58 protein-coding genes, 2 tRNA genes and 1 pseudogene (2 of these 61 running past the window's edge) are annotated in these 55,700 nt (G+C 62.5%); 39 read left to right on the top strand and 22 right to left on the bottom strand.

What is annotated here, in order from left to right:
* On the bottom strand, positions 1 to 902 hold the 5' portion of the coding sequence (locus AC1DX6_RS05675) for an NAD(P)H-dependent oxidoreductase (RefSeq protein WP_477311729.1). The gene continues 415 nt to the left of window position 1, outside the view; only the first 902 of its 1,317 coding nucleotides appear in the window; its start codon is at positions 900 to 902; its stop codon lies off the left edge, out of view.
* 357 nt (positions 903 to 1,259) lie between these two features.
* Between AC1DX6_RS05675 and AC1DX6_RS05670 the strand changes: the two genes are divergently transcribed.
* Positions 1,260 to 2,033, top strand: a complete 774-nt coding sequence (locus AC1DX6_RS05670; protein ID WP_477311728.1) for an SDR family NAD(P)-dependent oxidoreductase — start codon at positions 1,260 to 1,262, stop codon at positions 2,031 to 2,033.
* Positions 2,034 to 2,065: 32 nt separating this feature from the next.
* Here the strand turns inward: AC1DX6_RS05670 and AC1DX6_RS05665 are convergent, their stop codons facing one another.
* Entirely contained in the window at positions 2,066 to 2,587 is a 522-nt protein-coding gene (locus AC1DX6_RS05665; protein WP_477311727.1) for a hypothetical protein, read from the bottom strand.
* A 252-nt stretch (positions 2,588 to 2,839) separates the two neighbouring features.
* Between AC1DX6_RS05665 and AC1DX6_RS05660 the strand changes: the two genes are divergently transcribed.
* Positions 2,840 to 3,427, top strand: coding sequence for an HD domain-containing protein (locus AC1DX6_RS05660; protein WP_477311726.1), 588 nt, complete (start codon positions 2,840 to 2,842; stop codon positions 3,425 to 3,427).
* A 197-nt stretch (positions 3,428 to 3,624) separates the two neighbouring features.
* On the opposite strand, the gene AC1DX6_RS05655 is transcribed toward AC1DX6_RS05660, so the two are convergent.
* Together AC1DX6_RS05655 and AC1DX6_RS05650 are read right to left on the bottom strand one after the other, a co-directional pair.
* A complete protein-coding gene (locus tag AC1DX6_RS05655; RefSeq protein WP_477311725.1) occupies positions 3,625 to 4,809 on the bottom strand; it encodes an MFS transporter in 1,185 nt (394 codons plus the stop codon).
* A 67-nt stretch (positions 4,810 to 4,876) separates the two neighbouring features.
* Entirely contained in the window at positions 4,877 to 5,539 is a 663-nt protein-coding gene (locus AC1DX6_RS05650; protein ID WP_477311724.1) for a peroxiredoxin-like family protein, read from the bottom strand.
* A gap of 106 nt (positions 5,540 to 5,645) precedes the next feature.
* Between AC1DX6_RS05650 and AC1DX6_RS05645 the strand changes: the two genes are divergently transcribed.
* Positions 5,646 to 6,536 carry a LysR family transcriptional regulator gene (locus tag AC1DX6_RS05645; protein ID WP_477311723.1) on the top strand — a complete coding sequence of 297 codons (891 nt, stop codon included), beginning with the start codon at positions 5,646 to 5,648 and terminating at the stop codon, positions 6,534 to 6,536.
* A gap of 135 nt (positions 6,537 to 6,671) precedes the next feature.
* Positions 6,672 to 7,577, top strand: coding sequence for a LysR family transcriptional regulator (locus AC1DX6_RS05640; protein ID WP_477311722.1), 906 nt, complete (start codon positions 6,672 to 6,674; stop codon positions 7,575 to 7,577).
* Here the strand turns inward: AC1DX6_RS05640 and AC1DX6_RS05635 are convergent.
* From AC1DX6_RS05635 to AC1DX6_RS05610, 6 genes and pseudogenes are all read right to left on the bottom strand, one after another.
* Complete coding sequence (locus AC1DX6_RS05635) at positions 7,561 to 8,265, bottom strand: peroxiredoxin-like family protein (RefSeq protein WP_477311721.1); 705 nt, start codon at positions 8,263 to 8,265, stop codon at positions 7,561 to 7,563. The two genes, AC1DX6_RS05640 and AC1DX6_RS05635, sit on opposite strands and share 17 nt — an antisense overlap.
* A 140-nt stretch (positions 8,266 to 8,405) precedes the next feature.
* Positions 8,406 to 8,840 carry a hypothetical protein gene (locus AC1DX6_RS05630; protein ID WP_477311911.1) on the bottom strand — a complete coding sequence of 145 codons (435 nt, stop codon included), beginning with the start codon at positions 8,838 to 8,840 and terminating at the stop codon, positions 8,406 to 8,408.
* 15 nt (positions 8,841 to 8,855) lie between these two features.
* A pseudogene (locus tag AC1DX6_RS05625) lies at positions 8,856 to 9,661 on the bottom strand (FAD-dependent oxidoreductase); the annotation flags it as partial.
* 64 nt (positions 9,662 to 9,725) lie between these two features.
* Entirely contained in the window at positions 9,726 to 11,120 is a 1,395-nt protein-coding gene (locus AC1DX6_RS05620; RefSeq protein ID WP_477311720.1) for an NAD(P)/FAD-dependent oxidoreductase, read from the bottom strand.
* A gap of 45 nt (positions 11,121 to 11,165) precedes the next feature.
* A complete protein-coding gene (locus AC1DX6_RS05615) occupies positions 11,166 to 12,323 on the bottom strand; it encodes a patatin-like phospholipase family protein (protein WP_477311719.1) in 1,158 nt (385 codons plus the stop codon).
* 24 nt (positions 12,324 to 12,347) lie between these two features.
* Entirely contained in the window at positions 12,348 to 13,130 is a 783-nt protein-coding gene (locus tag AC1DX6_RS05610; protein WP_477311718.1) for a 3-hydroxybutyrate dehydrogenase, read from the bottom strand.
* Positions 13,131 to 13,387: 257 nt separating this feature from the next.
* Between AC1DX6_RS05610 and AC1DX6_RS05605 the strand changes: the two genes are divergently transcribed.
* Entirely contained in the window at positions 13,388 to 14,323 is a 936-nt protein-coding gene (locus AC1DX6_RS05605) for a LysR family transcriptional regulator (RefSeq protein WP_477311717.1), read from the top strand.
* A 64-nt stretch (positions 14,324 to 14,387) separates the two neighbouring features.
* Here the strand turns inward: AC1DX6_RS05605 and AC1DX6_RS05600 are convergent, their stop codons facing one another.
* The 5 genes from AC1DX6_RS05600 to AC1DX6_RS05580 form a co-directional block, all read right to left on the bottom strand.
* The gene (locus AC1DX6_RS05600; RefSeq protein ID WP_477311716.1) at positions 14,388 to 14,852 is read right to left on the bottom strand and encodes a DUF302 domain-containing protein; all 465 of its coding nucleotides are present in this window, start codon (positions 14,850 to 14,852) and stop codon (positions 14,388 to 14,390) included.
* 45 nt (positions 14,853 to 14,897) lie between these two features.
* Complete coding sequence (locus AC1DX6_RS05595) at positions 14,898 to 16,100, bottom strand: MFS transporter (protein WP_477311715.1); 1,203 nt, start codon at positions 16,098 to 16,100, stop codon at positions 14,898 to 14,900.
* A 91-nt stretch (positions 16,101 to 16,191) separates the two neighbouring features.
* Positions 16,192 to 16,674: a cupin domain-containing protein gene (locus AC1DX6_RS05590; protein WP_477311714.1), complete on the bottom strand. Its 483-nt coding sequence runs from the start codon at positions 16,672 to 16,674 to the stop codon at positions 16,192 to 16,194.
* Between the two features lie 195 nt (positions 16,675 to 16,869).
* A complete protein-coding gene (locus AC1DX6_RS05585; protein WP_477311713.1) occupies positions 16,870 to 17,784 on the bottom strand; it encodes a LysR family transcriptional regulator in 915 nt (304 codons plus the stop codon).
* Between the two features lie 228 nt (positions 17,785 to 18,012).
* On the bottom strand, positions 18,013 to 18,288 hold the full coding sequence (locus tag AC1DX6_RS05580; RefSeq protein ID WP_477311712.1) for a hypothetical protein: 276 nt from the start codon (positions 18,286 to 18,288) through the stop codon (positions 18,013 to 18,015).
* A gap of 20 nt (positions 18,289 to 18,308) precedes the next feature.
* Between AC1DX6_RS05580 and AC1DX6_RS05575 the strand changes: the two genes are divergently transcribed.
* From AC1DX6_RS05575 to AC1DX6_RS05530, 10 genes are all read left to right on the top strand, one after another.
* Complete coding sequence (locus tag AC1DX6_RS05575; RefSeq protein WP_477311711.1) at positions 18,309 to 19,844, top strand: patatin-like phospholipase family protein; 1,536 nt, start codon at positions 18,309 to 18,311, stop codon at positions 19,842 to 19,844.
* Between the two features lie 230 nt (positions 19,845 to 20,074).
* A complete protein-coding gene (locus AC1DX6_RS05570; protein WP_477311910.1) occupies positions 20,075 to 20,344 on the top strand; it encodes a BufA1 family periplasmic bufferin-type metallophore in 270 nt (89 codons plus the stop codon).
* Between the two features lie 40 nt (positions 20,345 to 20,384).
* A complete protein-coding gene (gene bufB, locus AC1DX6_RS05565) occupies positions 20,385 to 21,410 on the top strand; it encodes an MNIO family bufferin maturase (protein ID WP_477311710.1) in 1,026 nt (341 codons plus the stop codon).
* Positions 21,397 to 22,182 (top strand): HvfC/BufC family peptide modification chaperone, encoded by a 786-nt coding sequence (locus AC1DX6_RS05560; RefSeq protein WP_477311709.1) that lies wholly within the window; start codon positions 21,397 to 21,399, stop codon positions 22,180 to 22,182. Before bufB ends, AC1DX6_RS05560 begins: the two co-directional genes overlap by 14 nt.
* A gap of 11 nt (positions 22,183 to 22,193) precedes the next feature.
* Positions 22,194 to 22,670, top strand: a complete 477-nt coding sequence (locus AC1DX6_RS05555; protein ID WP_477311708.1) for a DoxX family protein — start codon at positions 22,194 to 22,196, stop codon at positions 22,668 to 22,670.
* 26 nt (positions 22,671 to 22,696) lie between these two features.
* Positions 22,697 to 23,404 (top strand): NAD(P)H-dependent oxidoreductase, encoded by a 708-nt coding sequence (locus tag AC1DX6_RS05550; RefSeq protein WP_477311707.1) that lies wholly within the window; start codon positions 22,697 to 22,699, stop codon positions 23,402 to 23,404.
* A 292-nt stretch (positions 23,405 to 23,696) separates the two neighbouring features.
* The gene (locus tag AC1DX6_RS05545; RefSeq protein WP_477311706.1) at positions 23,697 to 24,239 is read left to right on the top strand and encodes a carboxymuconolactone decarboxylase family protein; all 543 of its coding nucleotides are present in this window, start codon (positions 23,697 to 23,699) and stop codon (positions 24,237 to 24,239) included.
* A 221-nt stretch (positions 24,240 to 24,460) separates the two neighbouring features.
* Positions 24,461 to 24,970 (top strand): DoxX family protein, encoded by a 510-nt coding sequence (locus AC1DX6_RS05540; RefSeq protein WP_477311705.1) that lies wholly within the window; start codon positions 24,461 to 24,463, stop codon positions 24,968 to 24,970.
* Positions 24,967 to 25,407 (top strand): GNAT family N-acetyltransferase, encoded by a 441-nt coding sequence (locus tag AC1DX6_RS05535; protein ID WP_477311704.1) that lies wholly within the window; start codon positions 24,967 to 24,969, stop codon positions 25,405 to 25,407. The genes AC1DX6_RS05540 and AC1DX6_RS05535 overlap by 4 nt, the downstream gene beginning before the upstream one ends.
* Positions 25,404 to 25,919, top strand: a complete 516-nt coding sequence (locus AC1DX6_RS05530) for a GNAT family N-acetyltransferase (protein WP_477311703.1) — start codon at positions 25,404 to 25,406, stop codon at positions 25,917 to 25,919. Before AC1DX6_RS05535 ends, AC1DX6_RS05530 begins: the two co-directional genes overlap by 4 nt.
* A gap of 194 nt (positions 25,920 to 26,113) precedes the next feature.
* Here the strand turns inward: AC1DX6_RS05530 and AC1DX6_RS05525 are convergent.
* Positions 26,114 to 26,188 (bottom strand) — tRNA-Thr (locus tag AC1DX6_RS05525).
* A gap of 153 nt (positions 26,189 to 26,341) precedes the next feature.
* On the opposite strand from AC1DX6_RS05525, the gene AC1DX6_RS05520 reads away from it, so the two are divergent.
* The 14 genes from AC1DX6_RS05520 to AC1DX6_RS05455 all read left to right on the top strand — a co-directional run bounded on the left by AC1DX6_RS05520 (position 26,342) and on the right by AC1DX6_RS05455 (position 35,714).
* On the top strand, positions 26,342 to 26,518 hold the full coding sequence (locus tag AC1DX6_RS05520) for a hypothetical protein (protein WP_477311702.1): 177 nt from the start codon (positions 26,342 to 26,344) through the stop codon (positions 26,516 to 26,518).
* Between the two features lie 140 nt (positions 26,519 to 26,658).
* Positions 26,659 to 27,951 carry a UDP-N-acetylglucosamine 1-carboxyvinyltransferase gene (gene murA / locus AC1DX6_RS05515; protein WP_477311701.1) on the top strand — a complete coding sequence of 431 codons (1,293 nt, stop codon included), beginning with the start codon at positions 26,659 to 26,661 and terminating at the stop codon, positions 27,949 to 27,951.
* Positions 27,952 to 28,246: 295 nt separating this feature from the next.
* On the top strand, positions 28,247 to 28,681 hold the full coding sequence (locus AC1DX6_RS05510; protein WP_477311700.1) for a DUF2948 family protein: 435 nt from the start codon (positions 28,247 to 28,249) through the stop codon (positions 28,679 to 28,681).
* A gap of 10 nt (positions 28,682 to 28,691) precedes the next feature.
* On the top strand, positions 28,692 to 29,984 hold the full coding sequence (gene hisD, locus AC1DX6_RS05505; RefSeq protein WP_477311699.1) for a histidinol dehydrogenase: 1,293 nt from the start codon (positions 28,692 to 28,694) through the stop codon (positions 29,982 to 29,984).
* Positions 29,985 to 29,990: 6 nt separating this feature from the next.
* Entirely contained in the window at positions 29,991 to 30,476 is a 486-nt protein-coding gene (locus tag AC1DX6_RS05500; protein WP_477248909.1) for a UPF0262 family protein, read from the top strand.
* Between the two features lie 124 nt (positions 30,477 to 30,600).
* Positions 30,601 to 31,053 carry an arsenate-mycothiol transferase ArsC gene (locus tag AC1DX6_RS05495; protein ID WP_477311698.1) on the top strand — a complete coding sequence of 151 codons (453 nt, stop codon included), beginning with the start codon at positions 30,601 to 30,603 and terminating at the stop codon, positions 31,051 to 31,053.
* Positions 31,054 to 31,253: 200 nt separating this feature from the next.
* Positions 31,254 to 31,472, top strand: coding sequence for a translation initiation factor IF-1 (gene infA, locus AC1DX6_RS05490; protein WP_006200926.1), 219 nt, complete (start codon positions 31,254 to 31,256; stop codon positions 31,470 to 31,472).
* Positions 31,473 to 31,497: 25 nt separating this feature from the next.
* Entirely contained in the window at positions 31,498 to 32,124 is a 627-nt protein-coding gene (locus AC1DX6_RS05485) for a Maf-like protein (protein ID WP_477311697.1), read from the top strand.
* Positions 32,121 to 32,312: a DNA gyrase inhibitor YacG gene (yacG, locus tag AC1DX6_RS05480; protein ID WP_477311696.1), complete on the top strand. Its 192-nt coding sequence runs from the start codon at positions 32,121 to 32,123 to the stop codon at positions 32,310 to 32,312. Before AC1DX6_RS05485 ends, yacG begins: the two co-directional genes overlap by 4 nt.
* A gap of 195 nt (positions 32,313 to 32,507) precedes the next feature.
* A tRNA-Phe gene (locus AC1DX6_RS05475) sits at positions 32,508 to 32,583 on the top strand.
* A gap of 153 nt (positions 32,584 to 32,736) precedes the next feature.
* Positions 32,737 to 33,174 (top strand): hypothetical protein, encoded by a 438-nt coding sequence (locus AC1DX6_RS05470; protein ID WP_477311695.1) that lies wholly within the window; start codon positions 32,737 to 32,739, stop codon positions 33,172 to 33,174.
* Between the two features lie 232 nt (positions 33,175 to 33,406).
* Entirely contained in the window at positions 33,407 to 33,685 is a 279-nt protein-coding gene (locus tag AC1DX6_RS05465) for a PilZ domain-containing protein (protein ID WP_477311694.1), read from the top strand.
* Positions 33,686 to 33,787: 102 nt separating this feature from the next.
* Positions 33,788 to 34,888: a DUF4432 family protein gene (locus AC1DX6_RS05460; protein WP_477311693.1), complete on the top strand. Its 1,101-nt coding sequence runs from the start codon at positions 33,788 to 33,790 to the stop codon at positions 34,886 to 34,888.
* A 73-nt stretch (positions 34,889 to 34,961) separates the two neighbouring features.
* A complete protein-coding gene (locus AC1DX6_RS05455) occupies positions 34,962 to 35,714 on the top strand; it encodes a pseudouridine synthase (protein WP_477311692.1) in 753 nt (250 codons plus the stop codon).
* Positions 35,715 to 35,721: 7 nt separating this feature from the next.
* On the opposite strand, the gene AC1DX6_RS05450 is transcribed toward AC1DX6_RS05455, so the two are convergent.
* On the bottom strand, positions 35,722 to 36,297 hold the full coding sequence (locus AC1DX6_RS05450; protein ID WP_477311691.1) for a histidine phosphatase family protein: 576 nt from the start codon (positions 36,295 to 36,297) through the stop codon (positions 35,722 to 35,724).
* Positions 36,298 to 36,461: 164 nt separating this feature from the next.
* Positions 36,462 to 37,796 carry a dicarboxylate/amino acid:cation symporter gene (locus AC1DX6_RS05445; protein WP_477311690.1) on the bottom strand — a complete coding sequence of 445 codons (1,335 nt, stop codon included), beginning with the start codon at positions 37,794 to 37,796 and terminating at the stop codon, positions 36,462 to 36,464.
* Between the two features lie 223 nt (positions 37,797 to 38,019).
* Here AC1DX6_RS05445 and AC1DX6_RS05440 point away from each other — a divergent pair, with 223 nt between their 5' ends.
* From AC1DX6_RS05440 to AC1DX6_RS05430, 3 genes are all read left to right on the top strand, one after another.
* Positions 38,020 to 39,894 (top strand): sensor histidine kinase, encoded by a 1,875-nt coding sequence (locus AC1DX6_RS05440; protein WP_477311689.1) that lies wholly within the window; start codon positions 38,020 to 38,022, stop codon positions 39,892 to 39,894.
* A 13-nt stretch (positions 39,895 to 39,907) separates the two neighbouring features.
* Entirely contained in the window at positions 39,908 to 41,263 is a 1,356-nt protein-coding gene (locus tag AC1DX6_RS05435; protein WP_477311688.1) for a sigma-54-dependent transcriptional regulator, read from the top strand.
* Positions 41,264 to 41,435: 172 nt separating this feature from the next.
* Positions 41,436 to 41,780: a hypothetical protein gene (locus AC1DX6_RS05430; protein WP_477311687.1), complete on the top strand. Its 345-nt coding sequence runs from the start codon at positions 41,436 to 41,438 to the stop codon at positions 41,778 to 41,780.
* Between the two features lie 10 nt (positions 41,781 to 41,790).
* Here AC1DX6_RS05430 and ggt read toward each other — a convergent pair whose 3' ends face one another.
* The 3 genes from ggt to AC1DX6_RS05415 all read right to left on the bottom strand — a co-directional run bounded on the left by ggt (position 41,791) and on the right by AC1DX6_RS05415 (position 47,290).
* Positions 41,791 to 43,530, bottom strand: coding sequence for a gamma-glutamyltransferase (gene ggt, locus AC1DX6_RS05425; protein WP_477311686.1), 1,740 nt, complete (start codon positions 43,528 to 43,530; stop codon positions 41,791 to 41,793).
* A 270-nt stretch (positions 43,531 to 43,800) separates the two neighbouring features.
* The gene (gene rhaI, locus AC1DX6_RS05420) at positions 43,801 to 45,093 is read right to left on the bottom strand and encodes an L-rhamnose catabolism isomerase (protein WP_477311685.1); all 1,293 of its coding nucleotides are present in this window, start codon (positions 45,091 to 45,093) and stop codon (positions 43,801 to 43,803) included.
* Positions 45,094 to 45,187: 94 nt separating this feature from the next.
* Complete coding sequence (locus tag AC1DX6_RS05415; RefSeq protein WP_477311909.1) at positions 45,188 to 47,290, bottom strand: bifunctional rhamnulose-1-phosphate aldolase/short-chain dehydrogenase; 2,103 nt, start codon at positions 47,288 to 47,290, stop codon at positions 45,188 to 45,190.
* Positions 47,291 to 47,500: 210 nt separating this feature from the next.
* Between AC1DX6_RS05415 and AC1DX6_RS05410 the strand changes: the two genes are divergently transcribed.
* From AC1DX6_RS05410 to AC1DX6_RS05380, 7 genes are all read left to right on the top strand, one after another.
* Positions 47,501 to 48,304: a DeoR/GlpR family DNA-binding transcription regulator gene (locus tag AC1DX6_RS05410; protein ID WP_477311684.1), complete on the top strand. Its 804-nt coding sequence runs from the start codon at positions 47,501 to 47,503 to the stop codon at positions 48,302 to 48,304.
* Positions 48,305 to 48,359: 55 nt separating this feature from the next.
* The gene (rhaS, locus tag AC1DX6_RS05405; protein WP_477311683.1) at positions 48,360 to 49,355 is read left to right on the top strand and encodes a rhamnose ABC transporter substrate-binding protein; all 996 of its coding nucleotides are present in this window, start codon (positions 48,360 to 48,362) and stop codon (positions 49,353 to 49,355) included.
* A gap of 84 nt (positions 49,356 to 49,439) precedes the next feature.
* Positions 49,440 to 50,981, top strand: a complete 1,542-nt coding sequence (locus AC1DX6_RS05400) for a sugar ABC transporter ATP-binding protein (RefSeq protein ID WP_477311682.1) — start codon at positions 49,440 to 49,442, stop codon at positions 50,979 to 50,981.
* On the top strand, positions 50,978 to 51,955 hold the full coding sequence (locus AC1DX6_RS05395) for an ABC transporter permease (RefSeq protein WP_477311681.1): 978 nt from the start codon (positions 50,978 to 50,980) through the stop codon (positions 51,953 to 51,955). Before AC1DX6_RS05400 ends, AC1DX6_RS05395 begins: the two co-directional genes overlap by 4 nt.
* Entirely contained in the window at positions 51,952 to 52,953 is a 1,002-nt protein-coding gene (locus tag AC1DX6_RS05390; RefSeq protein ID WP_477311680.1) for an ABC transporter permease, read from the top strand. The genes AC1DX6_RS05395 and AC1DX6_RS05390 overlap by 4 nt, the downstream gene beginning before the upstream one ends.
* Positions 52,953 to 53,270 carry an L-rhamnose mutarotase gene (gene rhaM, locus AC1DX6_RS05385; protein WP_477311679.1) on the top strand — a complete coding sequence of 106 codons (318 nt, stop codon included), beginning with the start codon at positions 52,953 to 52,955 and terminating at the stop codon, positions 53,268 to 53,270. The genes AC1DX6_RS05390 and rhaM overlap by 1 nt, the downstream gene beginning before the upstream one ends.
* Positions 53,267 to 54,643, top strand: coding sequence for an FGGY-family carbohydrate kinase (locus tag AC1DX6_RS05380; RefSeq protein ID WP_477311678.1), 1,377 nt, complete (start codon positions 53,267 to 53,269; stop codon positions 54,641 to 54,643). Before rhaM ends, AC1DX6_RS05380 begins: the two co-directional genes overlap by 4 nt.
* A gap of 1 nt (position 54,644) precedes the next feature.
* Here AC1DX6_RS05380 and AC1DX6_RS05375 read toward each other — a convergent pair whose 3' ends face one another.
* Positions 54,645 to 55,700, bottom strand: the 3' portion of a protein-coding gene (locus AC1DX6_RS05375; RefSeq protein ID WP_477311677.1) for an alanine racemase. The gene runs 771 nt beyond the window's last position; 1,056 of the gene's 1,827 nt are visible here — the last part of the coding sequence; the start codon falls outside the window, past its right edge; the stop codon is at positions 54,645 to 54,647.

Below are 55,700 nucleotides of genomic sequence, written 5' to 3'. Positions count from 1 at the left end.
TCGATGATGCGCGGATGCGTCGCCTCGACGATGACGAAGACGCCGGGCGCCACGCCCTTGCCGATCGTGTAGTCGACGACGCCCTTCTTCGACAGAATGCCGCCATCGGCGCGCGGAATAAGCACCTTGGCCAGGTCATCGCGGTCGGCCTTGGGGCCGTGCATGCCGGGAACATCGGGCACCAGCCCGGTGGCGTTGGCGATGGCGCACATCTCGACCATGGTCTTGGAGCCGTCGACGAATTCGACCAGCATGCGCGGGTTCATGTTGCGGCGGAGCGCTTCCTCGCGATAGTCGTCGGGAACGGCATCATGGTTGAGCGGGTTGTTCTTGCCCTTGCCGGCCGAGACGATGGTGTAGCCGAGCGCCGAGGCGAACTCGATCAGCTCCATGCAGCTCGACGGTTCGTCGCCGGCGCCGACCGAATAGACGACGCCAAGCCGGTCGGCCTGCTGCTTCAGATAGCAGCCTATGGTGACGTCGGCCTCGACATTCATCATCACCAGATGCTTGCCGTGCTCCATCGCCTTCAAGTCGAAATCGGCGGCGACGCCCGGCTTGCCGGTGGCGTCGATGACGACGTCGATCAGAGGGTTGGTGACCAGCATCTCGTTCGACGTGATGGCGATCTTGCCGCTCTCGATCGCGCCGGTGACTTTTGCGGCGCTGTCGGCCTCCACCGCCATCGCCTCGTCGCCATAGGCGATGCGGATGGCGTCACGTGCGGTGTGCGGACGCCGTGTCGAGACGGCGCACACCGCAATGCCCGGCATCAGCATACCTTGCGTCACCAAATCGGTGCCCATTTCGCCCGAGCCGATAACGCCGATGCGCACCGGGCGGCCCTCGCTGGCGCGCTTGGCGAGATCGCGGGCAAGCCCGGTCAGGGCGACATTGGTCATGCAGAAACGTCCACTGCTTTTTGGTTTGAAGCGGGAATAGCAGGGAACCGCCCCCGTTTGCCAACGAAACCGGCCGACGGCGGCAATTTCTCGCGGCTTACTGCAACTTGGCCAGCAAAGCCTGCGCCTCGGCAAGGTTCTTTTCCGAGCCGGCGGTGAGGTCGCCCATCTTGCGATCCCGGAAGATGACGAGCGCGTCCTGGCATCATGATGGCCGGCGCGTGGCAAGTCTTCGCACAAGCGGTGTTCCTATCAGGGAGCCGGCACGCGGCTGGCTTTCACACCGGGACCGGTTAGTGTTCGGCTCGACCTTGTCGAGCCCGTTGCGGCCCGGCGAGGGCTTTGAGGGAGGTTTCAATGACAACGGACTTCACGCCGAAATTCGATCTGGCCGGCAAGGTGGTGCTGGTCACCGGCGCCACGCGCGGCATCGGCCGCGCCTGCGCACTCGCCTGCGCCGGCTCCGGCGCCGACATGATCGTCGGCGTGCGCAGCAAGGCAGACGGGGTTGAACTGACCGCCGAGATCGAACGCATCGGCCGGCGGGCGCTGGCCGTGCAGATGGACCTCACCGATCTGGCGACGGTGCGAAAAGCCGTCGCCGAGGCGCACGCTGCCTTCGGCCGCATCGACGTTCTGGTCAACAATGTCGGGCTCGGGCCGGAAAACCTGGCGGAAAACGTCACCGAGGCGGATTTCGACCTCACCGTCAACGTCAACCTCAAGGGCACGTTCTTCACCACCCAGGCGGTGGCAAAACTGATGATCGCGCAGAAATCCGGGCGCATCATCAACATCAGTTCGCAGGCCGGCACGGTGACGCTGAAGGGCGAAGCGATCTACTGCATGTCCAAGGCGGCGATCAACCATTTGACGCGCTGCCTGGCGGCCGAATGGGCGCAGCACAACATCACCGTCAACAGCGTGGCGCCGACCTTCATCTGGACCGACGGCACCCGGCCCTCGCTCGCCGATCCAGACTTTCACGCGCATGTGCTGGGCCACATTCCGCTTGGCCGCATCGGCGACCCGATCGATGTCGCGGGAACCGTAGTGTTCCTGGCCTCGCCGGCGGCGTCGATGATTACGGGCGCGAATATACTGGTCGATGGCGGGTGGTCGGTGGCGTAGGCCACCGACTTCGGTCACGATTCGGGCGTGGCTTACTGGATCACGATGGTCGCGTTCGGAATCTTGACGCCGTTGGTCCCCGGAAAGGACGCGCCGAGGAAGGCCTTCATGTCATCGATGATGGCAATGACGCGGGTGCGGCTATCGACGAAATTTATGTCATCAGTGGCCGTTGCAAGCTTCGTCGCCGGGTTGATGCAGCCGATCGAAGACAGGAAGCCGCGGCCCGGATGCATCAGTATTCCAACCCGTGCGCCGGTCGGCAGCAACAGCAGGCCGGGGCGCTTGAGCGCGGCCGGATTCACATTCGATGTATAGCCGATGGTTACGTATTTGGCGCCCGCCTGGGTGAACAGATTATAGGTACCGGCCTCGACGCAACGATTGTTGCCGGCAGTCCTGTTGTCACCAGGTCCCTTCGTCTCCGCAGTTGCCCCGGAAAGAGCGGCCACTTTGACGCCATCGTGAAAGACTTCGTATTTGCCAACTGTTCTGCGTTTCGCGCCGCTTGTCTGCTCTCCAGAACGCGTAATTCTCAATTCCCACTTGGCCATTTCACCCTCCCTGCCCTGTCGAGATCGCGGCATCAACAATTGCGAGCGCATCGGCAGTGATTTGTTGCCGATCTCGACCACTAGACAGAAATCTTGCTTTCAGACTGTGATTTTCTTCACTCTGGAATCAAGAACGATGGAGCCTCACAGTCGCAACGCCTCGAGGTCGCGCGTCGCCCCTCTGCCAGGGCAACGCCAAGGGAAGTAATCCCGTTTTTTCCATCAGGACTGTTCGTGGTAGCGTGACGCGGATTGCTGCCGGGCCTGATTGCGCTTGAACAGGTTGTGTTCCGAGGGGAAGAGACATTGCCGGGTAATATGGAGGACCTCGCGCTCGCGTTCGCCAGACGGGCGCACGAGTCGATCGATCAGCGGCGAAAATACACCAACGAGCCCTACATCGTGCATCCCGTTGCCGTCGCCGAAATCGTGCGCAGCGTGCCGCATACGGTCGAAATGATTGCGGCCGCCTATCTGCACGATGTGGTGGAAGACACCCCGGTCACGATTGGTCAGATTGAAGAGGAGTTCGGCCGCACGGTCGCCGACCTCGTCGGATGGCTGACCGATGTGTCCGTGCCTTCCGACGGCAACCGCGCGGCCCGCAAGGCGATAGACCTGGCGCATACGGCGGCCGCGCCGGCGCAAGCCAAGACGATCAAGCTCGCCGATCTCATCGACAACACACGCAACATCGAATTGCGCGATCCCGGTTTCTGGCGCGTCTACCGCGTCGAAAAGCTGCGGCTGCTGGACGTTCTGAGGGAAGGTGACGCAACGCTATGGAAACGTGCCGCCGAACAGTGTTCGATGCCGCTTGGTGTCTCAGTAGGACCCTGAAAACAGGCTTGGCGAGGAAACTGGTGCTGCGAGAGAGGATTGAACTCTAGATCATACCAACGATTTCAATTACTTACAGAATCTTTTGTAACATTGTGACGACCCGCGAAATGACCTGAAGCGAACGGTTCGTGATCACAACGCCAGTCCCTGAAAGCGCTCTTAGCTCACCCAAATTCAACACGCATTGAAAGCCATTACCTCAGCCCGTGCGCGATTTGCCGTGCCGCGGGCATGCGCCGCAGCGCCAGCATGGCGACGATGCCAAGTAGCGGGCCGGGTGCCAGGACGAGGAAGCTCCAGCGCCAGCCGACCGCTTCCGCCACGAATGAGGTCATGTGGATGGAAACGAAGGTAAGGGCGATGCCTATGCTCAACTGCAGGGAAAGTGCCGTGCCGACATAGCGTGGATCGCTCAATTCCGTTGCTATAGCCGAGAATTGCGCGGAATCTCCGATGACGGTTGCTCCCCAGAGAATGGCGACGGCGGCGAACAGCCAGAGCGGACCGGCAAAGGTCAGTCCGATGCTAACTCCGCAGAGGCCGGAGACCGCCATCATCGCAGCCGCCGTCGCGGTGCGGCCGATGCGATCGGCCACGATGCCGCCGACGATCGAGCCAATCCCGCCCGATGCGACGACCAAGAATGCCAGCAAGGAGGCTGTTCTCGGGTCACCAATGCCGAGACCATAGCTGCCCGCCCTGATGTAGGCCAGGATCCAGCCCCACATGGCATAGAGCTCCCACATGTGTCCGAGATAGCCGAGATTGGCGAACATCAGCGCGCGATTGCGCAGCAGCGTTTTGATGTGGCTAGGGTCGAATGCTGACCTTGCAAACGGATAGGGCCCTTCCCCGCCGAACCATAAGATCAACAACGCACCCGCCATTGCCGCGAGGGAGGTCGCCAAGATGACGTCTTGCCAGGCCAGTTCGGCGGCTTGCGCGGATACCAGATGAGGAAAGGCAGAACCAAGCGTTAGCGCCGCGAGGAGAACGCCGAGCGCCGTTCCGCGCCCGGCACTGAACCAGGTCGACACCAGTTTCAGTGCCGGTGGATAGACGCCCGCCAGCGCCATGCCGGTGACAAAACGAGCCGCCAGCAGCAAGCCGACCGAGGGCGCGAAAAACACACAGAGGTTGGCTGCAGCCGCCGTCAAGGCACTGACGGCGATCACCTTGCGAAGCGAGACTATATCCAGCAGGCCGGCCATGCTGGAGGCCAATGCACCGATCGCAAAGCCCATCTGCACGGCACCGGTGACCCAGGCGCCCTGCGCCGGGGAAAGGTCCATGAGCCGTGTCAGTTGCGGCGCGATCGCCGTTGCGGAAAACCATGTGGTCATCGGCAGGAAGGCGCCGATCGAGATCAATATCAGCATCGACCAGCGCCGGGCGGCGCTGGCTGCTGCGACGTTCGCGACTGCAATGCGGTTGATATCCATCGGTTCAGGCCGCGATGGAGCCCTGCAGTTGCTTGAGGATGGGCAGAATGTCGGCCGGGTCGGGTCTGCGTGTGTAGTCCGGACTGACTTCGGCATAGGCGATGACGCCATCCTGTCCGACCACGAAGCGAGCCGGCATCGGCAATGTCCATGTAGGGTCCTCGTTGATCAGCGGCAGATCGACGCCGAAGCTCCGGTAAAGCGCGACCAGGTCGTCCGGCAGGCGAAACCGCAAGCCGAACGCGTCGGCAACCTTACCGCCGGGGTCACTCAGCATCGGGAAATCTATCTGCTTGTCGCGCTTGGCCTTGCGGCCGTTCGCCAGCGACTGCGGAGAGATGGAAACTAGTTGCGCGCCCATGGCCTGGATTGCCGGCCAGGCTTCCTGCAAGGCGCCGAGCTCGATGTTGCAATAGGGGCACCAGACACCGCGATAGAAACTGAGCACCAGCGGCCCGCGGGCAAGCAGATCGCCCGATGCGACAGAACCGCCATCGGCCTCCGACAATGTGAAGGCCGGGGCAACGGCACCTGCCTTCAAAGCTTGATCGGCCTGGCTGGACGCTATGAGCTCAGCGGTCGCGCGATGCATGATCTCGACCGCTTGCTTGGGGGCCTTGCCTTCAAAATCGGCTTTGAAGGCATCGAGTTTTTCCTGAAGAGACATCGGACACTCCAAAATCGTGACCGCATTGCTTGCGGCGGAATGTCCTCGCCTATTTCAAAAGGGAGGGGTAGCTTGCCGCAAAGCATACCAATCATCCGGAAAACGAATGGCTGACAGGTTGCAGGAGCTCGAAGTGTTCGTGCGGGTGGCGGAACGCGGCAACCTTTCGCAGGTCGCCCGCGAAATCGGCCTTTCGCAACCATCGGTGTCGCGGATTCTGAACGATTTGGAGGCGCGCATCGGCGCCCGTCTTCTCGTCCGCACCAGCCGCGGGGTCGGGTTGACCGAGGCGGGGCAGGTCTACCTCGACCAGATCCGGCCGCTGCTTGCGGACCTGGGAGCGGCGGCCGACACCGCCGCCGGCAACGAGGAATTGCGCGGAGTTCTACGCGTCGAGCTGTCGGTCACCTTTGCCGTGCGCGCGCTCATTCCTCGTCTGCCAAGCCTTCTTGCCGAGCATCCCAATCTCTCTGTCGAGCTGATGATGGACGATCGCCGGCGCAGCCTTGTCGAGGAGGGCGCCGATGTCGCGATCCGGCTTGGCCTGCTCGACAATTCCAGCATGATGGCGCGCAAGGTCGGGCAGACGCCTAGGCTGCTGGTTGCCGCGCCGGACTACATTACCCGGCATGGCCTACCGAGCAGCCCTGCCGATCTGGCGCAACACCAGGTGATCTTCGGGCCTTCCGACAGCTCCGGCGCAACGTTTCAGGAGCTAGTCGATCCGCAGGTCAATTTCGTCCTGCCCGAAAGCCCGCGTATCAGGGTCTCGAGCTCGGCCGGTGTCACCGCATGCGTTGTGGCCGGGCTTGGCGTGGCATTCGGTTCGGGCTGGATGTTCAACGCCGAACTGCAGGACGGTCGCCTGCGTCGGCTGCTGCCGGATTTCCCACTACCGACCATACCCATCAATGCCCTTTTCCCGGCCGGGCGCCAGCCGAGCAAGCGGGCCAGAGGCTTCGCCGATTGGCTCAGCAAATCGCTTAGTTCATCATGACTCTGCGTTATGGTTGCTTGGCGCCGCGGCCATTCGCACCTATGGTGCGGCCACTTTGCTGAAAACGGTCCATTGCGTTAATCTTCTAATCTGCACCATCGCTGATAGACCATTTCGCTGAGGGGGCGAAAATTCATGGAGATGCAGCAGGTCCGCTATTTCCTGGCCCTGTCCAGCACCTTGAACTTCACGAGGGCAGCTGAAGAGTGCAACGTCACGCAGCCTGCGCTGACGCGCGCGATCAAGACACTTGAAGACGAGTTGGGTGGAGAGCTCCTTCGGCGCGAGCGCCAGCATTCCCATCTGACCGAGCTAGGACGACGCATGCTGCCCTTGCTGCAGCAGTGTTACGATGCCGCCACTTCCGCTAAATCGCTGGCCAAGGCGGTGCAAAGCAGCGACGTGGCTCCCCTCAACGTCACCATTTCCAACAGCGTCAATATCGCACTTCTGGTTTCTCCGTTTACGGAGCTTTTCCGGGCCTATCCCGGCGTGCATCTCAAGATCAACCGCGGCTCGCCGACCGCTGTCATCGATGCGCTGAAGAACGGCGAGGTCGAACTGGCCGTTGCCGGTCCGCTGGGGGCGGCATGGGACCGGCTTGATACCTGGCCGCTGTTCCAGGAAGGGATTGAGCTCGTGGTGAATTCCGATCATCCGCTTGCCCGCCGCAACGAGTCAGATGTCGCGCTAAGCCAGCTTGCCGCGGAACCTGTGCTCAGCCGCATCGATTGGGAAACGAGTGAGGAGCTGTCGCGTTGTCTTTCCGCGAAAGGTCTGGCGCCGCGGACCGCGCATGAGGTCGAGACCGATCACGATCTGCTGGCGTTGCTGGAAGCCAACGCCGGAGTTGGCTTCGTCTCGATGACCGCGCCGCGCTCGCCGAACGTCCGTAGGCTCAAGCTCCGCGACTTGGACATTTCACGGATCGTCGCTGTCTATGCCGTCGCTGGCCGCCAACGTTCGCCGGTGGCGACGACGCTGCTCAACCTGTTGCGGTCAACCGACTGGTCGACCTTTGGCGTCAGCGAGCCCGCCTGAGCGCCGCGATCAAGTCGTCGATGTCCATGCGCCGGCGGTAGTCCGGATCGACGAAGCGATCAGTGATCACCCCGTTTGTGCCGACGACGAAAGTCGCGGGGATCGGCAGGAACCAGCTGGCGTTGCCTTGGTAGTTTGGCAGATCATATGCAACGCCCATCAACTGCTCCATCTCGGCGCCGATCCAGATCGCCAGGTTGAGTGAGAGGGCATAGCCATTGTCCATGTCGGTCAGGAATGGAAACTCGGCACCCACGGCCGCCTTCATGGCCTTCGCGAACCTGCGCCGCTCGGGCATGATTGCCACGACATGGCCGCCCAGCGCCGCAATCTCCTGCTGAGCTTCGACGATGCCAATCGCGTTCAACCGACAATAAGGACACCAGTGGCCGCGCTGAAAAGTGATCACGGCCGGCCCCCGGAGGAGGATGCCGCCCAGGCCAACCAGTCTGCCCTCATCGTCAGGCAGCAGGAATGCCGGCATGACATCGCCGGGAGCCGGCGCCATAGCTCCGGCTCCTTGTTGCTCCAGACGCGCCACCAGGCGGTCCACCGCGTCGGCGAAATCCGCGTTCAGGCGGCGCACCGCGGCCGCAATCACGGCAAGCCGCTCGTTCAGCGGTGCGTCGAGCTCGATGGCAGCCTGGACGGACTGTTCAAATGTCATTGTCTGGTCGTCGACGGCCATTTCTGCACTTTCACGGGTCGCATGCAGCCTATCATCGAAGCCCGTTGGCCAAGGCCATGCTTTTCTTGCATGGATTTGATACCCCGCGTGCATCAACTCAGGGAAAGTTCGTATTCTGTTCGCCGCCTCTCCTCAATTCGTTACATCATGTTCCTGATATCAGAAGCGAAGGTCAGGAAGCCGTAGACCGTTTCGGCCAGCTGCGTGGCCGTGATGCCGTGTTTCATGGCAAGCGCGAAGATATGGATTAGCTCTTCGCCGGCATGGCCCACCATATGGGCGCCGACGATCCTGTCCGTCGTCTCCTCGACGATGATCTTCGACCAGGCCACGGTCTCGGCATAGGTCCTCGCGGACAGCCAGCCCTGCATGTCGTTCACATGGACCCTCACGCCAAGTCGTTGCTCTTTGGCCTTGGCCTCGGTCAGCCCGACGCTGGCTAGAGCCGGCACCGTGTAGAGAGACGCCGGTATCTGGCCGTAGTCCGGCCGGTGTCTCGGCCCTTCGACGATGTTGCGGCCAACGATGCCGCCCTCATAGGTCGCTACCGGCGAAAGCTGCGGAGAATTCCACACCGCATCGCCGCAGACGTAGACGTCAGGGTTGGAACGCGAGCGCAAATGATCGTCGATTTCGATGCGGCCTTCGCGGTGCACGATGATGCCGGCGCCAAGATCGAGCCCCTCGACATTGGCAACGCGCCCGGCGCAATTGACAACCCTGTCAACCGACCGCCGTTCTTGTCGATCTTTTTGACCCAGGCAAGCGTGCGGACTCGAATGCCTATTCGTTCACTCTCGTCACGGATCCGGGCAACGGCATCGGCGTCGAATGTTCCGAGCAGATGCGGTAGCGCCTCAAGGATCGTCACTTCGACGCCGGCGCGCGCATAGACATGGCCGAGTTCGAAGGCAATGACGCCACCACCGACGAAGACGACCGCGCGCGGCAGCACCGGGTCGTTCAGGACATCGTCGGAGACGATCATATTATCCGCGCCCGGAATCGGCAGTGGACGCGGCTTCGAGCCGGTTGCGATGACGATGTTCCTGGCTTCGAGTTCGCGGCCGTCGACGCTGACGGCATTGCTGCCGACGAACACGGCCTCGCCGACGATGACGTCAACGCCGCGCTTGGCCATCGATCCGGACAGGCGGGTCGGAATGTCCTTGATCATTTGCTTTTCGCGGTCGATCAGAGCCCGCCAGTCGAGCCTCGGCGTATCGACCATAATGCCGTGCCGACCGGCTCGTTCGATCTCATGGAGCGTATGGCTCGCCGCGACGAGGACCTTCTTCGGGGTGCAGCCGCGATTGGGACAGGTGCCGCCGAGGTCGCGTGCCTCTATCATGGCTACTGACAGCCCGGCGGCGCGCGTAGCCACCGTCACGCCCATCCCGGCGTTGCCGCCGCCGAGGATCACGACATCATACTTTTCCACCGTCTTGACCTCCCGGGATTCAATGCAGTTTGACTCGCGGCTTGGTGCGTTGCGCCAGGATCCCGGCAATCGTGTCCAGCGCGGTCTTCACCGTCCCGTGCACGGCCTTGAGATGCATCTTGTGGAGCGAGCGATACATCAGGCGGGCAAGCAGGCCCTCGATCTTCAGTCCGCCGATCAGGCTGCCGAACGAGCCGTAGTCGGCGAGCGAAACAAGGGAGCCATAGTTGCGGTAACGGAATGCCGGCGCGGCCCGTCCCGCGAGACGCGCGGCAATCACCTTGACCAAGTGGTCAGCCTGCTGATGGGCTGTCTGGGCGCGCGGCGGCAAGGGATTGTCCTCGCCGGGCAGGACACAGTTCGCGCAGTCGCCGATCGCAAACACGTTCTCATCCCCCCTGGCTTGCAATGTCTCATCGACGACCAGGCGGTTGATCCGGTCCGTCTCGAGGCCATCGAGCTTCTTCAGGAAATCCGGCGCCTTGATCCCGGCGGACCAGACGACCAGCTCCGCCGGCACAAAAAGCTTCTCGCCAAGCCTGATGCCGCCCTCCGTCACTTCGGTAACCTTGATCCCGCAGCGTATTTGAACGCCCAGATCAACGAGCAGGCGTGCCGAAGCTCGTGCGAGGTGTTCCGGCAAGGCCGGCAGGATGCGCGGTCCGGCCTCGACGATGGTGATGCAGATCAGCCTTTCGAAATCAATGTTGTCGAGGTTATGCGACGCGATTTCCCGCATCGACTTGTGCAACTCGGCCGCCAGTTCGACGCCGGTGGCCCCGGCACCAACGATGACGCAATGGAGCTGGTCTGGCGATAACCGTTCGTATTGCGCGTTGGCGCGCAGGCATGCGTCTATCATGCGCTTGTTGAAACGGGCGGCCTGATCGGCCGTATCGAGCGCGATTGCGTGGCGAGCCGCCCCAGGCGTGCCGAAATCGTTGCTGACGCTGCCGACGGCCAGCACCAGTGTATCGTAGCCCAGCACACGTGGCGGTATGATCTGCCTGCCTTCGTCGTCGAAACTTGGCGCGACGAAGATCTGGCGCCTGGCGCGGTCAAGGCCGACCACTTCGCCGATGCGGTATCGATAGTGATGGCGGCTGGCGTGGGCGATGTATTCCACTGCGTCGTTAGACGCGTTCAGTGTGCCTGAGGCGACCTCGTGCAGAAGCGGCTTCCAGATGTGGGTGCGATTGCGGTCGACAAGCGTGACGGAAAGCCGCCGCTTGCCGAATTTGCGGCCGAGGCGCGTCGCCAGTTCCAGTCCGCCCGCACCGCCGCCGACGATGACCACGCGGTGCAGCGAGCTATCCGCATGCGATGGAGTCTCCGCTATCGCGCGAAAAAGCGCGGCGTTGTTGGCGAGCACGGCTTCTGGAACCAGCCGCATCCCCGGAGTGATGATCTGCATCGGTATTCTCCGTCTCTTTCCTCGGTCTCGCCGCGTTCGACCAAGTCACTCTTGCGATTCGTGGATGACGATGCCTTGCAGCATGTTGACGTCGCATTCCCATGGCTTTTCCGCGAGCACGCGCTGGGCGTGCTCGTAACCGGCTTGCCAACGCGTGCGGATGCCTGCGCGGGTGAAGTCGATGTCCTTGGTGTGGTCCTCGCCGTCGAGGCGCGGCGAAAGCAGCCTGACAAGGTGCATGACGGAAGGACAGCCATAGGAGGCCAATTCCTTGAACATCGGGTCCTGGCGCTGTTCCTCGGGCACAAGCTTTCCCAATTCGCGCACGACATGGCGCAGGCGGTGCAGTTGTTCCTGCCGGGCCACGTGGCTCTTGCCGCGGCTGGCGAACTGAAGATCCTTCTGCCGCCCCATCACCTGCCAGATCGATTTCGGCTCGGTGCCATTGGGTTGCCACATGTTGACCGCGAAGATCAGGGCATCCCGGCGCGGGCGTTCATCCAGAACGACCTCGATTGGCGTGTTCGAATAGATGCCGCCGTCCCAGTAGGGCTCGCCGTCGATGCAGACTGCCGGAAACGCCGGCGGCAAGGCGCCCGACGCCATGACGTGCGCCGCCGACAATGCCATTTCGCGGGTGTCGAAGTATTTGAGCTCACTGGTGTTGACGTTGACCGCGCCGACCGTCAGCCGCGTATGGCGTCGGTTGAGATAGTCGAAATTGATCAAGTCATTCAGCGTCCTCTTGAGCGGATCGGTAGTGTAGTAGGAGGCATTCTCCACACCTACTTCGCGATTCACCCCGAACATAGCGCTTGGGTTCGGTTCAAAGAAGCCGGGTATGCCACGCATCACCGTGCCTATGTTGGCAAAGACGTTGCTTGGAACCATCATCGCGAAAAACTCGTCGAGCGGGCTGCTCCGGCTAATGCCGTCCCAGAATTCCTGCAGCCTCGGCAATCTATCCGTAGGCGCGTTTCCCGCGATCAAAGCGGCGTTGATGGCGCCGATCGACGTGCCGATGACCCAATCCGGTTCGATGCCGCCCTCGACGAGCGCCTGGTAGACGCCTGCCTGATAGGCTCCGAGTGCACCGCCACCTTGAAGGACCAATACGGTCTGGCGCTTGGCTGCACCTTCCGACAGACGATCGACCTCGGGCTCGGCTTCGGACACGGACGGATTTCGAGTGATCTTGTTCATGGGCTTTATTCCTCATTTCGGGGTCTAGTGAGCCGTCCAGCCGCCCTCGATCGGCATGATTGCGCCGGTGATCGAAGCTGCATCGTCGGAGGCCAGGAACAGGCAGAGCGCCGCAACCTGGGCAACTGTCACGAACTGTTTGGTCGGCTGGGCCGCCAGAAGGACGTCCTTGATCACCTGCTCCTCGGTGATCCCGCGTGCCCTGGCCGTGTCCGGTATCTGCTTTTCAACCAACGGGGTCAGCACGTAACCGGGGCAGACCGCGTTGACGGTGATGCCCTGTTCGGCGACTTCCAGCGCGACCGTCTTGGTTAGCCCGGCAACACCATGCTTGGCGGCGACATAGGCTGACTTGTATGGCGAGGCGACGAGCGCATGCGCCGAGGCGACGTTGATGATGCGACCCCATTTGCGCTGTTTCATTGCACCTAGCGCGCGACGGATCGTATAAAAGGAGGACATCAGGTCGATTGCGACCACAGCCTCCCATTTTTCTATCGGAAACTCGTCGATCGGCGCGACGTGCTGGATACCCGCATTGTTCACCAGGATGTCGATGGCTCCAAACTCGGCGATCGCCTTGTCCATCATCGCGGTGATCGCGCCGCCCGTGCTCATGTCCGCATTGTCGTAGCGAACGGTCACTCCATGATCTGTGGCAAGCCTCGACCGCAGCAGTTCGATCTCATCGGCATCGCCGAAGCCATTCAGGACGATGTTGCAGCCCTTGGCCGCGAAGGCTTCGGCAATGCCTTGGCCGATACCGCTCGTCGAGCCTGTGATGAGTGCTGTCTTTCCTCTGAGCATCGTCGTTTCCTTGGTTGGAGCTGCTGCCGGAAAGACCGGCGACGGCTGCGAGCAACGGTCTTCCGCGCCCAGGTCTCGAGTTCTGGGCCAAGTATGGCGAGCGGCTCGAAGCAGCGGAAATGCCGTTGAGACATGGATTCGATAGCCGACGGTCAGATCATCGGTTTGACGCCGGCGGCGCCGCCGGGTTCTGCCGCCTCGGGTTGTTTGACGTTACGGCAACTAGTAAGATCGCCCAGCAACGCGGATCGTGACGTATGTTCGGCCGATGGGGAGCGGCAGTGGAGATCAGCCAGGTCAGATACTTCTTGGCCGTCGCCAAGGAACTGAATTTCACCAGGGCGGCTGAGCAGTGCAATGTCACGCAGCCGGCGCTTTCACGCGCGATCAAGCTGCTCGAAGACGAATTTGGCGGTGCGCTCTTTCATCGCGAGCGGCGCTTCACCCATCTCACGGAACTCGGCCGCATGGTCGAGACCTATCTCGAGGGCGTTTTCGAAAACTCCCGCCAGGCAAAGCAGATCGCCGAGCAATATGTGCACCTGAAGAGGACGCCACTCAGGGTCGGCATTATGAGCACGATTGCTCCCGATGAGATCATCGAGCTGATCTCGTCCGTTCGCGCCCATCACCCTGGCGTTGAGCTTCATCTTTGCGACGCGGACGCCAAGAGCTTGCGGCGGCGACTGCTCGAGGGCGATCTCGAGGCCGCCATCTATGCGTTGCCGTCGAACGTGCCCGACGAAGAAGTGCATTCCTTGCCGCTTTTTCTAGAGCAGATGGTGATGGCTGTTCACCTGGCTCATCGTTTGGCCAACCAACTCAGCGTGCGGGTGAAAGACATGAGCAATGAAAGCTACATTCACCGCAACAACTGTGAATTCGCCGGCTATGCGGATGCCATTCTCGCCGAGCAGGGCGTCACCGTCAGCCCCGTTTACTGGAGTGATCGTGACGACTGGACACTGGCGATGATCGCGGCCGGGCTTGGCTTCGGCTTCATGCCCGAGCATACCGCCAAACACCCGGGCGTGGTGGCCTTGCCGATCACCGAGCCGGAATTCTGGCGCGAGGTCAATCTCGTCACCGTGCGCGGCCGCAGGCATTCGCCTGCGGTTGGCGCACTGGTGCGCGAGGCCACGCAGAAGAAGTGGTTCGGCGAGCGGGCGAAGGCACTGTCCGCCGCCGAGTAGCCTTCCTGCGCGAAACAATCTGCATAGCATGCCCGAGCGGTGGAACTCCGGCACATATCCGCGCTCAGTTCTTTTTAATCGTCGAGGTCACGGACCGGATGACTTCGGTCGCCATTCTGAACTGCGGCGCGCGGTCGGTAATGCCATGCCGCTTGGCGATCCAGTCGAAATCACTGTAGGCGGCGTAAACAGCGCCATCCGCGGTCTGGTAAACCAGCACGCGCACAGGCCAGTCGAGACCGGCTTCGGGATTGGATGTGATGAAGGTCGTGCCAAGCGCCGGGTTGCCGAACATCACCAGCCGCGACGGCCTGACATCGTTGCCGGCATTGTTGCCAAGCCTTGCCTGGTCGATGATGCCGAAGAACTTGATACCCTTCTTGAGGACATCCTTCTTGATGCGGGCGACGGTCTCGGCGACGGAATAGTCGCTCTTGACCGTTACAACGCCATCCGATGCGGCGGCCGGGATGACGATCGCCATCAGCATGGCGGCGCCGGCAAGCAAGGTTTTTAGGAAGGTGTTCATGTCAGTCTCCTTTGTTGAATGGTCAAAATTTTCGGTCGTTGGATCTCACGCCTTTGGCGTTTGCAGCACGCGCGCGACCACGATCGCGCCGGCTAGAACCGTGACGAGCACGGCTACGCATACGGCCCAGCCGATCCGGTCGTAGATCTGCCCGATGACGAAGCTGCCGGCGAGCCCACCCGCATAGTAGGAGGCGAGGTAGATGCCGCTTGCGGCGGCGCGGTCGCGCGAGGCTGTCCGGCTGACGTGCCCCGTGGCTATCGCCTGCGCCAGGAAGGTGCCGATGGCGACCAGCGCCATCCCGGCAAGAACGACCGGCAGGCTGGTCGCAAGCAGCAGAAGCAACCCGAGGATCGCCAGCGCAAGTGTTGCGCCGACGCCGATCCTTGGGCCGAGACCGGTAGCGACACGCCCAGCGAGCGGTGTGGTCAGCATGGAGGGCAGGAAGACGAAATACACCAGCCCCAGCGCCATCGGCGACAGCGAAAGCGGCGCGGCGACGAGCTGGAAGTTCACATAGGTGAACGTGCCTATGAAGACGAAGAGGATCAGGAAGCCGATCGCGAAACAGGCGCGCAGCTCGGCGTTTTCGAGCGGACCCTTCCAGGCCGCTTTGGCTAGCCCGCCCGTATCGTCGGTGCGCATCATTGCGGATGTCTTTTGCAGCGTGAACCAGACAAGAGCGGCACCGAACAGATTGAGGGCGGCGAACGTCAGGAAGTTGGTGGAGATGCCAAACGTATCGGCGACGGCGGCCGACATGAGCCTGCCGAAGAAATTGCTGGCGACGTTGCCGGTCACGTAGGCCGCAAGCGCGCTCGTCGTTTGCCGCGCTGAAAAGTGTTCGGCCAGATAAGCCATTGTCAGCGTAAAGGCGGTCGACATGCACAGACCTTGCGCGACCCGCAGCAATGCAAACACGACTATGCTGTCGGTCTGCGAAAGCAGTGTCGTCGGTATCGCCAGGACGGCCAGGCTGATCCAAATGCCGTTGCGGCGATCGATGCCGCGCCCGAGAAGCGCGACCGCGATGCCGGCCACGGCCATGCCGAAGGTGCTGGCATTGACAGCAAAGCCCATCGTGGCGCGGCTGACGCCAAACTTGATGACCAGCGACGGCAGTATCGCCTGGGTGGCGAAGAGATCGACAAGCGTCAGGAACGCGATCAGGGCAATCAGGCCGAAGCGACGGCTGTCTGCAGCAACCATTCGGAGCCGCGTCGGTTCAGTCAGTTCACTGGTGGTCATGACAGGGCTCCGTGGCCACACGTCCCCAGGCGGTCACCCGAGGACGCGCTTTCAATTGTCGGTAAGGGAGGACGTCGCCAAAAAGTGCGGCTTACATCATATGATCTTCGTGCATCGCCGGCGGCAGGACGTCGGCCGAATAGAGCACCGCGGGAACCTTGCCATTGTTCTTCCACCAGTGGGCGAGCTGACCGAACTCGGCGGTCACGTCGCCGGCCGGATGCTCGATCCCCACCTTGCAGGTACTGCGATATTCGGTGATCGAGCCCTCGACGACCAGGATGTTGGCCGGGCGGACGTTGTGCTCATGCCACGGCACGACACCGCCGGGCTGAACGACGAGCTTGCGAAGACGCAGCATGTTGCCCTTCCAGGCGTCGCCCTTTGGGCTGAGATCGATTGCCGAAAGCACATCGTCGGTCACGCCAACCGGCTTGCTGGGATGCTCCTGAATGTCCGTGGTCGCGGCCTGGCCGGCCGGGCAGTCTCCGGCGAAGGCCGGCGCGGCGGAAAATGCTGCGGTCGCCGAGAGCAGCCCCAGCGCAAACGTCAGATTGAGTTTTTTGGTAGCCATATCGTATTTCTCCTTTGTCGGTGCCCAAACGCGGGAGGCGGGGCATGACTGGGAGAGTGACCGGCTCATCGATGAAAGAGAAATGCTGCCTGGCTCTCAATTCGATACCTGAAAACTATAGTGGATCACTCGCGCTGACATTTCAGGGAGCCACGAGACAACGGGCCTCGAGCGCAAGAAATCTTCTACTATGTTTCACGCTGCGGTTTTGCGAATTGCCAGCGGTATGGCGCTGGTCGTCCAGCCATGCGCCTTGACGCTGCTGACGAAAGCCGAGGCTGCCGGCGAAAACCTGCGCCCTGCGACGACCACCAGCGATACCTCACGCCAGACCTCGGGGTCGATAACCGGCCGCACCTGCAGCCCGGGAATCACGGCGCTGAATTCGGGGATGAAGCAAATTCCGAGGCCCCCCGAAACCATGTTCTGAATCCAGTCCTCGCGCTCGCTGGCGTAGGAAATCCTGAGCTTGACGCCGCGATCGTTGCACAGGCCGGCAAGGTGATCGCGATATTCGCAGTTCAGACGTCTCAGGTAGTTTTCGCCGTCGAGTTCCGAGATGGCGACATTGTCATTGCGGGCCAGCCGATGGCCGTTTGGAAAAGCCAGGACAAAGCGTTCGCGATAAAGTGGTGTGACATCGAACCGGTCCGGAAAGCTGTCGCTCGACGCCATGATGGCGACGTCGATTTCCCCTGATTCAAGCAGCTGCGACAGCGACGCCGGCACACCCTCTACCAGTTGGAGCTGGATGCCTTGCTGACGCCTGTTGAAGTCCGCCAGCAGGCCGGTGAACCGGCGGGGACCGATGGTGCACATCACGCCAACCTTGAGGTTGGCGTTTTCCAGGCACAGGAACCTCGATGCCTCTTGCCGCACGCCGGTCAGCTCGTCGAGGATCTGCTGGAAACGGGGGCGCAGCAGAACGCCCAGATCCGTCAGATGCGTGAGGTTTCGCTCGCGGCGAAACAGCAAACCTCCAACCTCGTCCTCAAGCTGCTGAATCGCGCGCGACAGAGCCGGTTGGGTGACGTTGCATTTTTCGCCAGCGCGCGTGAAATTTCGTGTCTCGCACACGGCAAGGAAGTAGCGGATGTGATGAATGTCCATGCCGACTCGTCCCTCAACTGCATATGATGCATCTGCTGGCTAGGACCCTGCCGCAAACCATTGCGCCGTGCCAATGCACGGCGGCTATGAAGTCGATAGCGGCCCGTCATGGCGCGTTGATCGTGCCTGCGAACGTCGGTTGGAACGCACCCTCCAGAAATGATGATGGCGAGCAAATTGCTCGCCATCTGACAGCCCTGGTGACACCTGAAACGGCGCAGTGGCAGCTTAGTTGGCGCCACCAAGGGCCTGCAGATTGGCGCAGAACTCGGCGTGAGGCTTGCTCATGGCCGCGTCCTGGCACTCCTTCATCATTGCGCCCTGCTTGTCCTTCGCCATCGCATCCCAGGCGGCCTTAAATTCGGCCTTGGGCTTCATCGTCTTCATGCCGGCATCGGTGAAGAACGGCTGCATGTTGGAAGGCTCATCGAGCGCGCCGGCAAAGGCGACGCCGCTCAGAACGGAAAGTGCAAACGCGCCGAGGCAAATAGCTTTGATGTTCATGGTAGGATCCTTCTCTGAAGTTGAGCAATCGCCCCGTCGACGACTGCGGTGATCGGCAGGAATCAAAAGCTCTGCGGTTCCTCCTTGCCGAGACGAACTTTGCTGCAAGGAGCGGCTTTGAGGCCAATGCAATCTGCGTATGGAGTTTAAGGTTCTGCATCCCGCGGATGCTGTCCGGCGCGTTGCAGCTAGTTGGCGCCGCCGAGCGCCAGCACGTTTGCGCAGAACGGCGCATGCGCCTTGCTCATCGCCGGGTCGTTGCACGCCTTCTTCATTGCAGCCCGATCGCTGTTTGGCATGGCACGCCAGGCCTTCTTGAACTCAGCCATCGGCTTCATCGTTTTCATCCCGGCATCTGTGTAGAACGACGGGAAGGATGCCAGATCACTGAGAGGATCGGCGGAAACCGCCCCGCCAACCAGGCTGACGGCGATCGCCGCCAGACAGACAATTCGAATTTTCATGACGCACTCCTCTATGTGCTGAAGGCTTGCCGACGAACGTCGTGGCGCGGGTTCAAGGCAAAATCGCGGGATCTTGCCCTGCCTGGTAAACCTTGCGACGCACACGCGATTGCAGCCAATGCAATCTGCCTATGGAGTTCATGCCAACTTGGCATTTCGCCAGCACCAGATGATGCGGCAGTCTCCTCATCAGACGCCCTGGCTGGCGTTTTTGGGATGGAGACCAAAAAGATGCATATCCAGCCGAGAACCGAGACCAGCAAGCCCGTCATCGCCGGCGCAAGACCTGTTGTGGAAGACACTCAGCTAGTCGACATTGTCCTGGGAAGCGACGCACATGGCGCTTTTATCTGGGGCGTGCTCGACCGTCTGCTGGACGAACCCGGCCTTTCCTTCGGCAACATCACAGCGTCCGGTTTCGGCGCGATGGAGGCGGCGGTTCTGGCCTATGGGCTGGCTCTGGGCGGTCGGCGTGGCGCTCGGACAGCGCTTACCAACTTCTGGCGACGCGTCAGCCACGCATCGATGTTCACAGCCGACACAACCAATCCGCTGAGATTGATCCTGGACCAGTCGATCGACATTGCCGAAATCCGCAAGAAAAGATGCCCGGTGAGCCTCAGCATCCTCGCTTCGAACGCCCGCACCGATGCTGTTAGGATTTTCAATAACGACCAATTGTCGATCGACGCGATCCTGGCCGCGGCCACGATCCCATTCCTCTTCCCAGCCGTGGAGATCGACGGCAACACCTATTGGGGCGAAGGCGACCTTTCGGCTTTGCCGCTGGTCCAGCCGTTTGAAACCGGCCATCGGCTGATCGTCACGGGCAAGGCCTCATTGTGCACCACGCCTTGTGCGGATCGCCGTCTCGCCGCCAGTCCTTGTGCGATGACGTGCACGCCAAGTCACACCATCTTCGACAGCCAGCACCGGGCCGCCTCGGCGCTTTTCACAAGGCCATGGATCGACTGGGGTGAGCTGACCGACATACGTGACAGAGGACGGCAACGCGCCGAGGACTGGCTTCTGGCCGACCATCTTGTTGTCGACGAAGGCTCCGCCGCGAGGAGCAGAAACCGCTACGTCTAGGCGCCTCTCCCCGCCTGGCAGCGCCTGCTTCGCCCCCTCACGAACGCAGACGCCAAGCCCTCCGGTTCCCCGCCGGAGGGCTTTTGCTTGGGAGCTGCTTCAACATAGTGAGCGCGTATCAAATCCATGCCGAGACAGCATTTCAGCTCGGCGGTCTGATCGGGGACACTGCTTGCAGACAGGCCGCACCGGTCAGTCTTTCCCTCGAAACGCAACCAGGAGACATGTCTGTGATCAACACCAAAAGCCTCATCGGATCGGCTCTCGCAGCCGCCACGTCGCTCGCCGCTACGGCAGCCTATGGCGGTCCCGCCGCCCAGCCTAACTTCTCGTTCGAGAAGTGCTACGGCGTCGTCAAGGCTGGCCAGAACGATTGCCAGACCGCGACGCATTCCTGCGCAGGCACTTCCACCGCCGACAACCAGCCGGATTCCTGGCTTTACGTGCCTGCCGGCAGTTGCGCCAAGATCACCGGCGGCAGCGACAAGCCGAAAGCCTGAGCAACCAGCTTCGAACCAATCCTTCGAAAGGAGCCGACCGATGTCCCGTGCATATCAGTCCCTCACGATCCCCGCCGCTGCGGGCATCGGTCTGCGCTCTCCTCATATCGGTGAAATGCTGACCCGGCGGCCCTCCGCCGGCTGGCTGGAGGTCCACGCCGAAAACTACATGGGAGACGGCGCCAGTGTCGAAGCGCTGGAAAGACTGCGCCGGATCTACCCGCTGTCGGTTCACGGCGTTGGCCTGTCGCTGGGCAGTGCCCATGGACTGGATCGTGACCATCTTCAGAGACTTCGGATGGTCTGCGAGCGTTTCCAGCCCGATCTCGTTTCTGAACATCTCGCCTGGAGCGTCGCCGACGGCGCCTATCTGAACGATTTGCTGCCGCTGCGCTATGATGAAGAGGCGCTGGCAATCGTGGCGCGCAATGTCGAAACCGTCCAGGACACGCTAAAGCGACAGGTGCTCATAGAGAACCTCTCCGCCTACGTGGCTTTTGCAGATTCCTCGATGAACGAGGCTGAATTCCTGACCGCGCTCGTGGCACGAACCGGCTGCGGCCTGCTGCTCGATGTGAACAATGTGCAGGTCTCCGCGCACAACCTTCAATATGATGCGATCGCTTTCATCAACGCACTGCCGGCCGAATCCATTGGCGAAATCCACCTTGCCGGTCACGCGACCAATCAGGTCGGGGCCGACACTGTGCTCATCGACGATCATGGCTCGCGCGTGCCGCCTGTCGTCTGGGCGCTCTATCAGCATGCCATAAGCCGGCTCGGACTGCGCCCCACGCTGATCGAATGGGACACCGATGTCCCGGTTCTCGATGTGCTCCTTGGCGAAGCCATGTGGGCCGACATGCTCACCGCTTCGATCATGTTCAACCGCAAGCAGGCTGCGAGGCAAGCCGAGGCAGCCAAACCCCGACCGATGTCCCTCACCCCCTTCGAAAGCGTGGGGACCAGCATGCCAGTGCTAGCAGCATTCGCTGCCGCCAAGGCCGGAGCAGCCATACCGGTAGCGTTGACGCCAATGGAAGGAGGATACGATGTTGCCGCTTGAAAACCTGCAGACCACCATCGCGCGCTCGGTGCTTGCCATCGAACCAATGGTCTCCGCGAAAATGCTGACCGCCGGCAAAGCCGATCCACTGGCCCGCCTGCGCATCTACCAAAACAACACCCGCAGTTCCCTCACCGCGGCGCTGATGGCGGTGTTTCCCGTCACCGTCCGCCTGATAGACGAACGCTTCTTCCGTTACGTGGCGAGCGAGTTCATTCGACGGTATCCGCCGGTTGAATCGCGTCTTTCGCGCTATGGAGCCGGCTTCCCGCGCTTCCTGAAGACGATCGACACGCTGTCCGACATGCCTATCGTCGCCGAAACGGCGCGGCTCGAATGGGCCATAGCGGAGGCGCTCGATACAGCTTCGCTGCCGCCCCGCAGCCTCGCAGAATACGACAACACCGACCTTGGGCTGTCACCGGATATCCTGCTCCAGCCCTCACTGCGACTGATCGTCTCCCACTGGTCGATCCTGTCGGTATGGATGGCGCATCAACAGGAGACGGCGGTCGACGAAAACATCACCTGGACAAGACGCCCCGAACGGGTGGCGTTGTGGCGATCGGGGAACTACGTGCGGCTTTTTCTGCTCGACCGCGCTAGTTTCGCCTTCTGGCATTCGCTGAAGCACTGTTTCGGCCTCGAGCATGCCACCGGCCGAGCCTTGGCGCTCGACCCGGCCTTCGACCTAGTTTCAGCCCTTGTGCGGCTGTTCCGCGACAGGCTCGTCACCAACGTGCGGATCGCCGCGAATTCCCCCTCAAACTGACGGAGACCGTCATGACCGCAATTTCAGATCGTTCCTCGACTAGCCCGGGCGGCCTTGTTGGCGTCTACAGGCGCATCATCAAGTTGCCCGAACGCATTCCATTCTCGCTGATCCAACTCGCGGCCCGGGTCGCGGTCGCACATGTGTTCTGGCAATCCGCGCAGACCAAGCTGGCATCCTGGCCAGTGACACTGCAGCTGTTCGCCAACGAATACAATCTGCCGTTCGTCGACCCGTCGATCGCAGCGCCACTGGCGACTGCCGCCGAACTTACAGGCTCGGTGTTGATTTTCTTAGGGCTGTTTTCGCGTCTCGGCGCGCTGATGCTGCTCGGCGTTGTGTCAGTTATCCAGATCTTCGTTTTCCCGGAGAACTGGGCCGAGCATTTGCTGTGGGCCTCGCTGCTGCTTCTCGTCCTGGCGCGTGGCGCTGGTGTGTTCTCGCTCGACTATGTCGCCGAGCGGACCTTTTCAGCATCTGGGAAATGAACATCTCGACCGAGTAGGGAAGCGCGGTGCGCATCTTCATCGTTCATGCCCACCCCGAGCCCAACAGCTTCAACGGCGCCCTAACGCGCGCGGCGCAGGGGGCGCTGTCTGCAGCGGGGCACGAGGTCGTTATTTCCGATCTCTACGCAATGGGCTTCAATCCGGTATCAGATCGCCGCAACTTCACGACCATAGGCGACGCGAACTACTACCGGCAGCAGTCTGAGGAGGCGAATGCGGCTGCCCATGACGGATTCTCTCCGGATATCCAGGCCGAGATGGACAAGCTTTTCTGGTGCGACGCCCTAATCCTTCAGTTTCCGCTCTGGTGGTTCGGGCTGCCGGCGATCCTCAAGGGCTGGGTTGATCGAGTGTTCGCATCGGGTGGCCGCATCTATGGTGGCGGCAAATGGTATGATCGCGGCGTGCTGGCAGGAAAGCACGCGATGTGTTCCGTCACGATCGGCGGACCGCCGCCGATCTATTCCGACCGCGGACTGAACGGCCCAATCGCTGAAATCCTGTTCCCAATCAACCACGGGATGCTCTACTTTGTCGGCTTCACGGTGATCGAGCCATTCCTCGTGCATGCACCAGCGCGCATCAGCGATGGCGAGCGCCAGGCGTGCCTCGCTCATTATCGCGAACGCGTCCTCAGCCTCGTGTATGCCCCGACGATCGCATATCCGAAGCTCGCGGACTTCGACAACACCTATGTCTTGAAATCGATGTGAGTGTAGCCTCGTGCAGTTCACTGGGACACGTGGAGCCTTCACCAGCGGAATTACTCGTGAATCAGTTGCGGATCGGCCCTAATTCATACTTTGGCGGCAGAAGTCCGTTACGCAAAGAGACACTGCCGGCTTCGACGGCGGCGATCAAAATTGACATGGCTTCGAGACGGCCCATGACGCATCACCTTCCACATATTGAGAGGTTATGTCTTGTAGGTATCCAATACTCTCGCCTTCTGGAAGGCAGTAGGTAGCTCCCTGTCGCACCGACTTCATCGAACAGGAGATATGAATGTCCCGCATTGCCATCCCAACCCGCGAAGCAGCCCCGGTCGCCTCGCAACCGATTCTCGACGCTGTGGACAAGCAGCTTGGCGTCGTTCCCAGCCTCTTCCGCCTCGTTTCGATAAGCCCTGCTGCTCTGGCAGGCATGACCAGCTTGTCTGGAGCTCTCACCAGAGCATTGGACGTAAAGACCCGCGAGCGCATTGCTTTGGCGGTTGCCCAGGTGAACGGCTGCGACTACTGCCTGTCGGCCCACACGTATCTCGGCCTAAACCTGGCAAAGATTGGCGTCGAAGAGATCGCGCTAAACCGCAAGGGCGCGTCGAGCGATCCGAAGGCCAACGCGGCGGTGCATTTCGCGGCTAGGGTGGCCGAGACTCGCGGCAAGGTAAAGGACGCCGACATTGCCGCCGTGAAACTGGCGGGCTTTACCGAGGCGCAAATCGTCGAGATTGTCGCCGTCGTCGCCGAAAACTTCCTGACCAACCTCATCAACAATGTGGCCGAGACCGATATCGACTTTCCGGTCGTTTGCGCCGAAGCCGCCTGATCAACCACGCTTTACACTTATGCGCCCGGCCCGCCGCTCAAGGTTGGCCGGGCGATTTTCTGGTCTGCACTCGCAGAGCCGTTCCTAGGCGGCGGTAACGTTGCTGTGAGGCCGTAACGGTCAGCCGTCGCGGGGCGAATAACAGACTGTCAGCCTAGTCCGTCATCTCGGGCTTTTTCAGGTGGCGCCGAACTTCAGGCACCCCGCACACAGAAGAAAGTATGCCGGCAATGCATCTCCGTGGACTTGTCTCAAAGATCACTCTCTCCTCCTCCAGCGCTGCCGCCGGATGGGCGCCGTTGCCGATAAGGTTGATCGTGGGCTTTGGCTTTCTGGCTCATGGCTACGCGAAACTCAGCAGGGGTCCGGAAAGCTTTGGCGTCGTGCTTCAGACGCTGGGTGTTCCCATGCCGCAATTGCTGGCCTGGCTGACGACGCTGGTTGAGCTTGTCGGTGGCGCTGCTGTGCTGGCGGGCGCGTTTATTCCGCTCGTCAGCGTGCCGATGGCGATCGTGCTGCTAACCGCATTGTTCACCGTCCATTCCCAGTATGGGTTTTTCTCGGTGAAGTTTGCCGAAGTAACAGCTGCCGGGGTCAGGTTCGGGCCTGTCGGCTACGAAATCATTCTGCTCTACCTGGCCGGGCTTGTAACGCTTGCAGTCGGCGGTCCCGGCCGTTTGTCGCTTGAGACGGTCTTGGTTGGGCCTAAGGGAAGCGAACGCTCAAGATGACCATCCTCGCCAAACCCCAGCACGATCTTTCGGCGATAGAAATCGATGTCATTGAAGGCAATATCTCCGCCTATAACCGGCATGCAGTAGGGCGCGATGATGCCCGGGGCCTTGGCTTTGTGATCCGAGACGAGGCGGGACGCATCGTCGGCGTTGCTACTGGATATTCCTGGGCAGGCACTTCCGAACTCAAACAGATGTGGGTCGATGAGGCATATCGGGGACGCGGCTATGCGCGCGAGTTGTTGAACGCCTTCGCAACCGAGGCTGCCATCCGGGGCGTTCAGCGGATTTGGGTGCAGAGCCACGACTTCCAGGCGCCAGGAATGTATGAAAAGGCCGGCTTCGTGCGCGTCGCCGAGTTCGCGGAATGGCCCGAGGGACATTCCAATGTCATTCTTTGCAGAATACTGAAAACCACGCCTGTTACCCCGTGACCACCTATCGAATTGCGCGAGAGGTTGACGCTGAGGCATTACCCGACATCGAACAGTCGGCGGGTAAGGCCTACCGCGGGATTGCGGAGCTGGCCTGGATTGCCGATGACGACAACCAGACCGTCGAACGCCACCGCGAACTGATCGCCAGGGGCACCTGCTGGGTCGCAGTGGAACGAGACGACCGGCCGGTCGCCTTCTTGAGCGCGGAGATCCAGGACGACACGCTGCACATCTGGGAGCTTGCCGTGCGCCTTGATCGACAGCGCTCGGGTATCGGACGCGCCTTGCTCGACAATGCAATCGCGGATGCGAGGGAGCGCCGCCTTGTCGCGCTCACTCTGACGACGTTCCGGGATGTGATCTGGAACGCGCCGTTCTACCAGAAGTTGGGATTCCAGGTGCTGGGCGATGCGCAGGTCGGAGAGTGGCTCCGCGAGGTGCTACGCCGAGAGGTCGAACACGGCATGCCGGCAAGCCGACGTTGCGCCATGCGCCTCGTCCTGAACTAGGTTGCGCACTCATGGATCCACCTGATCGGACGTGTTGTCGACGCCCGTCCAGCGGTTACTTGCCCTTACAAACCAAGCGGCCCCTTTACGCAGTCGACGTGTCCCTCTCATCAGCTAACTATGCAGATGCCTATGACGAGATCACGGATAGTGCTTCGCCAGTTTCAAGAACGCCGACATTTCAGGGGAAAATCTGGTGCTGCGAGAGAGGATTGAACTCTCGACCTCTCCCTTACCAAGGGAGTGCTCTACCACTGAGCTACCGCAGCCGCTGATGGCGGGGCTTCTGCCATATCGAACCGGCAAGCGCAAGGCCAAGTGCGTGGATGTGCGAAAGGCCGCACCGCACGGCTTTTGATGACATGGCGGCGCCACAATGTTGACTATCCCTGAATGGCAGGTTGGCCGGTCGGGACGGAACCATGAACGACAAGACACTTCCAGCGAAAAAGGCTAGCGCAACCCGCAACGATCGGCTGGCCGAGCAGTTGCGCGCCAATTTGCAGAAGCGCAAGGCGCAGTCGCGTTCGCGGCGCACCGGTGATGCCGACCAACGACCGGAAGGACTGCCTGCTGCTGAAAAAATGCACAAGGACTAACTGATTTCAGCCACACTGGCTGGCCACCCTTGGCCCAAATGCCGCAAAATCCTATTTCTTGAACCAAGCCGGCCAATGGTCTAGACGGACCGATACTCAAACTGACGAAACCGGCCTTTCGGGCCGAGGGGACGTTTTCCATGGATCGCATCAGAATTGTCGGCGGCAACCAGCTTGTCGGAAGTATCCCGATCTCGGGCGCGAAAAACGCGGCGCTGCCGCTGATGATCGCCTCGCTGCTCACCGACGACACGCTGACCCTGGAAAACGTGCCGCATCTGGCCGATGTCGAGCAGCTGATCCGCATCCTCGGCAATCATGGCGTCGACTATTCGGTCAATGGCCGCCGCGAAAAGCAGAATGAGGGCTATTCGCGCACCATTAATTTCTCGGCCCGCAACATCGTCGACACGACGGCGCCTTACGAGCTGGTGTCGAAGATGCGGGCGTCGTTTTGGGTGATCGGCCCGCTGCTGGCCCGCATGGGTGAGGCGAAAGTGTCGCTGCCAGGCGGTTGCGCCATCGGCACGCGCCCGGTCGATCTGTTCCTCGAAGGCCTGCAGGCGCTGGGTGCCGATATCGACGTCGACACCGGCTATGTCATCGCCAAGACCAAAAACGGTCGCCTCGTCGGCAACCGTTACGTCTTCCCGAAAGTCTCGGTCGGCGCCACCCATGTGCTGATGATGGCGGCGGCGCTGGCCAAGGGCGAGACGGTGCTGGAAAACGCCGCTTGCGAGCCCGAGATCGTCAACCTGGCCGACTGCCTCAACGCCATGGGCGCAAAGATTTCCGGCGCCGGCACGCCCACCATCACTATCGACGGTGTCGAATCGCTGTCGGGCGCCCGCGTCCGTGTCATCCCCGACCGCATCGAGACCGGCACCTATGCGATGGCGGTGGCGATGACCGGCGGCGATGTCGTGCTTGAAGGCGCGCGGCCGGAGCTGCTGCAGACCGCGCTCGATATCATCGCCCAGACGGGCGCCGAGATCACGCCGACCAATTCCGGCATCCGCGTCAAGCGCAACGGCGCCGGCATTGCGCCGGTCGACGTGACGACGGCGCCGTTCCCTGCCTTCCCGACCGATCTGCAGGCGCAGTTCATGGGCCTGATGACCATGGCCAAGGGCAAGTCGCGCATCACCGAGACCATCTTCGAGAACCGCTTCATGCATGTGCAGGAACTCGCCCGGCTCGGCGCCCACATCACGCTGTCCGGCCAGACGGCGATCGTCGACGGCGTGTCGAAGCTGAAGGGCGCGCCGGTGATGGCCACCGACCTGCGCGCTTCGGTATCGCTGGTCATCGCCGGTCTGGCGGCCGAAGGCGAGACCACGGTCAACCGCGTCTACCACCTCGACCGCGGTTTTGAGCGGCTGGAAGAAAAGCTGTCCAATTGCGGCGCGGTGATCGAGCGGATTTCGGCTTAAAAGTCGCGAGGTCGGCGCCGCCGCTCTTTCCTTCTCCCCTTGTGGGAGAAGGTGGATTGGCGCGCAGCGCCAAGACGGTTGAGGGGTGTTGGAAGGATTACGGTTGGTGCCAAGCTGGAGCACCCCTCATCCGACCGAGCTTCGCTCGGCCACCTTCTCCCACAAGGGGAGAAGGGAGAACCGCACCTGGCCGCAACGCTGAGACGGCGCTGACCTGAGGCCATTGGCGCGGTTGCACCGATCACCAAGACCGCCTAACAGAAAGCTGAAACCAACTTTCAGGTGTGCATTCCGTATGGACGCTCTCAAGCTCATCGCGCTCGACGATCAGGACCTGGCCATCGTCTCGGCCCATGTCCAGGACGCCGTGATGAAGGTGGCGGACCTCGAATTCCTGCCTGCAGCCAAGCGTTTCGTGCTGACCATGAACCGCTTCGTCTGGGAGGCGAAGTCCGGCCTGTTCAGCCAGCACAATGAGCGGCGGCAGGCGGTGCTGCATTTTGACCGGGTGCTCGGCGCCAAGACCAACGGCATTGCCCGCGACAGACCGGCCGAGGTTTTGTCGCTGCTGGCGATCAGCTTCGTCGAGATCAGCAAGCCGGCCGGCATCGTCGAGCTGATTTTTTCGGGCGGCGGCACGATCATGCTCGATGTCGAATGTATCGAGGCGCGGCTGGCCGATATAGGCGGCGCCTGGGGCGCCACGTCGCGCCCCGTCCACAAGGCCTGAGCGTTATCCGATGGCCATCACGCTCCGCCAGTCCGATGCCGATTTCGAGCAGCGTTTCGCCGCCTTCCTGTTGACCAAGCGGGAGGTGTCGGAGGACGTCGATGCCGCCGTGCGCGCAATCATCGCGCGGGTGCGCGCCGAGGGCGACGCGGCGCTGATCGACTACACCCAGAAATTCGACCATGCCGATTTGAAAAGCCTTGGCATCGCAGTGTCGATGGACGACATCGCCAAGGCTTATGAATCCGCCGACCCGCAGACGATCGAGGCGCTGAAGTTCGCGCGCGAGCGCATCCGCGCCCATCACGAGCGGCAGCGGCCAAAGGACGATCGCTACACCGACGCCATCGGCGTCGAGCTCGGGTCGCGCTGGACGGCGATCGAGGCGGTTGGCCTCTATGTGCCGGGCGGCACGGCGAGCTATCCAAGCTCGGTGCTGATGAATGCCGTGCCGGCAGGCGTCGCCGGCGTCGAGCGCATCGTCATGGTGGTGCCGGCGCCGCAAGGCATCATCAATCCGCTGGTGCTGGTGGCGGCCGATATATCGGGCGTGTCGGAGATCTATCGTGTCGGCGGCGCGCACGCGATCGCAGCCCTTGCCTATGGCACCCAGACGATCAAGCCCGTCGCTAAGATCGTCGGTCCCGGCAATGCCTATGTCGCGGCGGCCAAGCGCCAGGTGTTCGGCACCGTCGGCATCGACATGATCGCCGGGCCGTCGGAAGTGCTGGTGGTGGCCGACGGCAGCAACGATCCCGACTGGATCGCCGCCGACCTGTTGGCGCAGGCCGAGCACGACGTGTCGGCGCAGTCGATCCTGATCACCGACGATCCGGCCTTCGGCAAGGCGGTCGAACAGGCGGTCGAGCGGCAATTGCAAAAGCTGTCGCGCGCCGAGACGGCAGCGGGAAGCTGGCGCGATTTCGGCGCTGTCATCCTGGTGCCGACAATCGAATCCTCGCTGCCGCTGGTCGACCGCATCGCCGCCGAACATGTCGAGCTCGCCATAGACGATGCCGAGGGCTTCCTGGCTCGGATGCGCAATGCCGGCGCCGTCTTCCTCGGTCGCCACACGCCCGAAGTCATCGGCGACTATGTCGGCGGCTCCAACCATGTGTTGCCGACGGCGCGCTCAGCGCGCTTCTCGTCGGGCCTGTCGGTGCTCGATTTCGTCAAGCGCACCTCGATCCTGAAGCTCGGACCGGAGCAATTGCGGGCGCTGGCGCCGGCGGCCATCGCGCTGGCCAAGGCGGAAGGTCTCGATGCGCATGGCCGCTCCGTCGCCATACGGCTGAACATGTAGGCCGCCATGTCGGACGACGATCGAACCCGCGCCAAGCTGATCGATGTCGAACTCGACGAATCGATTGGCCGTTCGACGCCCGATGTCGAACATGAGCGCGCGGTGGCGATCTTCGACCTGATCGAGGAGAACAGCTTTCAGCCGGTCAACGATGACGGCGCTGGACCCTACCGGCTGAAACTGTCGCTGGCCGAGTCGCGCCTGGTGTTTGCCGTGACGCGCGAGGATGGCGCGGCCGTGGTCACCCACATCCTGTCGCTGACGCCTCTGCGGCGCATCGTCAAGGACTACTACATGATCTGCGAGAGCTATTACGACGCCATCCGCTCCTCGACGCCGAGCCATATCGAGGCGATCGACATGGGCCGGCGCGGCCTACACAATGAAGGCTCGCAGACGCTGATGGACCGTCTCTCCGGCAAGATCGACATCGACTTCGACACGGCGCGGCGGCTGTTCACGCTGGTCTGCGTGCTGCACTGGCGGGGTTAGACCAGGATGACGTTTCGTTGAATCGCCATCCTGATCTAACTCTTCGTTGGAGCATGATCTCAGGACAAAACTCTTCCCGTTTTGTCCGAGAAAACCGGCTTCCACTTTTCGGGATCATGCTCTAGTGCCCGCCGCTCTGCCCCGCTCGATCCTGTTCCTGTGCGGCATGAACGCCGTGCGCTCGCCGATGGCCGAGCTCCTGGCGCGCGGGATGCTGCCGGCCGCCACCTTCGTCGCCTCTGCCGGCGTGCACCGCGGCGAGCGTGATCCGTTCGTCGATGCCGTGCTGGCCGAGGACGACCTGTCGCTGGGCGAGCGCCAGCCCAGAGCGATGGACGATCTCGAAGACGACTATTTCGACCTCATCGTCACGCTGGCGCCGGAAGCTCATCACGCCGCGCTCGAACTCACCCGCTCGCTTGCCGTCGATGTCGAATACTGGCCGATGCCCGACCCGACCGATGTCGGCGGCCGGCGCGAGCAGATCCTGGCCGCCTATCGCGACGTGCGCGAACGGCTGAAAGCGCGTATAAGCCGCCGTTTTCTGCTTCCAGAGGCAAAAAACGCGACGGATTAAGCGTGTTCACAAGCGGACGATTATCATATAGGTTCCGCCGAAATTCTGGCCAGAGTCGGATGATTTCAGGTCTGTTCGACCTGAAATCTGAATCCGCCTCTGGATCAAAGAAGTAGAGCATGATGTCGTCCGAAAACCGCTTTACACTTTTCGGCATCATGCTCTAGGTGCCAGAACTACCATCCAAGCAAAGGTATCGAATGCCGAAGGAAGAAGTCCTCGAGTTTCCGGGTGTCGTGACGGAATTGCTGCCCAACGCGATGTTCCGGGTAAAGCTCGAAAACGAACACGAAATCATCGCCCACACGGCCGGCCGCATGCGCAAGAACCGCATCCGCGTGCTGACCGGCGACAAGGTCCTGGTCGAGATGACGCCCTACGACCTGACTAAGGGCCGCATCACCTATCGTTTCAAGTAAGATCTAGAGCCCGACCGGAACCGCGATGAGCATTTTGCAAAAGCTCGTGCTTGCTTCGAGTTCGCCGCGCCGGATCGAACTGCTGCAGCAGGCGGGCATCGAGCCGGACCGCGTGCTGCCGGCCGATGTCGACGAGACGCCGCTGCGCGCCGAACATCCGCGCTCGCTGGCCAAGCGCCTGTCGCAGGAAAAGGCCGAGAAGGCGCTGGCGTCGCTCAAGACCGAGGACGACTATGCTCCGAGCTTCGTGCTGGCCGCCGACACGGTGGTTGCCGTCGGCCGGCGCATCCTGCCCAAGGCCGAAACGCTCGACGACGCCGCCAACTGCCTCGGCCTGCTGTCCGGCCGTTCGCACCGGGTCTATTCCGGCATCTGCCTGATCACGCCGGGCGGCAAGCAGCGTTTGCGGCTGGTCGAGACCAGGGTGCGCTTCAAGCGACTGCCGCGCGAGGAGATCGACGCCTATGTCGCTTCCGGCGAATGGCGCGGCAAGGCCGGCGGCTATGCCGTCCAGGGGCTGGCCGGCTCCTTCGTCGTCAAGCTCGTGGGCTCCTACACCAACATCGTCGGCCTGCCGCTCTACGAGACCGTGGCGCTGCTTTCCGGCGAAGGCTTCAAGGTTCACACCAGTTGGGTGTCCGCGCGGCCATGAGCGCCGAGGTGACGCCGCTGCGCCCCAGGCGCCCCTGCCCCGAATGCGGCAAGCAATCGGCGCGCGAGACCTATCCGTTCTGCTCGACACGCTGCAAGGACGTCGACCTCAACCGCTGGCTCAAGGGCGCCTATGTCATATCAGCCCGCGATGATGAGGAAGAAACGGATCCCGACGGCCAGCAATGAGGCTGTTGGGGACGGGTTTGTGCCCGTGACGGTGGCGGATGAATCGGCCCTGCGAACCCCGTCTCGTTTCCTGCGGGAAATCAACGCTTAGGCGCTGGACAGGCCGGATTCCCGTGCTATAACCCACCCGCTTTCAAGGGGCGCCGCACGGCGCTTTCATGAAATCCGGCCAGCGAGATTTCGTTTGCCGGCGAGGCCCAGATAGCTCAGTTGGTAGAGCAGCGGACTGAAAATCCGCGTGTCGGTGGTTCGAATCCGCCTCTGGGCACCATTTTTCCAATGTCCGTCTCAGTGTCGCCCGCCCCCAAGTTGCGCGATATCGCTGCCGAAATCACTTTGCTCTCATCAGCCAAATCGAGGATTCGATTTGCTTGGTGATCCCCCAACCTTAGGGCAAACTTCTGCCGGGGCTGCAGGAGGAGCAATGCGAGCACGCGCAGCTACGATCGGCGATCTCGAAGGTGTTTTCCGGGATCTGTCCACGAGGATGTCGGACGAATACGTGGCGGCCGGCAAGGATAGCAAGGTTGCCTACGACAATCTGATGATGAATTTGAAGGAAGGCCGCGCTCATGCGCTGGTCGAGGGCGACAAGACGGTGGCGATCATCGCCTGGCACGAGAACAGCGACGCCGCCGACACGCTGTTTGCCGCGCAGGAGGGCTTCTTCAGCGCCGCGACCATCCGCTTCTGCAGGCGGCACATCCGCCACATCCAGGCGCTGGCCGGCAACCTTCCCATTCACTCGCGCAGCTGGCTGCAGCGGGCCGACGTCGCCAGATGGTTCCGCATCATCGGCTATGTCGAGCGTGGCCAGGAGAACGGCGCCAATCTGTTCGAGCTGCCGCCGGCTCGAGGATAACAATCGCGGGATATTGCAAGACGCTGCGAACGAGTTGCGGCAATTCCGATGGCGAGCTGACGTTCACCTGCCATGCCGCGAACGCCGCCTGCAGCCGCGGTTGACCGCCACCGCATGCAATGGCTCAGCAAAATGAAATCGCCACGGGCTTTGGTCTGTCTTTGCAGACTGAGCCGTGCAAGGTAAGTTCGCGACACATTCGGCACAGGGCCGACCTCGGTGGAATCAAACAGTGGAAGAAGAACCCAAGCCGGAACGCCGCCTTCTTAGCCGCCCGAATGTGTTGAAGCAGGCAATCATCCTGGCGGGGAGTTCTGAAATCCCGTGTTCGGTGAGGAATCAGCACAAAAGCGGCGCCGAGTTGCGCGTGGCTGCTGATGCGACGGTACCGGATCGATTCTTCCTGGATGTGCCCGATGATGGCGTTGTCTATCAGACCGTCGTCAGATGGCGGAGGAACGAGCGGCTTGGTGTGCAGTTCTACGGGGCGCAAGAGCCAAGGCTGAAATAAGAAAGCCACTGGCGCATCATTTACTATTCGAAGCTGGATGAATTCGACCGTTGCTCCTGATAGGAACTGGTCGTTCGCTTGCGGCAAATCGAGGTCTGAAGAGTGCATCCGGATCACGTTCTCATCGACCTCGTCCCCGAGCAGTTCGGCCCATCGGAAGCGGTCGTCGCCCGATATGCCGGCCTCGTCGCCAGCGCCTTTCGCTACCGGTCCGGCGTCGCCGGCCTGCGGATCAGCAACGCAAAGGGTGAGATCGTCATGCTGCCGTTCCAGGGGCAGCAGATCTGGGATGCGACATTCCTCGGCCGCTCGTTGACCATGCGCTCGATGTTCGATGAGCCGGTTGCGACGCGGGATTATCTCTCCAACTACGGCGCCTTCTTCATCCATTGCGGCGCCACTGCGATGGGCAATCCCGGCCAGAACGATCGCCACCCGTTGCATGGCGACCTGCCCAATGCGCCCTACAGGGACGTGCAGCTGATCGTTGGCGACAATACCGAGGGGCCGTTCATGGCGCTGACCGGACGCTGCCGCCAGACTGTCGCCTTCAGCCACGACTATGTGGCGCAGCCCACCGTGCGGCTGCAGCGCGACGCCACCGGCGTCGCCGTCGACCTTGCCATCGAGAACCGGAAAGGCTCGCCGATGGAGTTGATGTATCTGGCACACATCAATTTCAGGCCGGCGGATAACGGCCGCCTGGTCGACAGTGTGGCCGACGATCGCACCGACATTGTCGTGCGCCAGGTGCTGCCACCGTTTTTCACGCCAAGCGAGCGCTATCTTGCCTACCGCGATGCCGTTGTCGCCGATCCGTCGCGCCATCGCGTCTTGACCAAGGGCGAGCCGATCGATCCGGAACTGGTGCTAACGATGAAAGCGAAGGCGGGTGCCGAAGGCTGGGCGCACGCCTTGCAAGTCCATCCGGACCGGACGGCGGATTTCGTCAGCTATCGCCCAGATGAGCTCAACTATGCCGTGCGCTGGATCACGCGCGGCGCCGACCAGGACGCGCTCGGCCTGATGCTGCCGGCGACGGCCGAACCCGATGGTTACCTGATGGCCAAGGAAAGAGGCCGTCTGGTTGTCGTCGCTCCGGGGGAAACATTCCGCTGTGCCCTGCGCTTTGGCGCGATGACCGCCGAGGAGGCCGCAAGGCAGGAGCAGGCCATTGCCAGGATAAGGGCCGCAGGCATCTAGAGATGCCCATGCAGGTTGCGGAGCCGTTGCGGCGCATGGCATCTGTCACCCTTCATTCCGGGACCGACAAACGATGACACGGCCACCAGCCATCGCGAGACGACCGCCCGCCTCCGCAGGCGTCAGCCTCAACCGCGCCCTGTCAAAGCTCGGCCTTTGCTCGCGCACGCAAGCGGAAGTGCTGATCGCCGAAGGGCGCGTGCGCGTTGGCGGCAAGGTGGTGCGCGACGCAGCCATGCGCGTCGACCTCAATCGTGACCGCATCACGGTCGACGACCAGAACGTCGTTGCCGAGGCCAAGGTCTATCTGATGGTCAACAAGCCGCGCGGGCTGGTCACCACCCGCGACGACCCGCAGGGGCGCGGTACCGTCTATGACTGTCTGACGGGCCTCGACCTGCCTTTCGTGTCGCCGGTCGGCCGCCTCGACAAGGCCAGCGAAGGTCTTTTGCTGATGACCAACGACACGCGCTGGGCGAATGGCCTGCTCGATCCCGCCTCGCATGTCGCAAAAACCTATCACGTGCAGATCGGCACGCCACCCGACGAGGCAATGCTGGCGCGGTTTCGTGCAGGCGCGGTGGTCGACGGCGAGCTGTCGAGCGCGCGCTCAATCGAAATCCTGCGCAGCGGCGGCCGCACGGCGTGGCTGGAAATCGTGCTCGATGAAGGCCGCAACCGCCAGATCCGCAAGCTGCTTGGCGCCTTTGACGTCGAAGTGTTGAGGCTGGTGCGGGTGGCGATCGGCGCGCTGCTGCTCGGTGATCTAGCCAAGGGCAAGGCGCGACACCTGACGCCTGAGGAACTGGCGCTGCTGGCGGCCTGAACGGCTGCTACCTCTGGTTCCATTTGCGGATGACCGGCTCGGTCAAATCGTGCTCGTAGCCGAGTATGCTCAGGCTTGCGGTGTCGAGGACCAACAGCGCGCCGTCTTCAGGCGGCAGGCCTAGCCAGCGCGCTGCCAGCACCCGCAGGAAATGCGCGCTTGAAAACACCAGCATGGTGCCATTGACGGCGCGCAGCTGACTGATGATCGCGTCGGCGCGTGCGCCGACATTCGCGGCCATTTCGCCGCCCGGACAGCCGTCGCGAAACACGTTCCAGCCGGACCGCTCGACAAGAATCTGCTTGGTGGTCAGTCCCTCATAGGCGCCGTAATCCCACTCTTGCAGATCATCCTTCTTAACGCCGGAGAACCCGGCCAGGGTACAAGTATTGAACGCACGCTGCGAAGGGCTTGACCAGACAGCGGAAAACGACAGGCCCTTGAGCCTATCGGCCACGCCGCGGGCAGCGGCCTCGCCCTTTGCCGTCAAGGGGATGTCGGTGCGGCCGGTGTGTTTTCCCGACGCGCTCCATTCCGTTTCGCCATGGCGAACCAGATAGATCTCGGGAAACTGGCTGCTCATTGGCGGGCCTTTCGATTCTCAGCGCTGGCCTGCACCCTAGCCGGGAAGACCCGGCCGGCACCAGCCGGGTGTGCATGTTGGTTGGCGACAAGAAACAGGCCGCAACCGGCGAACCGGCTGCGGCCTGAACAGTCTTGGGATCAAACGTTCCGCCCTGCGGGCGATCAGGCGGGCTGCAGATCGCCCGACAGCGCCAGATCGGCCTCCTCGGCCAATGTGCCGGCCATGGCGGCGGCGAACTTCGTCTGGTCGAGTTCGCCTTCCCAGCGCGCCACGACAACCGTCGCAACCGCGTTGCCGACGAAGTTGGTCAGCGCCCGGCACTCCGACATGAAGCGGTCGACGCCGAGGATCAGCGCCATGCCGGCGACCGGCACCGTGGGCACGACGGAAAGCGTTGCCGCCAGCGTGATGAAGCCGGCGCCGGTGATGCCGGCGGCACCCTTGGAGCTCAGCATGGCGACGAGCAGCAGCAGGATCTGGTCGCCATAGGTGAGCGGCGTGTCGGTCGCCTGGGCGATGAACAGCGCCGCCAGCGTCATGTAGATGTTGGTGCCGTCGAGGTTGAAGGAATAGCCGGTCGGGATGACCAGGCCGACCACCGAACGGTTGCAGCCGGCGCGCTCCATCTTGGCCATCAGGCCGGGCAAGGCCGCTTCCGAGGACGAGGTGCCGAGAACCAGCAGCAGCTCTTCCTTGATGTAGCGGATCAGCGCCAGGATCGAGAAGCCGTTGTACCATGCCACAGTGCCGAGCACGACCAGCACGAAGAGCAGCGAGGTCAGGTAGAAGGTGCCGATCAGGAAGGCGAGGTTGGCGATCGCGCCGATGCCATATTTGCCGACGGTAAAGGCCATGGCGCCGAAAGCGCCGATGGGTGCGGCCTTCATCAGGATGGCGACGAGGCGGAAGATCGGCGCGGTCAGCGCCTGCAGGAAATCGACCACCGGCTTGCCGCGGTCGCCGACCAGCGCCAGCGCGATACCGAACAGCACCGAGAAGAACAGCACCTGCAGGATGTCGCCCTGGGCAAAGGCGCCGGTAATGGTGTCGGGGATGATGTTGAGGAGGAAGCCGACAATGGTCGTGTCATGCGCCTTCTCGGTGAAGGTTGTCACCTTCGAGGCATCGAGCGTGGCCGGATTGATATGCATGCCGGCGCCCGGCTGGACGACGTTGGAGACGACGAGGCCGACGACCAGCGCCAGCGTCGAAAACACCAGGAAGTAGATCATCGCCTTGCCGGCGACGCGGCCGACCTTATGCAAATCGGAGACGCCGGCAATGCCGGTCGCCACCGTCAGGAAGATGACCGGCGCGATCACCATCTTGACCAGCTTGATGAAGGCATCGCCGAGCGGCTTCAGCGAAGCACCTAGTTCGGGATAGAAATGGCCGAGCAGCACGCCGGCGGCGATCGCCACCAGGACCTGCACGTAGAGATGCCGGTATAAGGGAACCTTGCCGCGCGGTTCGGCGGCAGCGAATGCTGGCTGCATGACGTCCTCCATTGGCGCCCCGATCGAAAGCTCGACCTCCCGGGGCAATTGTTATGACCTCCGCAGCCTCGCGACTGCTGGATTGGTATTTGCAACTGCCGTGCCAAACCGCGCCGGGCAGCCTATTCATTGATTTCGTTGGGTATTTTCGATACGGCAGCCGCGTCTCGCACACAGGCAGTGCGAACATCCGCATGGTGTGAATTGCCCTTTGTGCGAAATCATGCACAAATGGGCGATGCTGCAACGCGCTGCCGCTGCCTTGTCTTCAACGCCTGAGCAACTCCGCAGGCGGGCGCGCCGCGCATGGTTGCTGTTTGCGGCGATCGCTTTTGCGATCATCGCCGCGGCACTCTACGGCGCCGGCCTCTATGGCCGTACCGCCGAGGTCGCGACCCTTGCGACGCAAGGGCGCACCGATGCCAATCTGAAAGTGGCGCTGCTGCGCGCCGTGCTGGAAAGTCCGCGCGCCCTGCCCTTGCTGCTGGCGGAGGACCAGCAGGTGCATGATGCGCTGACGCAAGGCGGTGCAGCGGCGATCGACCTGTTGAACCGCAAGCTCGAAGGCCTGGTCTCCGGTACCAAGGCTTCGGTGCTCTACGTCACCGGCACCGACGGACTGGCCATCGCCTCCAGCAACTGGCGCGAGCCGATCAGTTTCGTCGGCAACGACTACGGATTCCGCGCCTATTTCTCCGGGGCGATGCGGAGCGGAACGGCCGAGTATTTTGCACTCGGCAATGTCAGCAAGCGGCCCGGCCTCTACATCTCACGGCGGGTCGGCGATGCTGCCACGCCGCTCGGCGTCGTCGTCGTCAAGATGGAGTTCGACCAGCTCGAGGCCGACTGGCACGAGGCGAACCGCCCGGCCTATGTCAGCGACGACCATGGCGTCGTGCTGATCACCAGCGTGCCGTCGTGGCGCTTCATGACGACCGCACCGCTGGCCGGACCGACGATTGCCGCCATCCGCGACAGCCAGCAGTTCGGCGACGCACCACTGGTGCCGCTGCCGATCACGCGCCCCGAAGCCTTGAGCCCGGACGTGGCGATCGTCCATGCGATCACACCGGGTGGCAGCGATGCGGAATATCTGCGCCTCTCCACGCTGGTTCCCTCGACACCCTGGCGGCTCGACTATCTCGTGCCGGCCGAAGCGCCGATCGCCGCCGCGGCCCGCGAGATGCGGCTGCTGGCGCTCGGCGTCGTCATCCCGCTGCTCGGGCTGGCCGCCTATCTGTTGTGGCGCCGGCAGTCGGGTGAGATGCGGATCGCCGCCGAACAGGCCGCGCGCACCGAACTCGAGCGCCGCGTCGTCGAGCGTACCGAGGATCTGAGCCGCGCCCGCGACCGGCTGCAGGCCGAGATCACAGGGCATCGCAGCACGGAAGCCAAGCTGCAGGTGGTGCAGCAGGAGTTGGTGCAGGCCAACCGTCTCGCCATCCTCGGTCAGGTCGCCGCCGGCGTCGCGCACGAGATCAACCAGCCGGTCGCCACGATACGCGCCTATGCCGACAATGCCCGCGTCTTTCTCGACCGCAAGCAGACCTCGCCGGCCGCGGAAAACCTCGGCGCCATCGCGGCACTGACCGAACGCATCGGCGCCATCACCGAGGAATTGAAGGCCTTTGCCCGCAAGGGCCGCACCGCCGCCGAACCAGTCGAATTGCGCGGCGTCATCGAGGGCGCTGTCGTGCTGCTTCGAAGCCGCTTTGCCGGCCGGCTGGAGGCGCTTGATATCGCATTGCCGCCGCCAAGCCTCAAGGTGATGGGCAACCGGGTCCGGCTCGAACAGGTGCTGATCAACCTGTTCCAGAACGCGCTGGAGGCGCTGGAGGGCCGCGACGACGCCAGGGTGCAGGTTTCGGTGGAAGAGACGGCGGACGGGGTGACGGTCAGTGTGTCCGACAACGGACCCGGCATTCCGCCCGAGATCCTCAAATCGCTGTTTACGCCGTTCAACACGTCAAAGGAAAAGGGCCTCGGCCTCGGCCTTGTCATCTCGAAGGACATCGTCGCCGACTATGGCGGCCGCGTCGAGGTTGCGAGCGGCGACAGCGGCACCCGCTTCATCATCCATCTTTCTAGAGCAGCGTAGTGGCAAAGGCAGCATGACGGAACACGGCGCAGCACCTGTCATCCTGATCGACGACGACAGCGATCTCCTCAAGGCCACTGCGCAGACTCTGGAGCTTGCCGGCTTTGCCGTGTCGGCCTTCCCGGTGGCGAGAGAAGCGCTGGCCAGGCTCGACGCCGGTTTTGCCGGCGTGGTTGTGTCCGACATCCGCATGCCGGAGATCGACGGGCTGCAGCTTTTCGATCGCATCCTGCGCCTCGACGCCGACATTCCGGTCATCCTCGTCACCGGGCATGGCGATATCGCGGTTGCCGTCAAGGCGATCAAGGACGGCGTCTACGATTTCATCACAAAACCGTTCGCCGCCGACCGGCTGGTGCAGAGCGTGCACCGGGCTGCGGAAAAGCGGCGCCTGGTGATGGAAAACCGCGCCTTGCGCGAGGGGGCAGAGCAGGCGCAGGACGGCCTGCCGCTGATCGGCCAGACGCCGGCGATGGAGCGGCTGCGCCGGACGCTGCGGCAGATCGCCGACACCGATGTCGACGTGCTGGTGACCGGCGAGACCGGCTCCGGCAAGGAGGTGGTGGCGAGCCTTTTGCATCGCTGGAGTCGCCGCGCCAAGGGCAATTTCGTGGCGCTGAATTGCGGCACGCTGCCCGAAACGGTCATCGAGAGCGAATTGTTCGGCCATGAGGCCGGCGCCTTCACCGGGGCGCAGAAGAAGCGCATCGGTCGCATCGAGCATGCCAGCGGCGGCACGCTGTTTCTGGACGAGATCGAAAGCATGCCGCCATCGACGCAGGTGCAGATGCTGCGCGTGCTGGAAATGCGCGAGGTGACACCGCTCGGCACCAATGAATTGCGGCCGGTGGATTTGCGCGTCGTCGCCGCGGCCAAGGTCGATCTTGGCGATCCGCGCCAGCGCGGCAGCTTCCGCGAGGACCTCTATTACCGACTCAATGTGGTGACGATCTCGATCCCGCCACTGCGCGAGCGCCGTGACGACGTTGCCCTGCTGTTTTTCTACTTTGCCGAGCGCGCCGCTGCGCGGTTCCGGCGGTCGGTGCCAGCCGTGCCGGCAACCGTCCACCGCCACCTCAGGGAGCACGACTGGCCGGGCAATGTGCGCGAATTGGCGCATTTTGCCGAGCGTTTCGTGCTGGGCCTGGAAGAGGCAGGGCAAGCGCCGCCGCCTGCCCCGGCTTCGCCGGATGGCACCATGCCGTTGCCCGAACGTCTGGATCGCTACGAGGCCGATATCATCCGCGAGACACTTGGCCGCAATGACGGCGACGTCCGGCGCACCATCGAAGCACTGGGGATTCCGCGCAAGACCTTCTACGACAAGCTGCAGCGGCACGGCATCGTACGCAGCGATTTTTCCAGATGATTTGCCCGCGCACGGCCCAGGAGCGCAGGAACCGTCGAGGCCTGATCTAAAAAACAGTGGCGAGTCGGCATCAGAAAGTGTTGAAGACCGTATCGGCCGTCTTCAATGAGGCGTGATCCGGTTGCGCTCGGCAAGCCTTGATGGTTTGTTGCCGGTTAGCGGAGAATGAGTCATGCAAGAACCTGTCGGTCAAGATGAATATGGGTCGACCAGTCCGTTCGATCCGGACGATCTGCCGAATTTGAACGCGATCGGCCCAAGCATGGGCGGTGGCAACGATTTCGAGAAATACGCCGTCGCCGTGATCATCGTGTTCGGCGCGCTGATCATTGGCGGACTGATGGCCGCCGGCTTGACCCTGGGTCACCGCAACGGCTTCCTGTTCGCGCTTGGCGGCGCCACCTCGGCCTGGATTTCCGGCAATGCGCTGCTGCTCGACCGGCCGCGCATCTATGCGCTGTTCGTCGGCATCGCGGCCCTGATGCTGCTTGCTTCGACCATTACGCTGGTCGTCTAGGCGGGTGCGTTTAGTAGCCTAACGCCTCGCCAGACGCGGCGCGGCTGTCGATGGCGCCGTTGTAGCGGGCGCCGCCGCCTTTCTCGATTTCCGCCAGGCTCTTGCCGCCGACCAGTATGCCGGCCGCCTGGCCCCAGGTCGTATCGCCGAGATCGAGGTGATAGCCCATGCCGGCCAGCAGTCTTTCGGTATCCGGGGACAGCCCGAAAGGCTCGACATAGACCGTATCGGGCAGCCACTGATGGTGGATGCGCGGTGCGTCGATCGCCTCCTGGATGTTCATGCCGTGATCGATGACGTTGACGATCGCCTCCAGCGTGATGGTGATGATGCGCGAGCCGCCTGGGCTGCCGATGACCATGAACGGCTTGCCGTCCTTGGCCACCACGGTCGGGCTCATCGATGAGAGCGGCGTCTTCTTCGGCTGGATGGCGTTGGCCTCGCCCTGAACCAGACCATAGAGGTTGGGCACGCCGGGCTTCTGGGTGAAATCGTCCATCTCGTTGTTGAGCAGGATGCCGGTGCCGTCGGCGACGACGCCAGCGCCAAACGAGCCGTTCAGCGTGTAGGTGACCGCTACCGCGTTGCCGTCATTGTCGATGATCGAGTAGTGCGTCGTCTCCTTGCTCTCGCCGAAACCCTTGGGCATCAGCTCCTGCGAGATGCCGGCGCGGAACGGGTCGATCTTGTCGCGGATGTCCTTGGCGTAGGCTTTGTCGAGCAGTTTCGAAACCGGATTGTCGACGAAATCCGGGTCGCCGAGGGCCGAGTTGCGGTCGACATAGGCATGGCGCATCGCCTCGACCATGACATGCACCGTCTCAGCCGAGCCGGTGCCGAGGTAGGACAGCGGATAGCCCTCCAGTACGTTGAGGATTTCGCAGATGATCACGCCGCCGGAGCTGGGTGGTGGCGAGGAGGTGATCTCGTAGCCGCGATAGGTGCAGGTGACCGGCTTGAGCTCACGCACCGCATATTGCTCGAAATCCTGCTTGGCCAGAATACCGCCCTTGGCGGCGCTCGCCTTGACGATCGCGTCGGCGATCGGGCCCTTGTAGAAGGCGTCCGGGCCTTGCTGCGAGATGGCAGTAAGCGAAGCGGCGAGGTCAGGCTGAACGAGGCGCTCGCCGATGCCATAGGGCTTGCCGTCCGATTTCAGAAAGATGGCGGCCGCTGCCGGGTCCTTGGCCAGCCTTTCGGCGCTCTTGGAAAAGAAGGCTGCGTCGCCCTGATTGAGGATGAACCCGTCCTTGGCATAGCCGATCGCCGGCGCCATCAGATCCTGTCTGGACAGTGTCCCGTATTTCTCGCGCGCCATTTCGAAGCCAGCGACGGAACCGGGCACGCCAACCGCCAGATAGCCGTCGAGGCTGGCGCCCTTCACCGGTTTACCGTCCTTGTCGAGATACATGGTTTTGGTCGCGGCCAGCGGCGCGCGCTCACGGAAATCGAGGAAGGTCGAGCGACCGTCCTTGAAACGGATGGTCATGAAGCCGCCGCCACCGATATTGCCGGCGTTGGGATAAACAACAGCCAGCGCATAGCCGACGGCGACCGCGGCATCGACGGCGTTGCCGCCCTTCTTCAGCACTTCGACGCCGACTTCCGAGGCCAGATGCTGGGCGGTTACCACCATGCCATGCTCGCCCTTGGCTGGCGCCGGCGAGGCGGCAATGGCTACTGCAGATGATGTTAGGGCGATTGCAAGCGAAAGGCTGACGCCAATCAGCGTCCGGCGGGTCAAGGGCATGGCGGTGCTCCTGGCGTTGGGTGCGCCTAGGAAAGACCCTCGAGATGGATGAGTCCAGTCAATAGTCGGCGATCCCCCCCTCTGTCCTGCCGGACATCTCCCCCTCAAGGGGGGAGATCAGCTGTCATCCCTGCTTTCGCCAACTACCAACGTTGCAGGAAGAGCGCCGTGGCCAAAGCTGCCAATCTCCCCCCTTGAGGGGGAGATGTCCGGCAGAACAGAGGGGGGTGCTCAAGCGCTGCCTCCGCTTCTGTTGATCGACCAAAACGTCTACACAATCCCGCCGCTGCCGCCGGCAATCGCCGGCCGTTCGGCCGCAACCTTGGCCCGATAACCCGCGGCCCGATAGGCGGCAACCGGATCGATGGCGCCGCCGGTCTTCAGCCGCGCCATGGCGAGGATCGGTTCGACATCGGTGCGGTAGGCCACTTTCAGCGTCTGCGTCGCCATCAGTGCATCATTGGCCTCCTGGAAACCTTCCAGCGACTTGCGATCAACCAGCAGCGCCTGCGCATAGGCGCGCTGCACCTCGACCGCCGACAGCATCAGGCTTTCGATCGGATCGGTGACATTGTGGCTCTGGTCGAGCATGTGCGCCGGGTCGAAACCCTCGGCGCCGGATAGCTCGGCATCGACCAGTTCGTTGAAGACGAGGAACAGCCGGTAAGGGTCGATTGAGCCGGCATCGAGGTCATCGTCGCCATATTTGGAATCGTTGAAATGGAAGCCGCCGAGCTTTTTGAACTGGATCAGCCGCGACACGATCATCTCGATGTTGACGTTCGGGGCATGATGGCCAAGGTCGACCAGGCAGAACGCCTTGTCGCCCAGCTCCTTCGAGATCATGTAGTTGGTGCCCCAATCCTGCACGACCGTGGAGTAGAATGCGGGCTCGTACATTTTGTGCTCGGTGAACAGCTTCCAGTCCGCGGGCAGCCCGGCGTAGATGTCCCTCATGGCGTCGAGGTAGCGCTCGAAGGCTTTTGCGAAATTGACCTGGCCAGGAAAATTCGAGCCGTCGCCGATCCACACCGTCAGCGCCTTGGAGCCCAGCGTCCTGCCGATCTCGATGCATTCGAGATTGTGCTCGACCGCTTGCCGGCGTGTTCCGGCATCGGCATGGGAGAGCGAGCCGAACTTGTAGGACAGCTTTTGGTCCCTGGCGTCGGAGAAGGTGTTGGAGTTCATGGCGTCGAAACCGAGGCCGAAGCGGGAAGCCGCCTGCTTCAGTCGGTTCGGGTCGGCCTTGTCCCACGGAATGTGCAGCGAGACGGTCGGTGTCGCCTGCGTCAATTGCCGGATGACGGCACAGTCCTCGATCTTGTCAAAAATGTCGCGCGGCTCGCCGGCGCCGGGAAAGCGGGCAAAGCGCGTGCCGCCGGTGCCGACGCCCCAGGACGGGATCGCCACCGCGAATTTTTCAACCTTGTCACGGATGGCGTCGATGGCGATGCCCCGCCGGTCGAGACGTTCGCCAAGCGAGGCGTAGTCGCGTTCGAGGTTGGCCTTGCGCGCGGCATTGCGGCTGGCGACGAGGTCGGCGGAGATGATGGATTCGGACACTGCTATTCCTCCCAAATGCGTTCGGGCAGCGCTGCCCCTCATCCGCCTGCCGGCACCTTCTCCCCGTATAGTGACGGGGAGAAGGGCGAAGCGGCTATCGCGTAAAGCTCTGGGCGTTGCCCGCGTCGACATTGATGATGTTGCCGGTCGACTTGGCCGACATGTCGGAGGCGAAAAAGTAGATCGCTTCGGCGATGTCTTCGGGGAATACCGAGCGCTTCAGCATAGAGCGCGAACGGTAGTGCTCTTCGAGATCGTCGGTCGACATCTTGTAGGCGGCAGCGCGCTGTTCCTTCCACTCGCCGGTCCAGATCTTCGAGCCGCGCAGCACGGCGTCGGGATTGACGACATTGACCCGGATTTGCGCCTCAGCGCCTTCCAGCGCCAGGCAGCGCGCTAGGTGAATCTCGGCGGCCTTGGCGGTGCAATAGGCGGCGGCATTTGGCGAGGCGGCAAGGCCGTTCTTGGAGGCGACGAAGACGACGTTGCCGCCGATCTTTTGCGCGCGAAACAGCCGGAAGGCTTCTCTGGAAACCAGGAAGTAGCCGGTGGACAGGATGTCCATGTTCTTGTTCCACAGCGCCAGCGTCGTTTCCTCGATCGGCGCCGAGGAGGCCAGGCCGGCATTCGACACCAGGATGTCGATGCCGCCGAACTCGACCGCCGTCTCGGCAAAGCCGGAGACGACCTGGTCCTCCGATGTGACGTTGATCAGCACCGGGCGGACAAAGTCCTTGCCATAGGCTTTGGCCAACTCGTCATGGGCGCTGGCCAGTGCGGTCTCGTCGATGTCGGCGAGCACGACGCAGGCGCCTTCGCGCAGCAGCCGGTTGGCCGTTGCCCGGCCAATGCCGCCGGCGCCGCCGGTGACCAGTGCGATCTGGCCGGCTAACGACTTCGGCTTCGGCATGCGCTGCAGCTTCAAATCCTCGAGCAGCCAGTATTCGATGTCGAAGGCTTCCTGCGCGGGCAGGCCGACATAGGACGAAACCGTCGAGGCGCCGCGCATGACGTTGATGGCGTTGACGTAGAACTCGGCCGAAATGCGGGCGGTCGCCTTGTCACCGGCGAAGGTGAACATGCCGACGCCGGGCATCAGGTAAACGACGGCATTGGTGTCGCGGATGGCGGGCGAATCCGGGTGCTTGCAGCCGTCGTAATAGGCCTGGTAACCGACACGATAGGCCGCGACATCGTCGGCAAGGCGGGCGATGACGGCATCGACATCCGGCTTGGCCGGATCGAACTCGATGACCAGCGGGCGAATCTTGGTGCGCAGGAAATGGTCCGGGCAGGATGTGCCAAGCGCTGCCAGCGGCCGCAAATCCTTGGAATTGACGAATTCGAGGACGGCGGCTGAATCGTCGAAATGGCCAAGCTTGTGGCTCTTTTCCGAGATCAGGCCACGGATCCTCGGCATCAGCTTTGCAGCGATGGCGCGGCGCGCCGGCGCGTCCAGCGACTTCACCACTTCGCCGCCGAAAATTGCCACACCTTCGGAGCGGCGCTCGAACCACTCGATTGCCTGGTTGATCACCGAGATCGTGGTCTCGTAGCATTCCCTGGGGGTGTCGCCCCAGCTGAACAGGCCATGGCTCTCCAGGATGACGCCTTTGGCGCCGGGATGTTCGAGGCAGAATTTCTCCAGCCACAGGCCAAGCTCGAAGCCCGGCCGCTTCCATGGCAGCCAGCCGATGGCGTCGCCGAAAATCTCCTTGGTCAGCGCCTTGGAATCCTTGGCCGCGGCAATGGCGATGATGGCGTCGGGGTGCATGTGATCGACAAAGGGTTTTGGCACATAGGCATGCAGCGGCGTGTCGATGGAGGCCGCGCGTGGATTGAGGTTGAAGGTGCAGTGCGGCAGGAAGCCGACCATTTCGTCTTCATGTGCGACGCCGCGATAGAGACCCTTCAGCGCGCGCAATTTGTCCATGTAGAGCGTGGCAAAACCGTCAAGCTTGATCGAGGCGCTGTCGCCGCCCGAACCTTTCACCCACAGCACTTCCACGCTCTGCCCGGTAAGCGGATCGGTCTGCCAGATCTTGGAGGAGGTGTTGCCGCCGCCATAATTGGTGACGCGCTTGTCGGAGCCGAGCACATTCGAGCGATAGACGAGGCGTTCCGGCTCGCTCATCGCCTGGGCCTTTGCCTCATCCCACAGGTTGGCGAGGCGCGTGCCGGAGCGCTTGTCGAGCATTGGAATATCCTCCCGTAAGACGCGCAGACTGTGCCCGTCGATTGCCACCGCATAGCGGGTCAGCTTTGGCCGAATGTCCACGGAAGCACCCCGTTTGTCAATCACAAACGATCAAGATCGATCATATTGCACTGCACAATGAAATTATATGATCGGAAATGATTGACACTGCGCGTTTTGGGTGCCTAGATGCTCAGGCAGGGAGGAACCATGCACGAGAAAGAGCGCCACAGGATCATTCTGTCCGCCGTCCAGGAAAAGCCTGTGGTGACGGTGCAGGAGATGGTCGACCTGACGGACTCGTCCGAGGCGACGATCCGGCGCGATATCGCGGCCTTGCATGTGCAAAAGCGGTTGCGCCGCGTGCGTGGCGGCGCCGAAGCGATCTCGCCGCCGCAGTTCATCGGCCTTGCCGGCCGGCCCTTTTCCGTCAACGAGACGCTCAATTCCTCGCAGAAGCGGGCGATTGCGCGGGAAGCGGTGGAGTTGTGCAAGGATGGCGAGCCGATCATCATCAATGGCGGCACCACCACCTTCCAGATGGTGCATTTCCTGACCGGACGCCGCATGCCGATCTTCACCAATTCGTTCCCGATCGCCGAGCATTTGCTCAAGCACTCGAAGAACACGGTGATGCTGTCGGGCGGCACCATCTACCGCGAGCAGAACATCATCCTGTCGCCCTTCGACAATGACGTGACGCGCAATTTCTATGCGCGCCGCATGTTCATGGGGGCGCAGGGGCTCGGGCCGCTCGGGCTGATGGAAGGCGACCCGCTGCTGATCCAGGCCGAGCAGAAACTGATCGACCAGGCCGACGAGCTGGTGGTGCTGGTCGACTCCTCGAAATTCCGCAAACGCTCGAGCCTGATCCTGTGCGGCCTGTCGCGCATCGCCACCGTCATCACCGATGACGGCATCGAGGACCGGGAAGCCAAGATGTTAGAGACCGCAGGCGTGACGCTGATCGTCGCCCGCAAGTCGGCCAAAGAAGAATCTTCACTGCAGGCCTGAGACCAACTCACGCCAGCAGCGGCGATGGAATGCAACGCTCAAGGGAGGATATTCGATGAGCTTTCTGAGGAAATTGATGGTTACGGCGGCGTTTTCCGCCGCCATGTTCGTGAACGCCGCCTATGCCGAGAACGTCAAGATCGCACTGGTGGTGAAATCACTCGGCAACGGCTTCTTCGACGCCGCCAACAAGGGCGCCGAAGAGGCGGCCAAGGAACTCGGCGATGTCGACATCATCTACACCGGCCCGACCAAGGCGACCGCCGAAGCGCAGATCGAAGTGGTCAATGCTCTGATCGCGCAGAAGGTCAACGCCATCGCCATTTCGGCCAATGACGCCGACGCTCTGGTGCCGGCGCTGAAGAAGGCAATGGAACGCGGCATCACCGTCATCTCGTGGGATTCGGGCGTTGCTCCGGCTGGCCGGCAGCTCCATCTCAACCCTTCCGACACCGGCCTGATCGGCGAGACCATCATCAAGCTCGCCGCCGATTATCTGCCGGAAGGCGGCGATGTCGCCATCCTGTCGGCGTCATCGACCGCGACCAACCAGAACGCCTGGATCGATGCGGCCAAGAAAATCCTGCCAGAGAAGTTCCCCAAGATCAAACTCGTCGCCACCGTCTATGGCGATGACGATTCGGCCAAGAGCACCGATGAAGCCAAGGGTCTGCTGAAGTCCTATCCGAACCTCAAGGCGATCATCGCACCGACCACGGTCGGCGTCGTTGCCGCCGCGCAGGTGGTGACCGACGAAGGCCTGATCGGCAAGGTCAATGTCACCGGCCTGGCGCTGCCGTCGGAGTTCAAGAAGTTCATCGACAACGGCTCCAGCCAGGCGGTCGCGCTGTGGAACCCGATCGACCTCGGCTACTCGGCCGTCTACCTCGCCCATGACCTGGCGGTGAAGAAGGAAGAGGCCAAGCCAGGCGCCACGCTGTCGATCGGCCGCGTCGGCAAGGTGACGCTCGACGACACCAACTCGGCTGCGATGGCTCCGCCCTTCCAGTTCGACAAGACCAACATCGAAAAGTTCTCCAAGATCTATTGATCTCGGGCAGCCTTCGACCTGCCGCGGCGGGACCAGATCCCGCCGCGGCTTTAAAGGGACCTTGCTTCAGGGCTTGATACGGATATGGACACGACAGCCCAACCTAAATTGGCGACGGAGCGGCCTTTGCCTGCCGGCCCGCGGCTGACGCTGTCCGGTATCTCGAAGAGTTTTCCCGGCGTGCGCGCCCTGCACGATGTCAGCCTGTCGCTCTATCCCGGTGAGGTAACCGCGCTGATCGGCGAAAACGGCGCCGGCAAGTCGACGCTGGTCAAGATCATGACCGGCATCTACCAGCCTGACGGGGGTGCCATCAGCATCGACGGCGAGGCCGTCACCCTGTCCAGCGCGCATGCCGCCTTCGGCCACGGCATCACCGCCATCCATCAGGAAACCGTACTGTTCGACGACCTCAGCGTTGCCGAAAACATCTTTCTAGGCCACGCGCCGCGCACGCGCTTCGGCACCATCGACTGGCGCACCATGCGCAAGAACGCCAAAGAAGTGCTCGACACGATGCGTGCCGGCCACATCGATGCCGACGCGCGGCTGAAGGACCTCGGCATCGCCAACAAGCATCTGGTTGCCGTTGCCCGCGCCATGTCGATCGACGCGCAGATCGTCATCATGGACGAGCCGACCGCCGCCCTGTCGATGAAGGAGATCGAAGAGCTTTTCTTGCTGATCGAATTCCTCAAGAGCGAAGGCAAGGCGATCCTGTTCATCAGCCACAAATTCGATGAGATCTACCGCATCGCCGACCGCTACACGGTGTTCCGCGACGGCGAGATGGTCGGCGAAGGGCTGATCAAAGACGCCGGCCAGAGTCAGATCGTGCGCATGATGGTCGGCCGCTCCGTCGACCACATCTTTCCGCAGCGCAAGGCCGAGATCGGCGCACCGGTGCTTTCCGTGTCCGGCCTGTCGCATCCCACGGAATTCGACGACATAGGCTTCGAACTGCACAAGGGCGAAATCCTCGGCTTCTACGGGCTTGTCGGCGCCGGGCGCAGCGAGGTGATGCAGGCGATATCAGGCATCACCCGCACCTCGGCCGGCACGATCACGCTGGAAGGCAAGACAATCACGCCCAAGTCGGCGGCGGATTCGATCGAGGCCGGCATCGTCTACGTGCCGGAAGAGCGCGGCAAGCAAGGCGTGGTGATTGGCCTGCCGATCTTCCAGAATGTTTCCCTGCCCTCGCTCAAGCGCACCTCGAAGTCCGGCCTGCTGCGACTGGCGGAAGAGTTCGACCTGGCCCGTTCGTACACCGAGCGGCTGGATCTGCGCGCCTCCTCGCTCAGCCAGGATGTCGGCACGCTGTCGGGCGGCAACCAGCAGAAGATTGTTATCGCCAAATGGCTGGCGACCGCGCCCAAGGTGATCATCCTCGACGAACCTACCAAAGGCATCGACATCGGCTCCAAGGCCGCCGTGCATGGCTTCATGGCCGAGCTCGTCGCTCAAGGCCTGTCGGTGATCATGGTCTCGTCCGAACTGCCGGAAATTCTTGGCATGTCCGACCGGGTCGTGGTCATGCGCGAGGGCCGCATCGCTGCGGTCTACGACAACAAGGGACTTGACGCCGAAACGCTGGTCAGGACAGCAGCGGGGATCGCGGCATGAAAGCTCTCGTCAAATACCGCGAAGTCTGGCTGCTTGCGGCAATCGTCGTGCTGATCGGGCTGATCTCGACGCGCTTTCCGGCCTTTGCCGATCCCGCCAATCTGCGCCAGGTGTTCAACGACACCTCGATCCTGATGATTCTGGCGCTCGGTCAGATGGCGATCATCCTGACCCGTTCGATCGATCTGTCGATGGCCTCGAACCTGTGCTTCACCGGCATGGTGGTGGCGATGCTGAACGCCGCGCATCCGGGCATTCCGATCCCGCTGCTGATCGTCATCGCCCTTCTCGTCGGCCTGGTGCTCGGCGCCATCAACGGGCTTCTGGTATGGCGGCTGAACATCCCGTCGATCGTGGTGACATTGGGCACGCTGACCATCTATCGCGGCGCCACCTTCGTCATTTCAGGCGGCGCCTGGGTCAATGCCGACAAGATGAGCCCCGATTTCATCGGCTTCCAGCGCGCGGCCTTCCTCGGCATTCCGGTGCTGTCCTGGATCGCCATCCTTGTCATCGCTCTGTTCTTCCTGCTGATGACGCGCACCGCGCTTGGCCGCTCGATCTATGCCATCGGCGTCAACCCGACAGCTTCGGTCTATGCCGGCATCGATGTCGGCCGGACCAAATTCATCGTCTTCTGCCTCTCGGGCATGATCGGTGGTCTCTCAGGCTATCTCTGGATCTCGCGCTACGTCATCGCCTCGGTCGAGGTCGCCAATGGCTATGAGCTCAACATCATCGCCGCCTGCGTTATCGGCGGCATCTCGATTGCCGGCGGCATCGGTTCGGTCGGCGGCGCGGTGCTGGGTGCGCTGTTCCTCGGCATCATCTCCAACGCGCTGCCGGTGATCAACATCTCGCCGTTCTGGCAGATGGCAATTTCGGGCAGCGCCATCATCCTGGCCGTGGTGCTCAACGCACGCGGCGAACGCCGGCAAGGCCGCATCATCCTGAGAAAGGCGGAAGCGGCGTGACCGACATCTCTGCCCCGCGCCACATTCCCGACCGGCTCGACAAGCCGCTCACTTCGGCGATCTTTTCCTGGGAGGCGCTGCTGGTCGTGGTCGCGGTGGCGATCTTTGCCATCAACAGCTTCGCCTCGCCCTATTTTCTCGACCCGTATTCGCTGTCCGATCTCACCTTCAATTTCACCGAGAAGGGACTGATCGCCTTTGCCATGGCGCTGCTGATCATTTCGGGCGAAATCGACCTGTCGGTGGCCGCGATCATCGCGCTGGCCTCGACCATGATGGGCATGGCGGTGCAGGCCGGCGCCGGCACACCGGTGCTGGTGGCGATCGGCATCCTCGTCGGGCTCGGCTGCGGCGCCTTCAACGGCCTGCTGGTGACAAGACTGGGCCTGCCGTCCATCGTCGTCACCATCGGCACGATGAGCCTGTTTCGCGGCATCGCCTTCATCATCCTCGGTGACCAGGCCTACAAGGGCTATCCCGACAGCTTCGCCTTCTTCGGCCAGGGATATGTCTGGTGGGTGGTGTCGTTCGAACTGGTGCTGTTCCTCATCGCGGCTGTCATCTACTGGTTCCTCCTGCACCGCACGAGTTTCGGCCGGCGGGTCTTTGCCATCGGCAACAATCCGGTTGCGGCGCAGTTTTCCGGCGTGCGCGTCGGCCGCATCAAATTCATCCTGTTTTGCCTGACCGGGCTGATGGCGGGCATCGCCTCGGTGCTGATCACCTCGCGGCTAGGTTCGACGCGGCCGTCGATCGCACAAGGCTACGAGCTGGAAGTCATCACCATGGTTGTGCTCGGCGGCGTCAGCATTCTGGGCGGCGCCGGCAGCATTCTGGGCGTCGTGCTGGCCGCCTTCATCATGGGGCTGGTGACCTTCGGGCTTGGCCTGCTCAACGTGCCCGGCATCGTCATGTCGATTTTCATCGGCCTGCTGCTGATCATCGTCATCGCGCTGCCGATCGTCTGGCGGCGGCTGCGGCGGGAGCGCTTCGCCTGATGGCCGAGAAATACGCGTTCAAGATGCAGCTCAAGCCGGGCATGAAGGCCGAGTACAAAAAGCGCCACGACGAGATCTGGCCGTCGCTGGTCGCGCTTTTGAAACAGGCCGGCATCTCCGACTATTCGATCCATCTCGATGTGGAGACCAACACGCTGTTCGGCGTGCTGTGGCGGCGCGACGACAACGGTATGGCCGACCTGCCGAAGCACCCGGTGATGCAGCGCTGGTGGGCCCACATGGCCGACATCATGGAGACCAAACCGGACAACGAGCCGGTGGCGGTGCCGCTGGAAACCGTGTTCCATATGGAATGACTGATATCAGACACATCGCCGTCATCGATATCGGCAAGACCAACGCCAAGGTGGCGCTGGTCGATCTCGCCACATTGAGCGAAGTTGCGCTGCGCCGCATGGCGAACGTGCCCGCCACGGGCGGCCCCTACCCGCACCACGATGTCGAACGCCTATGGGCATTCATTCTCGACAGCCTCGCCGAAATCAATCGCGAGCAACCAGTCGACGCGATCTCGATCACCACGCATGGCGCGACAGGCGTGCTGGTGGACGCATCCGGCGAACTGGCGCTGCCGGTCCTTGACTATGAATTCGATGGCCCGGACACCCTGGCTGCGGACTACGATGCGGCCCGTCCGGCCTTTGCCGAGACCGGCACGCCGCGCCTGCCGATCGGTCTAAATCTCGGCGCGCAGTTCTTCTGGCAGCAGAGGCGCTTTCCCTCGGAGTTCGCCAGGGCCACGTCGATGCTGATGTATCCGCAATACTGGGCCTTGCGCCTGACCGGTATCGCCGCCAACGAGGTGACCTCGCTCGGCTGCCACACCGATCTGTGGAACCCGTGGAAAGCCGATTTTTCGTCGCTGGTCGACAAGATGGACTGGCGTCGATTGATGGCTCCGGTGCGACCGGCCAGGGACCGCCTCGGCGCGATCCTGCCTGCTCTCGCCGCGCGGACCGGTCTTGATCCGCAGACGCCCGTATTCTTAGGCCTGCACGATTCCAACGCGTCGCTGCTGCCGCATCTCCTGTCCGACACGCCGCCCTTTTCGGTCGTGTCGACAGGCACCTGGGTTGTGTCGATGGCGGTCGGCGGCAGCAAGGTCACGCTCGATCCGGCGCGCGACACGCTGGTCAATGTCAACGCGCTCAGCGATCCGGTGCCGTCGGCTCGCTTCATGGGCGGGCGCGAGTTCTCCGCGCTCACTGAAGGCCACCCGGAAGACTGGAGCGAAGACGATGTCGCGACCGTGCTGGCGCGAAAGACATTGCTGCTGCCCTCGACCCAGCAGGGCTCAGGGCCGTTTCCGCATGACGCCGCCACATGGCTCAATGCCGATGGCATCAGCATCGGCGAGCGCTTTGCAACGATCTCGTTCTACCTGGCGCTGATGACGTCGACCTGCCTCGAACTGATCGGCGGCGACGGTCCGACCATTGTCGAAGGCCCCTTTGCCCGCAACCGGCTTTTCGTCCGCATGCTGGCGGCGGCAACGCGGCGCGCCGTCATTGCGTCCGAGGCTGCGACCGGCACCAGCATCGGCGCCGCATTGCTGGCGTCGGATCAGGCAACGGCGCAAGGCAAAGGCCAAAGAACCGAACCGCCTGATGATCCGGCCTGGGCCAGCTACGCGCGCTCATGGCGCGTGGCAGTCGACGCACAGAGCTAAATTACAAGATCCGCTTGCCGAAGGCCGACATGACGAAGTTGACCACATCGGTGCCGATCCGGGGCTCCAGATCTGCGGTGAGCCCCGAAACATCCATCGACAGCAATCCGCCGGAGAGCGCGATCGCCTCCATCGCCTGATGCGTTTCGCGCACGGTAAGGCCGCCGGAGCCAGCCGGCCAGCCGGCGAATTCGGTGACCTCAGGCGAATAGCTGACATGGAAGCCTTGCGTCCCCGAGGTGGCGATGCGGATCGCCTCATGCATCAGGTCGCGCATGCCCATGGCGTCGATGTCGGTCATGGTGAAGGCCGACACACGCGAATCCTTCAGCACCCGCACTTCCGCCGGATCGGCATGGCGCAGACCGATGATGACGACGTTTTCCGGCGACAGCTGCGGCTGCAGCGCGCCGGGCTTGTGATCGAGCCCCAGCGTGCGCGCCAGCACCGAGGCTTCCGCCAGGTCGATGCCGTCTTCGTCTTCGGGCATCAGCGCCGCGATGGAATCGATCCAGATCAGACCAAACGAGTGCGTGGCCCGCGCAGTCGTCGTCAGCGCCTTGTGGGCGGTGCGGCGGTCAGCGCCGGCGGTCAACCGGATCAGCCCGGAGGGCGGCCGCTCGACATCGGCCAGTTCGACGACGTCGAAGTTCATCGCCTCCAGCCGGGCGCCGGTCGCTTCGCGGGCCAGGATGCCGACCGCAGCCGGTTCGGCCGTGATCTGCACCATCTTGCGGCCGGAAAAATCCTCGACATCGTGCATCGGGGCCTTTTCGACATATTCCGAGGTCATCGCCAGCAGCATGGCGCCATAGCTCATGCGGAAGGCGACGCGGTCGCCGACGGCGGGCGGCGTGGCGGCGTCGTTGACGTCGAGAAGCAGATGGTCGCTGGAGGCGCCGAGCACCCGCACGCCCTTGGCGATCGGCGTCAGCCCCTCGATCAGCACGTCCTCGCGACCAATATTGGCGATGGCGCGCAGCCGGTCGCCCTCGTCGGGAAACACCGGCTGGTTGCCGAACGCATCGTAGCCGGACTGGCCGATCGGCCGCGACGG

It is taken from the genome of Mesorhizobium sp. P2_C4 (assembly GCF_056404575.1).
Note: the sequence above shows the minus strand (reverse complement) of the source record. Positions and strands in the feature narration are given on the sequence as shown.

Excerpts from the sequence above, each read along its gene's own strand:
- AC1DX6_RS05600 (WP_477311716.1), bottom strand. The coding sequence starts at position 14,852 with ATGAACACCTTCCTAAAAACCTTGCTTGCCGGCGCCGCCATGCTGATG.
- AC1DX6_RS05645 (WP_477311723.1), top strand. The coding sequence starts at position 5,646 with ATGGCTGACAGGTTGCAGGAGCTCGAAGTGTTCGTGCGGGTGGCGGAA.
- murA (WP_477311701.1), top strand. The coding sequence starts at position 26,659 with ATGGATCGCATCAGAATTGTCGGCGGCAACCAGCTTGTCGGAAGTATC.
- AC1DX6_RS05605 (WP_477311717.1), top strand. The coding sequence starts at position 13,388 with ATGTTCGGCCGATGGGGAGCGGCAGTGGAGATCAGCCAGGTCAGATAC.
- AC1DX6_RS05595 (WP_477311715.1), bottom strand. The coding sequence starts at position 16,100 with ATGACCACCAGTGAACTGACTGAACCGACGCGGCTCCGAATGGTTGCT.
- AC1DX6_RS05635 (WP_477311721.1), bottom strand. The coding sequence starts at position 8,265 with ATGGCCGTCGACGACCAGACAATGACATTTGAACAGTCCGTCCAGGCT.
- AC1DX6_RS05615 (WP_477311719.1), bottom strand. The coding sequence starts at position 12,323 with ATGAACAAGATCACTCGAAATCCGTCCGTGTCCGAAGCCGAGCCCGAG.
- AC1DX6_RS05590 (WP_477311714.1), bottom strand. The coding sequence starts at position 16,674 with ATGGCTACCAAAAAACTCAATCTGACGTTTGCGCTGGGGCTGCTCTCG.
- AC1DX6_RS05620 (WP_477311720.1), bottom strand. The coding sequence starts at position 11,120 with ATGCAGATCATCACTCCGGGGATGCGGCTGGTTCCAGAAGCCGTGCTC.
- AC1DX6_RS05535 (WP_477311704.1), top strand. The coding sequence starts at position 24,967 with ATGACCATCCTCGCCAAACCCCAGCACGATCTTTCGGCGATAGAAATC.
- AC1DX6_RS05445 (WP_477311690.1), bottom strand. The coding sequence starts at position 37,796 with ATGCAGCCAGCATTCGCTGCCGCCGAACCGCGCGGCAAGGTTCCCTTA.
- AC1DX6_RS05670 (WP_477311728.1), top strand. The coding sequence starts at position 1,260 with ATGACAACGGACTTCACGCCGAAATTCGATCTGGCCGGCAAGGTGGTG.
- AC1DX6_RS05545 (WP_477311706.1), top strand. The coding sequence starts at position 23,697 with ATGTCCCGCATTGCCATCCCAACCCGCGAAGCAGCCCCGGTCGCCTCG.
- AC1DX6_RS05560 (WP_477311709.1), top strand. The coding sequence starts at position 21,397 with ATGTTGCCGCTTGAAAACCTGCAGACCACCATCGCGCGCTCGGTGCTT.
- AC1DX6_RS05400 (WP_477311682.1), top strand. The coding sequence starts at position 49,440 with ATGGACACGACAGCCCAACCTAAATTGGCGACGGAGCGGCCTTTGCCT.
- AC1DX6_RS05450 (WP_477311691.1), bottom strand. The coding sequence starts at position 36,297 with ATGAGCAGCCAGTTTCCCGAGATCTATCTGGTTCGCCATGGCGAAACG.
- AC1DX6_RS05540 (WP_477311705.1), top strand. The coding sequence starts at position 24,461 with ATGCCGGCAATGCATCTCCGTGGACTTGTCTCAAAGATCACTCTCTCC.
- AC1DX6_RS05650 (WP_477311724.1), bottom strand. The coding sequence starts at position 5,539 with ATGTCTCTTCAGGAAAAACTCGATGCCTTCAAAGCCGATTTTGAAGGC.
- AC1DX6_RS05455 (WP_477311692.1), top strand. The coding sequence starts at position 34,962 with ATGACACGGCCACCAGCCATCGCGAGACGACCGCCCGCCTCCGCAGGC.
- AC1DX6_RS05410 (WP_477311684.1), top strand. The coding sequence starts at position 47,501 with ATGCACGAGAAAGAGCGCCACAGGATCATTCTGTCCGCCGTCCAGGAA.
- AC1DX6_RS05580 (WP_477311712.1), bottom strand. The coding sequence starts at position 18,288 with ATGAACATCAAAGCTATTTGCCTCGGCGCGTTTGCACTTTCCGTTCTG.
- AC1DX6_RS05470 (WP_477311695.1), top strand. The coding sequence starts at position 32,737 with ATGCGAGCACGCGCAGCTACGATCGGCGATCTCGAAGGTGTTTTCCGG.
- AC1DX6_RS05665 (WP_477311727.1), bottom strand. The coding sequence starts at position 2,587 with ATGGCCAAGTGGGAATTGAGAATTACGCGTTCTGGAGAGCAGACAAGC.
- AC1DX6_RS05415 (WP_477311909.1), bottom strand. The coding sequence starts at position 47,290 with ATGCTCGACAAGCGCTCCGGCACGCGCCTCGCCAACCTGTGGGATGAG.
- infA (WP_006200926.1), top strand. The coding sequence starts at position 31,254 with ATGCCGAAGGAAGAAGTCCTCGAGTTTCCGGGTGTCGTGACGGAATTG.
- AC1DX6_RS05500 (WP_477248909.1), top strand. The coding sequence starts at position 29,991 with ATGTCGGACGACGATCGAACCCGCGCCAAGCTGATCGATGTCGAACTC.
- AC1DX6_RS05430 (WP_477311687.1), top strand. The coding sequence starts at position 41,436 with ATGCAAGAACCTGTCGGTCAAGATGAATATGGGTCGACCAGTCCGTTC.
- AC1DX6_RS05435 (WP_477311688.1), top strand. The coding sequence starts at position 39,908 with ATGACGGAACACGGCGCAGCACCTGTCATCCTGATCGACGACGACAGC.
- AC1DX6_RS05510 (WP_477311700.1), top strand. The coding sequence starts at position 28,247 with ATGGACGCTCTCAAGCTCATCGCGCTCGACGATCAGGACCTGGCCATC.
- rhaS (WP_477311683.1), top strand. The coding sequence starts at position 48,360 with ATGAGCTTTCTGAGGAAATTGATGGTTACGGCGGCGTTTTCCGCCGCC.
- AC1DX6_RS05520 (WP_477311702.1), top strand. The coding sequence starts at position 26,342 with ATGAACGACAAGACACTTCCAGCGAAAAAGGCTAGCGCAACCCGCAAC.
- AC1DX6_RS05395 (WP_477311681.1), top strand. The coding sequence starts at position 50,978 with ATGAAAGCTCTCGTCAAATACCGCGAAGTCTGGCTGCTTGCGGCAATC.
- AC1DX6_RS05585 (WP_477311713.1), bottom strand. The coding sequence starts at position 17,784 with ATGGACATTCATCACATCCGCTACTTCCTTGCCGTGTGCGAGACACGA.
- yacG (WP_477311696.1), top strand. The coding sequence starts at position 32,121 with ATGAGCGCCGAGGTGACGCCGCTGCGCCCCAGGCGCCCCTGCCCCGAA.
- ggt (WP_477311686.1), bottom strand. The coding sequence starts at position 43,530 with ATGCCCTTGACCCGCCGGACGCTGATTGGCGTCAGCCTTTCGCTTGCA.
- AC1DX6_RS05610 (WP_477311718.1), bottom strand. The coding sequence starts at position 13,130 with ATGCTCAGAGGAAAGACAGCACTCATCACAGGCTCGACGAGCGGTATC.
- AC1DX6_RS05555 (WP_477311708.1), top strand. The coding sequence starts at position 22,194 with ATGACCGCAATTTCAGATCGTTCCTCGACTAGCCCGGGCGGCCTTGTT.
- bufB (WP_477311710.1), top strand. The coding sequence starts at position 20,385 with ATGTCCCGTGCATATCAGTCCCTCACGATCCCCGCCGCTGCGGGCATC.
- rhaM (WP_477311679.1), top strand. The coding sequence starts at position 52,953 with ATGGCCGAGAAATACGCGTTCAAGATGCAGCTCAAGCCGGGCATGAAG.
- hisD (WP_477311699.1), top strand. The coding sequence starts at position 28,692 with ATGGCCATCACGCTCCGCCAGTCCGATGCCGATTTCGAGCAGCGTTTC.
- AC1DX6_RS05485 (WP_477311697.1), top strand. The coding sequence starts at position 31,498 with ATGAGCATTTTGCAAAAGCTCGTGCTTGCTTCGAGTTCGCCGCGCCGG.
- AC1DX6_RS05640 (WP_477311722.1), top strand. The coding sequence starts at position 6,672 with ATGGAGATGCAGCAGGTCCGCTATTTCCTGGCCCTGTCCAGCACCTTG.
- AC1DX6_RS05440 (WP_477311689.1), top strand. The coding sequence starts at position 38,020 with ATGCACAAATGGGCGATGCTGCAACGCGCTGCCGCTGCCTTGTCTTCA.
- AC1DX6_RS05380 (WP_477311678.1), top strand. The coding sequence starts at position 53,267 with ATGACTGATATCAGACACATCGCCGTCATCGATATCGGCAAGACCAAC.
- AC1DX6_RS05655 (WP_477311725.1), bottom strand. The coding sequence starts at position 4,809 with ATGCTGATATTGATCTCGATCGGCGCCTTCCTGCCGATGACCACATGG.